Origin of the sequence: Micromonospora sp. AMSO12t (assembly GCF_008806585.1) — a bacterium.
GTDB classification, from domain to species: domain Bacteria; phylum Actinomycetota; class Actinomycetes; order Mycobacteriales; family Micromonosporaceae; genus Micromonospora; species Micromonospora reichwaldensis.
On record NZ_WAAS01000021.1, the window covers coordinates 1 to 47021 of the forward strand.

At 72.3% G+C, this 47021-nt stretch carries 41 protein-coding genes; 13 read left to right on the plus strand and 28 right to left on the minus strand.

Annotated features, from left to right (window positions below; genetic code table 11):
• Window positions 1-7: 7 nt before the first annotated feature.
• Together F6X68_RS05325 and F6X68_RS05335 are read right to left on the minus strand one after the other, a co-directional pair.
• A complete protein-coding gene (locus F6X68_RS05325) occupies window positions 8-586 on the minus strand; it encodes a TetR/AcrR family transcriptional regulator (protein ID WP_225852002.1) in 579 nt (192 codons plus the stop codon).
• A 486-nt stretch (window positions 587-1072) separates the two neighbouring features.
• Window positions 1073-3781, minus strand: coding sequence for a glucosidase (locus F6X68_RS05335; RefSeq protein WP_151453211.1), 2709 nt, complete (start codon window positions 3779-3781; stop codon window positions 1073-1075).
• A 42-nt stretch (window positions 3782-3823) separates the two neighbouring features.
• Here F6X68_RS05335 and F6X68_RS05340 point away from each other — a divergent pair, with 42 nt between their 5' ends.
• The 3 genes from F6X68_RS05340 (at window position 3824) to F6X68_RS05350 (ending at window position 8260) form a co-directional block, all read left to right on the plus strand.
• Window positions 3824-5767, plus strand: coding sequence for an amylo-alpha-1,6-glucosidase (locus tag F6X68_RS05340; RefSeq protein WP_151453212.1), 1944 nt, complete (start codon window positions 3824-3826; stop codon window positions 5765-5767).
• A 139-nt stretch (window positions 5768-5906) separates the two neighbouring features.
• The gene (locus tag F6X68_RS05345) at window positions 5907-7238 is read left to right on the plus strand and encodes a glycosyltransferase family 4 protein (RefSeq protein WP_225852003.1); all 1332 of its coding nucleotides are present in this window, start codon (window positions 5907-5909) and stop codon (window positions 7236-7238) included.
• A gap of 212 nt (window positions 7239-7450) precedes the next feature.
• Window positions 7451-8260: a metal-dependent hydrolase gene (locus tag F6X68_RS05350; protein ID WP_151453214.1), complete on the plus strand. Its 810-nt coding sequence runs from the start codon at window positions 7451-7453 to the stop codon at window positions 8258-8260.
• Between the two features lie 18 nt (window positions 8261-8278).
• Here the strand turns inward: F6X68_RS05350 and F6X68_RS05355 are convergent, their stop codons facing one another.
• Together F6X68_RS05355 and F6X68_RS05360 are read right to left on the minus strand one after the other, a co-directional pair.
• Window positions 8279-9343, minus strand: a complete 1065-nt coding sequence (locus F6X68_RS05355) for a phosphotransferase (protein ID WP_225852004.1) — start codon at window positions 9341-9343, stop codon at window positions 8279-8281.
• Window positions 9340-9867 (minus strand): hypothetical protein, encoded by a 528-nt coding sequence (locus F6X68_RS05360; protein WP_151453215.1) that lies wholly within the window; start codon window positions 9865-9867, stop codon window positions 9340-9342. The genes F6X68_RS05355 and F6X68_RS05360 overlap by 4 nt, the downstream gene beginning before the upstream one ends.
• Before the next feature lie 298 nt (window positions 9868-10165).
• On the opposite strand from F6X68_RS05360, the gene F6X68_RS05365 reads away from it, so the two are divergent.
• Window positions 10166-10750, plus strand: coding sequence for an N-acetylmuramoyl-L-alanine amidase (locus F6X68_RS05365; protein ID WP_151453216.1), 585 nt, complete (start codon window positions 10166-10168; stop codon window positions 10748-10750).
• 30 nt (window positions 10751-10780) lie between these two features.
• On the opposite strand, the gene F6X68_RS05370 is transcribed toward F6X68_RS05365, so the two are convergent.
• Window positions 10781-11374 carry an NTP transferase domain-containing protein gene (locus tag F6X68_RS05370; RefSeq protein ID WP_151453217.1) on the minus strand — a complete coding sequence of 198 codons (594 nt, stop codon included), beginning with the start codon at window positions 11372-11374 and terminating at the stop codon, window positions 10781-10783.
• Window positions 11375-11604: 230 nt separating this feature from the next.
• Window positions 11605-12417 (minus strand): NAD(P)H-binding protein, encoded by an 813-nt coding sequence (locus F6X68_RS05375; RefSeq protein WP_151453218.1) that lies wholly within the window; start codon window positions 12415-12417, stop codon window positions 11605-11607.
• Between the two features lie 81 nt (window positions 12418-12498).
• On the opposite strand from F6X68_RS05375, the gene F6X68_RS05380 reads away from it, so the two are divergent.
• Window positions 12499-12912 (plus strand): helix-turn-helix domain-containing protein, encoded by a 414-nt coding sequence (locus F6X68_RS05380; RefSeq protein ID WP_151453219.1) that lies wholly within the window; start codon window positions 12499-12501, stop codon window positions 12910-12912.
• A 15-nt stretch (window positions 12913-12927) separates the two neighbouring features.
• Here F6X68_RS05380 and F6X68_RS05385 read toward each other — a convergent pair whose 3' ends face one another.
• The gene (locus F6X68_RS05385; RefSeq protein WP_151453220.1) at window positions 12928-14631 is read right to left on the minus strand and encodes a bifunctional 3'-5' exonuclease/DNA polymerase; all 1704 of its coding nucleotides are present in this window, start codon (window positions 14629-14631) and stop codon (window positions 12928-12930) included.
• A 184-nt stretch (window positions 14632-14815) separates the two neighbouring features.
• Between F6X68_RS05385 and F6X68_RS05390 the strand changes: the two genes are divergently transcribed.
• Entirely contained in the window at window positions 14816-16588 is a 1773-nt protein-coding gene (locus tag F6X68_RS05390; protein WP_225852006.1) for an ABC transporter ATP-binding protein, read from the plus strand.
• Complete coding sequence (locus F6X68_RS05395; protein WP_151453222.1) at window positions 16585-18315, plus strand: ABC transporter ATP-binding protein; 1731 nt, start codon at window positions 16585-16587, stop codon at window positions 18313-18315. Before F6X68_RS05390 ends, F6X68_RS05395 begins: the two co-directional genes overlap by 4 nt.
• Before the next feature lie 11 nt (window positions 18316-18326).
• On the opposite strand, the gene F6X68_RS05400 is transcribed toward F6X68_RS05395, so the two are convergent.
• From F6X68_RS05400 to F6X68_RS05420, 5 genes are read right to left on the minus strand one after another with little or no spacing between them, the layout of a single operon-like run.
• Window positions 18327-19256, minus strand: a complete 930-nt coding sequence (locus F6X68_RS05400) for a carbohydrate ABC transporter permease (RefSeq protein ID WP_151453223.1) — start codon at window positions 19254-19256, stop codon at window positions 18327-18329.
• Entirely contained in the window at window positions 19256-20164 is a 909-nt protein-coding gene (locus tag F6X68_RS05405; protein ID WP_151453245.1) for a carbohydrate ABC transporter permease, read from the minus strand. The genes F6X68_RS05400 and F6X68_RS05405 overlap by 1 nt, the downstream gene beginning before the upstream one ends.
• Before the next feature lie 16 nt (window positions 20165-20180).
• Window positions 20181-21617 (minus strand): N-acetylglucosamine/diacetylchitobiose ABC transporter substrate-binding protein, encoded by a 1437-nt coding sequence (ngcE, locus tag F6X68_RS05410; protein ID WP_151453224.1) that lies wholly within the window; start codon window positions 21615-21617, stop codon window positions 20181-20183.
• 26 nt (window positions 21618-21643) lie between these two features.
• Entirely contained in the window at window positions 21644-22393 is a 750-nt protein-coding gene (locus tag F6X68_RS05415; RefSeq protein WP_151453225.1) for a sugar isomerase domain-containing protein, read from the minus strand.
• On the minus strand, window positions 22390-23352 hold the full coding sequence (locus tag F6X68_RS05420; RefSeq protein WP_151453226.1) for a MurR/RpiR family transcriptional regulator: 963 nt from the start codon (window positions 23350-23352) through the stop codon (window positions 22390-22392). The genes F6X68_RS05415 and F6X68_RS05420 overlap by 4 nt, the downstream gene beginning before the upstream one ends.
• 190 nt (window positions 23353-23542) lie before the next feature.
• Here F6X68_RS05420 and F6X68_RS05425 point away from each other — a divergent pair, with 190 nt between their 5' ends.
• The 4 genes from F6X68_RS05425 to F6X68_RS05440 all read left to right on the plus strand — a co-directional run bounded on the left by F6X68_RS05425 (window position 23543) and on the right by F6X68_RS05440 (window position 27166).
• Entirely contained in the window at window positions 23543-24529 is a 987-nt protein-coding gene (locus F6X68_RS05425) for an N-acetylglucosamine kinase (RefSeq protein ID WP_151453227.1), read from the plus strand.
• Window positions 24530-24725: 196 nt separating this feature from the next.
• On the plus strand, window positions 24726-25421 hold the full coding sequence (locus tag F6X68_RS05430; RefSeq protein ID WP_151453228.1) for a class I SAM-dependent methyltransferase: 696 nt from the start codon (window positions 24726-24728) through the stop codon (window positions 25419-25421).
• Between the two features lie 7 nt (window positions 25422-25428).
• Window positions 25429-26229, plus strand: a complete 801-nt coding sequence (locus F6X68_RS05435; protein WP_151453229.1) for a Stf0 family sulfotransferase — start codon at window positions 25429-25431, stop codon at window positions 26227-26229.
• Between the two features lie 10 nt (window positions 26230-26239).
• Window positions 26240-27166: an aldo/keto reductase gene (locus tag F6X68_RS05440; protein WP_151453230.1), complete on the plus strand. Its 927-nt coding sequence runs from the start codon at window positions 26240-26242 to the stop codon at window positions 27164-27166.
• On the opposite strand, the gene F6X68_RS05445 is transcribed toward F6X68_RS05440, so the two are convergent.
• From F6X68_RS05445 to ngcE (F6X68_RS05500), 13 genes are all read right to left on the minus strand, one after another.
• Window positions 27167-27628 carry a hypothetical protein gene (locus F6X68_RS05445; RefSeq protein WP_151453231.1) on the minus strand — a complete coding sequence of 154 codons (462 nt, stop codon included), beginning with the start codon at window positions 27626-27628 and terminating at the stop codon, window positions 27167-27169.
• Between the two features lie 70 nt (window positions 27629-27698).
• On the minus strand, window positions 27699-29798 hold the full coding sequence (locus tag F6X68_RS05450; protein ID WP_151453232.1) for a prolyl oligopeptidase family serine peptidase: 2100 nt from the start codon (window positions 29796-29798) through the stop codon (window positions 27699-27701).
• The gene (locus tag F6X68_RS05455) at window positions 29791-30210 is read right to left on the minus strand and encodes a VOC family protein (RefSeq protein ID WP_151453233.1); all 420 of its coding nucleotides are present in this window, start codon (window positions 30208-30210) and stop codon (window positions 29791-29793) included. The genes F6X68_RS05450 and F6X68_RS05455 overlap by 8 nt, the downstream gene beginning before the upstream one ends.
• Window positions 30207-31454 (minus strand): hypothetical protein, encoded by a 1248-nt coding sequence (locus F6X68_RS05460; protein ID WP_151453234.1) that lies wholly within the window; start codon window positions 31452-31454, stop codon window positions 30207-30209. The genes F6X68_RS05455 and F6X68_RS05460 overlap by 4 nt, the downstream gene beginning before the upstream one ends.
• A 56-nt stretch (window positions 31455-31510) precedes the next feature.
• Window positions 31511-31741, minus strand: coding sequence for a hypothetical protein (locus tag F6X68_RS05465; protein ID WP_151453235.1), 231 nt, complete (start codon window positions 31739-31741; stop codon window positions 31511-31513).
• Window positions 31738-32976 carry an MFS transporter gene (locus F6X68_RS05470; RefSeq protein ID WP_151453236.1) on the minus strand — a complete coding sequence of 413 codons (1239 nt, stop codon included), beginning with the start codon at window positions 32974-32976 and terminating at the stop codon, window positions 31738-31740. Before F6X68_RS05470 ends, F6X68_RS05465 begins: the two co-directional genes overlap by 4 nt.
• Window positions 32976-33560 carry a hypothetical protein gene (locus tag F6X68_RS05475; RefSeq protein WP_151453237.1) on the minus strand — a complete coding sequence of 195 codons (585 nt, stop codon included), beginning with the start codon at window positions 33558-33560 and terminating at the stop codon, window positions 32976-32978. Before F6X68_RS05475 ends, F6X68_RS05470 begins: the two co-directional genes overlap by 1 nt.
• The gene (locus F6X68_RS05480) at window positions 33551-34999 is read right to left on the minus strand and encodes an MBL fold metallo-hydrolase (RefSeq protein WP_151453238.1); all 1449 of its coding nucleotides are present in this window, start codon (window positions 34997-34999) and stop codon (window positions 33551-33553) included. The genes F6X68_RS05475 and F6X68_RS05480 overlap by 10 nt, the downstream gene beginning before the upstream one ends.
• Complete coding sequence (locus F6X68_RS05485; RefSeq protein ID WP_151453239.1) at window positions 34999-36459, minus strand: MBL fold metallo-hydrolase; 1461 nt, start codon at window positions 36457-36459, stop codon at window positions 34999-35001. The genes F6X68_RS05480 and F6X68_RS05485 overlap by 1 nt, the downstream gene beginning before the upstream one ends.
• Before the next feature lie 78 nt (window positions 36460-36537).
• On the minus strand, window positions 36538-36678 hold the full coding sequence (locus F6X68_RS33395) for a hypothetical protein (protein WP_192581290.1): 141 nt from the start codon (window positions 36676-36678) through the stop codon (window positions 36538-36540).
• A 649-nt stretch (window positions 36679-37327) separates the two neighbouring features.
• Window positions 37328-38233, minus strand: a complete 906-nt coding sequence (locus tag F6X68_RS05490; RefSeq protein ID WP_192581291.1) for a carbohydrate ABC transporter permease — start codon at window positions 38231-38233, stop codon at window positions 37328-37330.
• The gene (locus F6X68_RS05495; RefSeq protein WP_101411517.1) at window positions 38230-39138 is read right to left on the minus strand and encodes a carbohydrate ABC transporter permease; all 909 of its coding nucleotides are present in this window, start codon (window positions 39136-39138) and stop codon (window positions 38230-38232) included. Before F6X68_RS05495 ends, F6X68_RS05490 begins: the two co-directional genes overlap by 4 nt.
• Before the next feature lie 73 nt (window positions 39139-39211).
• Complete coding sequence (gene ngcE / locus F6X68_RS05500; protein WP_132238802.1) at window positions 39212-40630, minus strand: N-acetylglucosamine/diacetylchitobiose ABC transporter substrate-binding protein; 1419 nt, start codon at window positions 40628-40630, stop codon at window positions 39212-39214.
• 195 nt (window positions 40631-40825) lie between these two features.
• Between ngcE (F6X68_RS05500) and F6X68_RS05505 the strand changes: the two genes are divergently transcribed.
• Window positions 40826-42277 carry an acyltransferase gene (locus F6X68_RS05505; protein ID WP_151453240.1) on the plus strand — a complete coding sequence of 484 codons (1452 nt, stop codon included), beginning with the start codon at window positions 40826-40828 and terminating at the stop codon, window positions 42275-42277.
• Here the strand turns inward: F6X68_RS05505 and F6X68_RS05510 are convergent.
• Entirely contained in the window at window positions 42249-43739 is a 1491-nt protein-coding gene (locus tag F6X68_RS05510) for a CoA-acylating methylmalonate-semialdehyde dehydrogenase (RefSeq protein WP_151453247.1), read from the minus strand. The genes F6X68_RS05505 and F6X68_RS05510 overlap by 29 nt on opposite strands.
• 17 nt (window positions 43740-43756) lie before the next feature.
• Entirely contained in the window at window positions 43757-45064 is a 1308-nt protein-coding gene (locus tag F6X68_RS05515; RefSeq protein ID WP_151453241.1) for an aspartate aminotransferase family protein, read from the minus strand.
• Window positions 45065-45252: 188 nt separating this feature from the next.
• On the opposite strand from F6X68_RS05515, the gene F6X68_RS05520 reads away from it, so the two are divergent.
• Window positions 45253-46248, plus strand: a complete 996-nt coding sequence (locus F6X68_RS05520; protein ID WP_151453242.1) for a hypothetical protein — start codon at window positions 45253-45255, stop codon at window positions 46246-46248.
• Window positions 46249-46310: 62 nt separating this feature from the next.
• Here the strand turns inward: F6X68_RS05520 and F6X68_RS05525 are convergent.
• Window positions 46311-47021, minus strand: a 711-nt coding sequence (locus F6X68_RS05525; protein WP_225852005.1) for a hypothetical protein, incomplete at its 5' end; no start/stop codon positions are given.

Consider the following 47021-nt stretch of genomic DNA (forward strand, 5'->3'; position numbering starts at 1 on the left):
TGCGGGGTCAGGGGGCGGCGAATATGCCGGACATGATCATTTCCTCGCGCTGTTCCTGAACGTCCGGGCGCAGCCGCCCTCCCCGCGTCAGCATGACCGTGCCGTGCAGCAGCGCCCACCCGACCTCGGCGAGGGTGTCGGGGTCACGGCCGGCAGCCAGTGGCGTCAGGGCCGCGCGCAGCTCGGCGGAGGCCGCCCGGGGCGCCCCGGGCCCCGGGTCGCGGCCCAGCGTGAGGTCCGCGGTGTGCGTGAGCATCGCGTCGTAGACCTCGGGACTGGCGTACGCGAAGTCCAGGTAGGCCATCACCACGGCCGGCCACTGCCCGCGTTCGCCTCCGGTGGCGGTGTCCCGGGCGGCGGCGAGCGCGGCGGCCAGGTCGGCGAAGCCGAGCACCGCCACGGCGGACATCAGCGCGGCCGGGTCGGGGAAGCGACGGTAGAGGGCCTCGATGTCGATCCCGGTCCGCTCGGCCAGCCGGCGGTGGGTCACCGCCGCCCACCCCTCGGCCTCGGCCAGCTGTCGGGCGGCCAGAACGAGGCGCTCCCGCTCGGCCGGCGCGGCGTCTGCTTCCTCTGCTGGCGACACGCCGCCGATGCTAGCGACCGTCACCGCCCGTGAGGCATCCGCGACGGATTGACGACTCTGCGGACCGGCGCATCGCCATCGCCATCGCCGTCGCCGTCGCCGTCGCCGTCGCCGTCGCCAGAGATCTTGGTACCGGAGCGCCCCCATAGGGGCCGATTCCTGCCAAGATCTGCCCCGTTCGCCTCGCCGTGCCGCGACCGTTCGGGGAGCGGGCCGGCCGCACCGAGCCAGGACGGGCCACGCGCGGCGGAACGGGGCGCGGCAGAACAGGCCGAGGGCAGCGAGGGCGGGCCGACCCCCGACTCGCCGGCACGGCGACCCGCCTGCGTCACGGCAGCCTGACCCGCCTGCGGCACGATAACCACGGCCCGCCCGGCACGGCGGCTTGGCCCCGCCCTGACCCGCCTGCGGCACGGCGGGCACCACCCGCCCGGGCTCAGGGCGGGCACCGCCCGCGGGCTCAGGGCGGGCACGGCCCGCGCGGGGTCAGCGGCGCAGGGTGAGGATCAGGTCGGCGACCAGGGCCGTCCAGCCGGTCTGGTGCCAGGCGCCCAGCCCGGCGCCGTTGTCGCCGTGGAAGTACTCGGGGAAGCAGATCAGGTCCCGCCAGTCCGGGTGGGTCTGGAAGAGCTGGGCGGCGCCGTAGATCGGCCGCCGGCCCCAGTCGTCGCGGGTGAACAGGGAGATCAGCCGCGCGGAGAGGTCGTCGGCGATCTCGTCGAGGGTCCGCTTCACCCCCGACCGCGTCGGGTACTCCACCTGGAGGTCGTCGCCGAAGAAAGCGGCGTAGTCGCGCAGCGCGCTGATCAGCAGGAAGTTGGTCGGCATCCAGATCGGGCCGCGCCAGTTCGAGTTGCCTCCGAACAGGCCGCTGGTCGACTCTGCCGGCTCGTAGCCGACGCTGAACTCCTGGCCGCCGAGGGTCACCGAGAACGGCTTGTCGAGGTGGGCCCGGGACAGCGTGCGCAGGCCGTACTCGGAGAGGAACTCGTCGGTGTCGAGCATCCGGGCGAGCAGCCGGACGATCTGCTCCGGGCCGACCATGGACAGCAGCCGGTGCTGGCGGCCGTCGGGCCCGAGCCGGCGGGCGCCGATGACGTCGGCGTACTCGGGGCGGTTGGCGAGGAACCAGCGCAACCGGGCGTGCAGCTCGGGCAGCCGGTGCAGGGTGTGGGCGGTGAGCCGGGTCGTCGCGGCCAGCGGCAGCAGGCCAACGACCGAGCGGACCTTCAGCGGCACCTTCGAGCCGTCGGCGAGGCGCAGCACGTCGTAGAAGAACGCGTCCTCGGCGTCCCACAGGCCCTGCTCGTACGCGGCCGCGGCGATGTAGGCGAAGTGCTCGAAGAACTTGGTGGCGGTGTCGACCCAGGTGCGGTCGTGCTCGGCCAGCACGACGGCGATGTCGAGCAGGTTCAGCGCGTACATGCCCATCCAGCCGGTGCCGTCGGACTGCTCCAGCACCCCGGCCACCGGCAGCGCCGCCGACCGGTCGAACGGGCCGACGTTGTCCAGCCCGAGGAAGCCGCCCTCGAAGACGTTGTTGCCGCCGGTGTCCTTGCGGTTGACCCACCAGGTGAAGTTGAGCAGCAGCTTGTGCATCACCCGGGCCAGGAAGTCGTGGTCCCGGCTGCCGTCGATCTCGAAGACCTTCAGCGCCGCCCACGCGTGCACCGGCGGGTTCACGTCGCCGAACGCCCACTCGTACGCCGGGATCTGGCCGTTGGGGTGCAGGTACCACTCGCGGAGCAGGAGCAGCAGCTGCTCCTTGGCGAAGCCGGGGTCGACCCGGGCGATGCTGACGCAGTGGAAGGCCAGGTCCCAGGCCGCGTACCAGGGATACTCCCACGGGTCGGGCATGGAGATCACGTCGAAGCTCGTCATGTGCCACCAGGCGCTGTTGCGCCCGTGCCGGCGGCCCGGGGGCGGGGGCGCGGAGCCGGGATCGCCCTCCAGCCAACGCTTGACGTCGAAGTGGTAGAACTGCTTGCCCCACATGAGCCCGGCGATCGCCTGCCGGGCGATGAGGGTCTCGTCCGGTGTCGCGGCGGTCGGGATGACGCCGGCGAAGAACCGGTTCGCCTCCGCCCGCCGGGCCCACACCACCGCGTCGAAGCCGTCACCCAGGTCCGCCGGCGGGGGCGGGGCGCCGCCGGGCGGTGGGGCGGTACGGGTCAGCCGCAGGCGGATCCGCCGCTGCGCCCCGGCCGGCACGTCCAGCACGTAGTGCAGCGCCCCCTTGGTGCCCTCCCGGGCCGGGTTGACCGTCGGGGCGCCGTCGACCACGTGGTCGTTGATGCCGTCCTTCGGGTAGGCGGAGCGGCCGGGCAGCCCCCAGAGCCGCTCGGCGTTGGTGTCGTTGTCGCAGAGCAGCGGCGTGGGCTCCCCGTCGCCCTCCAGCAGCAGCTGACCGAGCACCCGGTGCTCGCCGACGAGCCGCGATCCCTCGCCGACCAGCCGGGGCACCCGGTCGCCGCCGGGCAGCCCCCACGCCCAGGTGTTGCGGAACCAGAGGGTGGGCAGCACGTGCAGGGTGGCCGCCCGGTCGCCCCGGTTGGCGACGGTGACGACGACGCACAGGTCCGTCGGGGTGGCCTTGGCGTAGTCGACGGTCACCGCCCAGTACCGGTCGTCGTCGAAGATGCCGGTGTCGACCAGCTCGTACTCGGTGTCGTCCCGGCCGCGCAGCGCGTTCACCGCGACCAGCTCGTCGTACGGGAAGGCGGCCTGGGGGTAGTGGTAGCGCCAGCGCATCCACGAGTGGGTGGGGGTGGAGTCCTCGTACCACCAGTATTCCTTGGCGTCCTCGCCGTGGTTGCCGCCGTCGCCGCCGAGGCCGAACATCCGCTCCTTGAGGATCGGGTCCCTGCCGTTCCACAGGGCGAGGGCGAAGCAGAACGTCTGCCGGTCGTCGCAGACGCCCGCCATGCCGTCCTCGCTCCAACGGTAGGCTCTGGACCGCGCGTGGTCGTGCGGGAAGTAGTCCCAGGCCGTACCGTGCTCGCTGTAGTCCTCCCGTACCGTCCCCCACGCCCGTTCGGACAGATAGGGACCCCATGCGCGCCAGTCCTGCTCCCCGGCGTCGGCCTGAGCCAGCCGGAGCCGTTCGGGGTCGGGCGCGGAGTCGTCGGGGGGCGGCACGTCGGTGATCACTCGCACATCTTCGACGCCGCCGGGGGACTTCACCACAGGAGCCATTCTCGTCGTGGCGTGTTGCACCCCGCCGCCGGTGGAGGAAAGTTGATCGACATTCGCTTCGGCCCGCAGGTGTGCGGCGACCTGACCGGCGGCGCCGCCCGGGAGTGGCTGGTCACCGACGGTCTCGGCGGCTACGCCACCGGCACGGTGAGCGGGCTGCGCACCCGCCGGTACCACGGGCTGCTCGTGGTGGCCGGCGAGACGCCGGCGTCCCGCCGCGTGGGACTGGTCGGCCTGGACCCGGCCGTGCTGTTCCCCTCCGGCGCCCGGGTGCGCCTGGGCGCGCACGAGTGGGCCTCCGGCGACGTCGACCCGCGCGGCTTCGAGCTGCTGGAGCGCTTCGACCTGACCGACGGCCTGCCCCGATGGCGCTGGCGCGTCGGCGACGTGGTGATCGAGCGGGAGCTGGCGATGACGCACGGCCGCTCCTGCGTGGCCGTCGTGCACCGGCTCGTCTCCGGCGGGCCGGTGCGGCTCGAACTCGCGGCGGCCTGCACCTGGCGGGACGCGCACGGCGAGCGCCGCGCCGACGGTCCGGCCCCGCGGGTGGAGCCGGTGCCGGGCGGGGCGGTGGTCGAGGGCGCGTTCCGGCTCGCCGGGCCGGACTGGACCCCGCAGGGACAGTGGTGGCTCGGCGCGCATCACCGGGAGGAGGCGGCGCGGGGCCTGAACCCCGACGAGGACCTCTGGTACGCGGGCCGGTTCTCGGGCGAGCTGGAGCGCCCGGGCGACACGGTGTCGGTGCTCGCCTGGGCCGGCGAGCTGGCCGAGGAGCCGCCACCGGCGACCGAGGTGGTCGCGGCGGCCCGGGCCCGTAACCGGCGGGTGGTGGCCGCGGCGAAGCCGGCCGACCCGGTCGAGGCGACGCTCGCGCTGGCCGCCGACGCGTTCGTGGTCCGCACCTCCACCGGGCCGGACGTGGTGGCCGGCTACCCGTGGTTCGGCGCCTGGTCGCGGGACACGATGATCTCCTACGAGGGGCTGTTCCTCTGCACCAACCGGGCCGACGAGGGCCGGGAGCTGCTGCGGGCGTACGCGGCGACGCTGTCGGAGGGCATGCTCGCCAACACCGCCGACACCGGGCGGGTGGAGTACAACACCGTCGACGCGACCCTGTGGTTCCTGCACGCCGTCAGCCGGCACGTCACCGTCACCGGCGACACCGACCTCGGCGACGAGCTGCTGCCCGCGCTGCACGGGGTGGTCGACGCGCACCTCGCCGGCACCCGCTTCGGCATCGCCGTCGACCCGGCCGACGGGCTGCTCACCCAGGGCGGCACCCCGGGCACGGCGCTGACCTGGATGGACGCCCGGGTGTACGGGGTGCCGGTCACCCCGCGTACGGGCAAGCCGGTGGAGGTCAACGCGCTCTGGGTCAACGGGCTGGCCGGCCTGGCCGAGCTGACCGAGCTGGCGGGGCGGGACGCGGGCGAGCTGTGGCGGCTGCACGAGCGGGCCAGCGCTTCGTTCCGGCACCGGTTCCCGGCCCCGACGGGCTGGCTGAACGACGTGGTGGACGCGCCCGCGCCGGCGTATCCGCTGGGTGGGGCCGCGCACCACGACGACGACCTGCTGCGCCCCAACCAGCTGCTGGCCTGGTCGCTGCCGTACGCGCCGCTGGAGCCCGACGAGCCCACCGTGCGCCGGGTCGCCGGCGGGCTGCTCACCCCGCTGGGCCCGCGCAGCCTCTCCCCCGACGCGCCCGAGTTCGTCGGGCGGCACCGGGGCGGTCCGGCCGAGCGGGACGGCGCCTACCACCAGGGCACCGTCTGGCCGTGGCTGCTCGGCCCGTACGCCGACGCCGCCCGACGGGCCAAGATGCCGGTCGATGACCTTTTCGTCGGCATCGAGGCCCATCTGACCGAGTACGGCCTGGGATCGGTGAGTGAGACGGCCGACGGACTCGCGCCGCACGCCGCCACCGGGTGCCCGTTCCAGGCGTGGTCGGTCGCCGAACTGCTGCGCGCCCGCAGGAACGGCCGGTAGCGCTTTACACGACCGCAACGGCGGCGTCTCCGGCGGTTAGCCAGCCGCCAGCAGGATGGGTCCCGATCCAGTCCCGACCGTCACGGGCACCGCTCCGGTGCCAGCGGCGCGCACTCGGGGACAACTCAAGGGGGCCGCATTGTCACCTGACGCCGACGTGATCGACATCCATCCCGCCCGGCGACAGCGGGTGCTGATGCTCTCCTGGGAGTACCCGCCGGTCCTCGTCGGCGGCCTCGGCCGGCACGTGCACGCCCTCTCCGTCGCCCTCGCCGCCGCCGGCCACGAAGTCACCGTCGTCACCCGCCACACCGACGGCGCACCCCTCGAGGAGTACGCCGACGGCGTCCGCATCGTCCGCGCCGCCGAAGACCCCGTCACCTTCCCCCTGGCCACCTCCTCCCTGCTCGCCTGGACCATGGCCTTCAACCACACCCTCACCCGCGCCGCACTACGCGCCACCGAAGCCGGCACCTACGACGTCATCCACGCCCACGACTGGCTCGTCGCCCACACCGCCATGACCCTGCGCGAACACCTCGACATCCCCCTCGTCAGCACCATCCACGCCACCGAAGCCGGCCGACACCAGGGCTGGCTGCCCGAGGAGATGAACCGCACCATCCACGGCGTCGAACACTGGCTGAGCAACGCCTCCGCCCGGGTGATCGTCTGCTCCGGCTACATGCGCGAGCAGGTCGCCACGCTCTTCGACGTGCCGGCCGGGCAGATCGACGTGGTGCCCAACGGGGTCGACGACCGGGCCTGGCGCGCCCGGCCGGGGGCGGTCACCGCCGCCCGGGCCCGGTTCGCCGGCGACGGCCCGCTCGTCGGGTACGCCGGCCGGCTGGTCTACGAGAAGGGCGTGCAGCACCTGGTGCACGCCGTGCCGTACCTGCGCGACCGGCACCCCGGGCTGCGGGTGGTGATCGCGGGCGACGGCCCCTACCGCGGCGAGTTGGAGGAGGAGACCCACCGCCTCGGGCTCGGGCAGACCGTACGCTTCGCGGGATTCCTGGACTCGACCCGGCTCCCGGCGCTGCTCGGCGCCACCGACGCGACCGTGGTGCCCAGTCTCTACGAGCCGTTCGGGATGGTGGCCCTCGAGGCCGCGGCGGCCGGCGCGCCGCTGGCCGTGGCCCGCACCGGCGGCCTCGCCGAGATCGTCGAGCCGGGCGTGACCGGGGTGACCTTCCCGCACAGCGATCCGGGCGCCCTCGGCGAGGCCGTCGACCAGCTCCTCGGCGACGAGGTCTTCGCCCGGCGGGTGGCCCGGCGGGCGCGCGCCATGGTCGGCCGTCACTACGGCTGGACGACCATCGCCGCCCGGACCGCCGGCACGTACGCGACGGCCTACCGGGAGCACGGCCCGACGCAGGCCCGGCGCGCCGCCGCCCGGCTCGGCGGGGCCCGTCAGAAGATCACCATCCCGGAGGGGAACCTGCTCGCGGTCGGCGGCGCCGTCCGCTGAGCCGCCGTCGCCGCCGCCCCACCGTCCGGTGGCCGACAGACCGGCCCCGATTGCCGCCCGGCAAGGGCATACTTCCTGCCGGTGCGGCAGATCCACCCACCCCTCCCCGCCACCGTCCCCGGTGGACCGTCCGGGCGATGCCCCTGCGGAGCGCCGGCGAACTACAGTGGCGTAGTTTTGGCGCTCAAGATCCCTGGGGAGGGTGAGCCGACATGATGGGACCGTCGCACGCGCTGTCCGGCGCGGCGGTGTGGCTGACCGGATCCTGGGCGCTGCAACAGTTCGCCGACTACCACCAGTCGCCGCTGGAGCTCGCCGTCGGCACCGCCGTCTGCGCCGGTGGGGCGCTCTTCCCCGACCTCGACCTGTCCGGCAAGGTGACCCGCAACCAGGGCGGGGCGACCGTCGCCCGCACCTTCGGCGTGTTCTCGCTCTTCATCGCCGAGGTGATGGAGAAGGTCTCGCTCGGGGTCTACTACGCGACGAAGCTCAGCAAGGATCCGCGCCGCAACAACGGCCACCGCACGTTGACCCACACCATCCCGTTCACCCTGCTGGTCGGCTGGGGCACCACCACGCTCTGCGCCGCGTACGGCAAGTGGGCCGTCATCGGCATCCTCTTCTTCATGTTCGGGCTGGCGCTGCGCGGCCTGTTCGACAAGTGGGCGGAGCGCGCCGGCTGGGTCATCGTCACCCTCGCGTCGGCCGCCGCCGCCTGGTACACCTTCGCCAACCTGCCCGGCGGCCGGGGCTATCCGCTGATCGGCACCGCCGTCGGGGTCGGCTGCTTCGTGCACATCCTCGGCGACATGATCACCCGGGCCGGGGTGCCCATCCTCTGGCCGATTCCGATCAAGCGTCGGATGTGGACGCCGATCGGGCTGCCGAACAAGATCGCCCTGCGGGCCGGCAGCAAGACCGAGGTGGTGGTCGTCCGGGCCGTACTGACCGCGATCTCGGTGCTCGCGGCGGCCGGGCTGGTCGCCCCGTCGGTGCTGCAACGCTTCAACATCGACGTCTGACGGCCTGCCCGCACCCGGTCAGTCCCACGCCTCGGCGGCCCAGCGGGCCAGCAGCTCAAGCACGGGCCGGCGGCCCGCCATCATCTCCGCCTCGTCGCGGGCGTCGTAGGTGCCGCTGATGGCGGAGCGGCCCAGCCGGCCGAGCATCATCGGCGCCAGCCAGAAGTACTTGGCCGCCCCGGTGAGCCGGACGGCACGGGCCACCTCCCCCGGCGCGACGGCGCCACGCAGCCCCTCGGCGTACCGGTCGGGCACGGTCGCGGCAACCTCGTCGAGCAGCGCGACGTCGACCAGCCCGTCGAGGAAGGTGTCCAGCACCAGGTTGGCCGCGTCCTCGCCGACCGGCCCCGGGCCGACGCCGGACCAGTCCAGCAGCACCGGGCCGTCGGCGGCGAACACCAGGTTCATCGGCCAGCAGTCGTGGTGGCAGAGCGTACGCGGCAGCCGGTCGGTGGCGGCCAGCACGTCGTGCCGCCGCTCCCACAGCACCCGCAGCGCGTCGCGCAGGGAACGCGGCCAGGCGGCGACGGCGACCGGGTGCTCCCACGGCACCGGCGCGGCCACCGGGCGGCTCAGCGTGTAGTCGCGTAGCCAGTCGCGCGCCAGCCAGTCCGGCGGGCGACCGCCGGCCGCCAGTTCCCGCGCCTCGGGGTCGCCGAGCCAGCGGGCGTGTCCGGCGCCGAGCCGGACGGCCACCTCCCCGAGGTCGGCGGGCGTGCAGGCGACGCCCGGCCGGCCGGCGACCTCGGGCAGCCACAGCGCGACCGAGCCGTCCGGCCGGTCGTCGACCGCCAGCGCCGTCGGCGCGGCCAGCCCGGCGTCGGCGTACGCGGCGGTGGCCAGCCCGCTGCGGTACGCCTCGACCTCGCGGCGCCAGTAGTTCCAGTGCCCCGGCTCCTCGCTGCCGGCCCAGTGCGCCGGGCCGGGGCGACCGGGCGGGGTGAGGAGTTTCAGCACGGCCGACCGCCCGTCCCGGCGGGTGCGCCAGATGCCGTCGGTCACCCCGTTGAGCATGTTGTGGGTGAGCTGCCCGGCCGGCACGTCGGCGGGGACGAGGTCGGTCGGCGGGCGGGACGTGGTCACGGGGCCTCAGAGCCGCCGGGGTGGTCCACCGAGGACGCGGACGGAGCGACCGTGGCCGGCGAGCCGGGGCGGCACCAGCGGGCCAGCCACCCGGTCGCCGCCCGCGCCCCCTGCACCACGGCCGCGTGGACCACCACCGGGCAGAGCACGACCGTCGTCGTAAGAAACCAGGCCAACGCCGCGTCGGCGACGACCGCCCCGGTGACGGCCGCGATGCCGGCGACGTACAGGCCGACGAGGAACACGGCCACCCCGCAGGCCGCCAGCGTGCGAGCGAACGCGCCACGGCGGGCGAGGGCGACGTCGCCGATGACGACCGCCGGCACCACCACGAGCAGCACCAGGACGGCACCCGGCAGGGCGGCGTCCAGCACCATGAAGGGCCTGGCCAGTGGCCTGCCCGGGCCGGCGTCGGCGACCAGGGCCAACGCGAGCCGCGCCAAGAGGCCGAACGACCCCTCGGCGACGTACACCAGCCAGGCGGCGACCGCCCCGGCTATGTGCCGGGTCAACATTCCGATCATCGGCCGGCCTCCCCCGTCGTCAGCGGCCCGCCGCGGTGTGCCACGGCGGCGGTGCCGCGCCCGCCGACGCTAGCGGAACAGCGGCCCGGCATGGGGGCGGTGGCCGGAGCGGACAGCCGCCGACGGGGTGCAGGCCGAGCGGAGGGCCGATCTGGGCGATCCGCCGTCAGCGACCTGCCCCGGGCGCACACGACCAGTCGGCCGAATCGCCGGCAACGGGAGTGGGGACGACGATACGTTCGGGTTGTCGAGCCCGCGGCCGGCCATCCGCACCGGCGCCCGCCGAAAGGAGCATCCGATGGCCCTCTGGGAGGATCTCGCGAGCTGGCGCGGCCCCACCGCCAACCGGGTCCCGAACGGCATGGTGGAGGTTCGCGGCCTGGTGGTACACATCGCCGACGGCACCTATGAGGGCACCATCAGCCACCAGCAGGACCCGGACACCGAAACCTCCTCGCACTTCATCGTCAGTCGTGAGGGTGACATCGCGCAGATGGTCGACACGGCGGACAAGGCCTGGACCCAGCGAGCCGGCAACGGGCACTGGCTCTCGGTGGAGTGCTCCGGGTTCAGCGTCGGCAGCCCGCACCACGCCAGCCATCCCGGCTGGGAGAGGCTGACCGACGAGCAGATCGCCGCCCTCGGCCGGATCTTCGCCAGGGTGCACGAGGAGTGCGGCGTCCCGCTCGCCCTGACGGCCGACCCGTCGGGCACAGGCCTCGGCCATCACAGCATGGGAGGCAAGGCCTGGGGGCACGACAAGTGCCCCGGCCCGCCGATCATCGCGCAGAAGCCGGACATCCTGGCCGCCGCCCGGCAGGTCGCCCGTCCGTCCGGGCCCACGCCCTCACCGGGACTCGTCGTACGGCGCGCCGCACCCTGAGACCCCCCGGGCCGCGCGACTGTCGGTCACCTAGGCGCCGATGCGCTGGGGTGGAACGGTCAGCCCGTAGAGCGCCATCAGTTCCGGGGTGTCGACCCGGCTGCCGTCGGCCACCGAGTCGCAGGAGATGTCGACGATCTGGTCCTTGTGCGCGAGCAGGTAGGGCCGGGCGCCCACGTCCGCGCTGGCCAGGGTGGCGATGCCGGACCAGTGCCGGCGTCCGAACAGCATCGGGTAGCCGCGCAGCCCGTCGTAGGTGGCGCAGACCAGCACGTCGGGGTACGGCAGCGCGACGACCCGACGCACGGCGGTGGCGGTCAGGCCGGGCATGTCGACCGGCACCACCACGACTGCCTCGATGCCCTCGTCGTCGAGCGCGGCGAGGCCGGCCCGGATGGACGAGCCGACGCCGGTCCCCCACGCCCGGTTGATCACCACCGTGGCCTGGCTCAGGTCCGCCGTCTCGCGGACCTGGTCGGCCGCGGCGCCGAGCACGACCACGATCCGCTCGCAGCCCGCCTTGGTCATCGTGTCGATCATCCGGTTCACCAGGGGCTTCTCCCCCTGGTGCAGCAGCGCCTCGGGACCGCCGATGCGGCGCCCCCCGCCCGCGGCGATGATCATTCCTGCGATCCGGTTCAGCTGGGCCCCCTCCACCGTGGAGCGGGCCGTGGCACGAGGGCACGGCCCGCTCCGTCGTACGGACATCGGGAGCAACGAGGAGAAGGCAGACCGGGTAGCGGGGCGAAAAGGGAAAATAGTGCAACCGTTACCGGCCCGGAACCGCACCGCGTCGCCCGTCTCCGGCGTGGCTGGCGCGAAGGTGGGCAGCCCCGTCGAGGCTGTGCGTACGGTCAGGACGGCGCCCCGGCGGCGGCGACCGCGACCGGCATCGGGTCGCGGGGCGGACGCGACAGCAGGCGCGCCAGGTCGCCGTGGGTCCGCGCGAGGAACCCGGCCGCCGTGGCGGAGTAGATCGACATGAGCATGGCCGGCTGGAACGGCAGCAGGCCCGGGCCCGTCAGGGCGGCACGCCGCTCGCCCAGCGACACCGGGCGGTAGGCCACGCCCAACCCGGTGGCGACGCCGGCCGCGGTGAGCGCGACGGGCCCGGTCAGCTCGTACGTGCGGCCGCGATGGACGGCCGGGTCGGCGGCCACCCGCACGGCGGCGTCGGCCAGATCCTGTCGGGCCACCGCGGCCAGCGCTCCCGTGCCGAACGGGGCCGTGACCGCGCCGTCGACCGGGGCGGCCAGCTGACCGAACAGCTCGGCGTAGAGGCCGTTGCGCAGGATCGTCCAGTCGAGCCGGCTCTCCCGCAGTCGACGCTCCGTCCACCGGTGCGCGAGCGCGAAGGCAAGGTGGTCGCCGGCGCCGACCAGGCTCGTGTAGACCACGTGCGCCACCCCGTGCCGCTCGGCGGCGGCGATCGCCCGGTCGTGGCGGGCGGTGACGACGTCGTCCTCGCCGTAGCCGGCGGAGACCAGCACCAGCACGCGTACGCCCGTCAGGTCCGGCCCCGCCGGGTCGTCGAAGTCCACGCTCCGCCCGGCGTCGCCGAAGCGACCGGGCGTACGGGTGCCGGCGAGCGGGGCGAGCCCTCGCTCGACCAGCCCGGCGTGGATGAGGGAGCCCAGGTGCCCGGAGGCGCCGGTGACCAGCAGCATGTGGCGAGCCTTTCGGTGGTACCGAATCGGAACTAGCCTCATCGTCGGGAACCACGGACGCGGCCACAAGGAGGCACTTCGATGTCGGCAGGGCACACGGCGGTAACCGACGCGCTGGCGCCCTGCGGCCTGCCCGAGCACCCGGACTGCGGGATCCGCGACGTGCTCGACCGCATCGGCGACAAGTGGTCGGTGCTCGCGATCGTCGAGCTCTCCTCGGGCGTCCGCCGGTTCCGGGAGCTGCAACGGGCCATCCACGGCATCTCGCAGCGGATGCTGACCCTGACCCTGCGCCGCCTGGAGCGCGACGGCCTGGTGCTGCGCACCGCGTACCCGACCGTCCCGGTGACCGTCACCTACGAGCTGACCGAGCGCGGCAGGAGCCTGACCCACCTGGTGCGGCAGCTGGCCGACTGGTCGCTGGCGCACAAGGACGCCATCGCCGAGTCACGGCACGCGTGGGACGCCGCCAACCCCGGCTCCGCCGTCTCCTGACCGGGGCGGGAACCGTCAGGCCGCGTCGGCGTAGCAGTCGACGACGGAGAGGTCCAGCGGGAAGCGGACCGGGGTGTCGCCGAAGAGCAGCGCGGCGGCCTGCTCCCCGCACCGGGTGACCGCGTCGGCGACCGCGTCGGCCCGCTCCGCCGGGCAGTGCACGATCACCTCGTCGTGTTGGAAGAAGACCAGTTCGCCGCCGGTGGCGGCGAGCCGGCCGCGCAGCGTCGCCAGCAGGGTCGAGGCCCACTCGGCGGCGGTGGCCTGGATGACGAAGTTGCGGGTGAACCGTCCCCGGGACCGGGCCGCCCGCGCCCGCGGCGACTGCGGATCGTCGCCGCCGTCGGGCAGGTCGGCGTCGGGGTCGCCGAACCCGGCCGTGCCGGGCGGGCAGGTGCGCCCCAGCCAGGAGCGCACCAGCCCGCCGGCCTCCCCCGTGCGGGCCGCCGCCTCCACGTAGCCGAAGGCCGTCGGGTAGCTGCGCCGCAGCACCGCCAGCGCCGGCACCGCCGCCCCGCCGGTCTGCCCGTACATCGCGCCGAGCAGCGCCACCTTGGCCCGGGGCCGGTCGCCGCCGAAGGCGTCCTGGGCGAGGGCGGCGTAGAGGTCGCCGGCACCACCGGCGGCGGCGAGCCGGGCGTCGCCGGAGACCGCGGCGAGCACCCTCGGCTCCAGCTGGCCGGCGTCGGCCACCACGAACCGCCAGCCCGGATCGGCCACCACCGCCCGCCGGATCACCTTGGGGATCTGCAACGCGCCGCCGCCCCGGGTGGCCCAGCGGCCGGAGACGACCCCGCCCGGGACGTACTCCGGCTGGAACCGGCCGTCGCGCACCCAGGCGTCGCGCCAGGCCCAGCCGTGCGCCGTCCAGATCCGGTAGAGCTCCTTGTATTCCAGGACCAGCGGCACCGCCGGGTGGTCCACCCCGCGCAGCACCCAGGCCCGGGTGTTGGGCAGCTCCACCCCGGCCCGGGCGAAGGCCCGCAACAGCTCCGCCGGGGAGTCGGCGTGCAGCTGGCGTACGCCGAACGCGTCGGCGATCCGCGCGGCCAGCTCGGCCAGCCGGCGGGGCGGGCCGCCCACCGGCGACGGCTCACCGAGCAGCTCCGCGAGGAGTCGGTCGTGCACGTCGGCCCGCCAGGGCAGCCCTGCGGCCCCCATCTCCACGGCGATCAGCGCGCCGGCCGACTCGGCGGCGACCAGTAGCCGGAACCGGCCGGGATGCTCGGTGGCGGCGATCCGGGCGAGCTGGTCGGCGTACACCCGGGTCAGTGCCTCGACGCCGGGGCCCGGCGGGCCGGGCAGGGCGTCGAAGAGCGCGGCCTGCCCGTGGCCGGGTGGCGCGGCCGGCCGGGGCGGCGGGTCGGCCGGCACCGGCGTGTCGGTCAGCCGGGCCCAGGCCGCCGCGAACGAACGGGGCTCGCCCCAGCGGCCGGCGTGGCCGAGCAGCAGGGTCTCGGTCAGCTCGACGTCGTGGCAGCGCTCGACCCGCACCCCGGCGCGCAGCAGCGCCGGGTAGACGGTCGCGCCGGAGGCCCACACCCAGCGCGGCCGGTCCGCCGCCTCGCGCGCCGCGACGGCCGCGGCCAGGTCGGTGACCGGCTGCACCGGGCCGACGGGCTGCCCCGCGGCGTCGAGGGTTTGCAGCACTCCCCCGCCCCGCTCGTCCGAGACCACCGCCACCAGCACGGATGTGATTCTGCCTCGCCCCTGCGACACTCCACCCACCAACCACCCCGGCGTGCCCCCGCGCCGGGACGGGTCGGCCGCAGGCGCCAGCGACGAAACGACGGCGCGGTACGGCGGAAACGGGGCGGTGCGGCGGTGCCCGGCTCGCTAGCGTTGACCGGTGCCACCACGGATCCCCCATCCCGAGCCCGGCACCCCGGACATCCGGGGGCCGATGCGGTACCTGTGGTGGCTGGTCCGCTGCCAGCCGTGGCGGGTGCTGCGCGGCAGCCTGTTCGGCGCGGCCTGGATGACCGGCCTGGCGGTCCGGCCCTACCTGATCTCCCGCGCCGTGGACGACGGACTGCGGGCCGGCGACAACCGGGCCCTGGCCCTGTGGGTGGCGGCGATCGTCGTCGCTGGCGTCGCGCTGTCCTGGCTGGGCATCATGCGGCACCGCACGATGACCTTCATCCGGGAGGACGCGAAGGCGCGCTCCGCCGCCGTGGTGCTCCGCCGGCTGTCCCGGGTCGGCGCCGTGCTGCCACGCCGGGCCGCGGCGGGCGAGGTGGCCACGGTCGGCGGCACCGACATCGACCGGGCGGCGCAGGTGATGACGGTGACCGGGCCCGGCATCGGCGCGGTGGTCGCATACCTGGTCGTCGCCGTCGTGCTCTGGTCGATCTCGCCCCTGCTCGCGCTCTGCGTGCTGGTGGGCGTGCCGTCGGTCGTCCTGGTCGTCGCTCCCCTGCTGCGCCGGCTGGAGCGGGCGGAGTCGGTCTACCGGCAGCAGCAGGGTGAGCTGACCGCCCGGTCGGGCGACATCGTGGCCGGGCTGCGGGTGCTCGCCGGGGTGGGTGGCCGGGGCCTGTTCGCCCGCCGGTACGCGGCCCGCTCCCGCGACCTGCTCGTCGAGGGATACCGCGTGGGTTCCGTGAACAGCTGGATCGACGCGGCGACGGTGGCCGTCCCCGGGCTGTTCCTCGCGGCGGTGGTGTGGCTGTCGGCCCGGATGGCGGTCACCGGCGACATCAGCGTCGGGGAGCTGGTCGCCGTCTACGGCTACGTCGCGACTCTCGTCGTGCCGGTCTGGTTCCTGCTGGAGGGCGGCCACCAACTGATCCGGGGCCGGGTCGCGGCCCGCCGGATCGTCGCCCTGCTCGCCGTCGAGCCGGACAACGTGGGCGGGCCGCGCGACACGCCGGCCCGTGCCCGCGCGGCGACGGTTCCCGGCAGCCGCCAGCCGGCCCGCCCCGCCACCCCGGTCGCGGCCCCCGGCGATCCAGCCGGCCCTGTCCCGGCTCCCGGCGGTCCCGCCGACCTGCACGACCGGTCGAGCGGGTTGACCGTCCGGGCCGGTCGCCTCACCGCGGTGGCCGCCGCCGACCCGGCGGACGCCCTCGCGCTGGCCGACCGGCTCGGTCGGTACGCCGTCAGCGACGCCACCTGGGGCGGCGTGCCGCTGACCGCCGTCGAACTCGACCAGGTGCGGGCCCGCATCCTGGTCGCCGACCACGACGCCTACCTGTTCGCCGGGACGCTGCGGGAGGTGCTGCGCGGGGCTCGCCCCGACGGTGACCGGGAGCGGATCACCTCCGCCCTGCACGCCGCGTCGGCCGAGGACGTCGTCGACGCCCTGCCGGACGGGCTCGACACCCCGCTGGACACCCGGGCCCGGTCCCTCTCCGGCGGCCAGCGGCAACGGGTCCGGTTGGCCCGGGCGTTGCTCGCCGAACCGGAGGTGCTGATCCTCGCCGAGCCGACCTCGGCGGTCGACGCGCACACCGAGGCGCGCATCGCCGAGCGGCTGCGCCGCGCGCGGGCCGGACGGACCACCGTCGTGCTCACCACCTCGCCGCTGCTGCTGGGACGGGCCGACGAGGTCGCGCACCTGGTCGCGGGGCGGGTCGCCGCCACCGGCTCACACGCCGACCTGCTCGACCGGGACCCGGGCTACCGGCGGCTCGTGGCCCGTGGCGACGCCGACGCCGAGCAGGCGCTGCGGTGAGCGGGCTGCCGGTCGCCGACCGGGCCACAGTGCGCCGGGCGACCCGGGGCCTGATCGCCCGGGACCGGCGCGCGGTCGGAGTCGTGCTGGCGCTGCACGCCGCCGCCACGGTCGCCGGGCTCGCTCCGCCGTGGCTGCTCGGCAGCATCGTCGACCGGGTGTCCGCGGGGGCCGGCGTCGCCACCGTCGACCGGTTCGCCCTGGCGATCGCTGGGGCCGTGCTGGTGCAGACGTTGCTGTCGCGCTACGCGCAGTACGCCGGCCACCGCTTCGGCGAGCGGGCCGTGGCCCGGCTGCGCGAGGAGTTCGTCGAGCGGACGCTGAACCTGCCCGTCGGCGTCGTCGAGCGGGCCGGCGCCGGGGACCTCGCCACCCGCAGCTCGGTCGACGTGGCCACCGTCGGCCTCACGGTCCGGGACGTGGTGCCCGTCATCGTCATCGCCTCGGTGCAGCTGGTGCTGCTGTTCGGGGCGGTCTTCCTGCTGCACCCGCTGCTCGGGCTCGTCGCGCTGGCCGGGCTGCCGACGATCGCCCTGGTCACCCGGTGGTACCTGCGGCGCGCCGGCCCGGCGTACCTGGCCGAGGGGGCGGTCGCCGCCGAGCTGACCGAGACGCTGACGAGCACTGCGGAGGGCGCCCGTACGGTCGAGGCGCTGCGCCTCGCCGACGAACGGATCGGGCACGGCACCGCGCGCATAGCCCGGGTCTGGGCCGCCCGGCGGAAGACCCTGGCGCTGCGCACGGTGTTCTTCAGCGTGGTGGAGGCCAGTCACCCGCTGCCCGTGGCCGCGCTGCTGCTGGTCGGTGGCCTCCTGCTCGCGCGGGGTGCGGTCTCCCTCGGCGCGGTGGTCGCCGCCGCGCTCTACCTTCAGCAGGCGATCGACCCGCTGGACCGGATCCTCATGTGGACCGAGCAGGCACAGCGCGGCCTCGCCTCGTTCGCCCGGGTGCTCGGCGTCGGTCAGGTGCCGCCGGAGCGGCCCGGTCGGGCCGCCGCGCCGGTGGACGAGCGGCTGGTCGTCCGGGGAGCCCGGTTCGCGTACGGCGGCGGACCCGACGTGTTGCACGGCATCGACCTCGAGGTGCGGCCCGGCGAACGGTTGGCGCTCGTCGGGCCGTCGGGGGCCGGGAAGTCCACCCTGGCGCGGCTGCTCGCCGGGATCGACGCGCCCCGGGAGGGGGTCGTCAGCGTCGGCGGCTGCCCGGTCACCGACCTGGACCCGGCCGAACGCCGGCGGCGCATCGCCCTGGTCACCCAGGAACACCACGTGTTCATCGGCTCGCTACGCGACAACCTCGCGTTCGCCGCCCCGGACGCCTCCGATGACCGGATGCGCGCGGCGCTGGCCACGGTCGGCGCCGACTGGCACGCCCGCCTGCCCGACGGCCTCGGCACCCTGCTGGGCGACGGGGCGCACCAGCTCGGCGCCGCCGAGGCCCAGCAGCTCGCGCTGGCCCGGCTGGTGCTCGCCGACCCGCACACGCTGATCCTCGACGAGGCGACCGCCGCTCTCGACCCGACGACCGCCCGGCGCACCGAGCGGGCCCTGGCCGCCCTGCTCACCGGGCGGACCGTCATCGCGATCGCGCACCGCCTCAACACCGCTCACGACGCCGACCGGGTGGCGGTGCTGGAGGGCGGCCGGATCACCGAGCTCGGCAGTCACGACGAGCTCGTCCGGGCCGACGGCCCGTACGCCGCCCTGTGGCGCTCCTGGCACCCCTGACCCGCCCGGGTCTACTTCACCGCGCCCGAGGTGAGGCCCGACTGGATCTGGCGCTGGAAGATCGCGTACACGATGATCATCGGGAGGATGGCGATGGTCAGGGCGGCGAAGAGGCCGGACCAGTCGGCCTCGTAGCCGGCGTTCACCGAGATGTCCGCGATGCCCTGGGTGAGCACCCACTTCTCCTTGGCGTTGGAGAGCAGCACGAGCGGCAGCTGGTACTGCGCCCACTGGCCGATGATGTTGAAGATCCCCACGCTGATCAGGCCCGGCTTCGCCATCGGCAGCATCACCTGGAAGAACAGCCGGGTGTGCGAGCATCCGTCGATCATCCCCGCCTCGGCGACCGACGTCGGCAGCGTCTTGAAGAACGCGGTCAGGAAGAACACGGTGAACGGCAGCGAGTAGGCGATGTAGACCAGCACCAGCCCGGTGTGGGTGTCCAGCAGCCCCAGGTTCTTCACCACGAAGAAGAGCGGCACCAGGGCGAGGAAGACCGGGAACGCCAGCCCCGAGACGAACAGGTAGTAGACCGCCCGGTTGCCCCAGAACTTGTAACGCGCCAGCACGTACGCGGCCATCGAACCGAACAGCATGGTGCCGAGGACGCTGAACGTCACCACGATCACGCTGTTCAGGAAGTATCGGCCGACGTTGGCCTTGGTCCACGCCCGGGCGTAGTTCTCGAACCGCAGCTCCGCCGGGAGCGTCCACGGGCTGCTGAAGATCTCCGTGGTGTTCTTGAACGAGGCGAGGAAGGTCCAGAGGATCGGCACGATCACGATCACCGCCCAGACCGCGAGCGCCACGTGCCCGAGGCTGGCGAAGAACCGTACCTCCGAGCGTCGGCCCCCGCCCCCGCGCTTGCCCGCGGCGCCCGGCTTGACGTTCTTCGGCGGTAGTGCCGCCGGTGTCGGCGGCAGCGTCGTCTGCGGGTTCATCAGTACTCCACGCTTTCCCGCTTGGTCAGCCGCAGCGTCAACGCCGCGAACGTGAGGGTGAGGAAGAACAACGCCACGCCCATAGCCGAGGCGTAGCCGTACTTCGAGTAGACGAAGGCGTTGCGGTAGATCTCCATGGCCAGCACCGTGGTCGCGCCGTCAGGGCCGCCGCCGTCCACGGAGAGCACCGAGACGATGGCGAACGCGTCGAAGGCGGCGATGCCCAGGTAGACCCAGGCGACCTGGAGGGTGTCCCAGAGCAGCGGCAGGGTGACCCGGAAGAAGAGCGTCACCCGGCTCGCCCCGTCGATCTCGGCGGCCTCGTAGATCTCGCCCGGGATCGAGGCCATGCCCGCCGAGAAGAGCACCACGTAGAAGCCGACCGCCTGCCAGACCAGCACCGCGATGATCGACCAGAGCGCCAGGTTCGGCCGGATCAGGAAGAGCACCGGGTCGAAGCCGAGCTTCATCAGCACACCGTTGATCAGGCCGGACTCGTTCGGCCGGTAGACCATCTGGAACAGCACCGCGATGATGGCCACCGCCAGGACCTGGGGGAAGAAGAACACCACCCGGTAGAACTTCGACCCCCAGACTCCCTGGCGCTGCCCGCCGCTGCTCTTCCCGCCCACGTTGAGCATGAACGAGAAGAACAGCGCGATGGCGATGGTGATCAGCGGCAGGGCAAGCAGCAGTACGCCGTGGTGCTGGACGGCCTTCCAGAAGTTGTCGTCGTCGAACAACCTCCGGTAGTTGTCGAAGCCCACCCACTGCGGGGCGGAGAACCCCCGCCAGTTGGTCATCGAGATCTGGAACGCCTGCGCGTACGGCGCGATGACGAAGACCACGTACAGCGTGACCGGGACGAAGAGGAACCCGATCACGAACGGATACTTGCCGTGCCGCATGACCCTCACGCCCCGATCAGCGCTTGAACTTGGTGATGGAGCTGTCCTTCTTGATCGCGTCGGCACGCTTCTGGATGCGCTCCACGAAGGCGTCCGCCTTGATCCGGCCGAACATCAGCTCGTTGGTGGCCGTGCGGACCTCCGTGTCGAGCTCCTTGTACCAGCCGTCGAAGTAGATGTTGAACACGTCCTGGCCGGCGGCCTTGAGCGCGGCCTGCGAGCTGGCCACGCCGGGCGGGAAGGCGAAGCCCTCCGAGCCGGCGGTGACCACGGTCGGGGCCTTGACCGTCTCGGTGAAGCCCTTCGCGCCGGCCACCGAGAGCATCTGGCGCATGTACTCCAGGCCGCCCTTGGGGTTCTTGCTCTTGGCCGAGACGAAGTAGCCCTCACCGGCGGTCGCCCGCAGCGCCGTCGCCGGCAGCTTGTCCGAGGCGGACAGGCTCGGCACCGGCATCAGCTGGTAGTCGAAGCCGGACGGGGTGTCCTTCTTCTGCTCGCCCTCCAGCCAGTCACCGCTGGGGTAGAACGCCAGCTTGTACTGGTTCTGCCGCAGCTGCACGTCGGTGTGCTTGAGCCCCTCGAAGCTCTTGTCGACGTACTTGGCGCCGATCTCGGCCCACGCCGTGGCGGCCTGCTTGACCGCGTCCTGCTGCCAGGCGCCGTCCTCCAGGTTGTCGATGTTCTTCAGCACGTCGGTGCCGCCGATCTTCGCCGCGTGGGTGAGGATCACGTTCCACTGGTAGTACGCGGCGTTCGCACCGGCGTAGCCGTACGGGGTGATGCCCTTGGCCTTGATCTTGTCGAGCAGGGCGGTGAACTCGGACCAGTCCTTCGCCGGCGCCCAGCCGTTGTCCTTGAACAGCTTGCCCGAGTACCAGATGCCGAAGACGGTGGAGACGTAGTACAGGACGTACGGCTTGCCGTTGAAGGACCCGACGTCGACGGTGCCCGGCACCACGGTGTCGCGGACCTTCTTGTTCGGGTCGTCGACCGACGGGGCGTCCCACAGCTCGGTGAGGTCCTGGAGCTGGCCGTCGGCGACCAGGGCGCCGAAGTCCATCATCTTCTCGCCGGAGTTGTTCACGAACTCCGGCGGGTTGCTCGAGGCGAACCGCGGCTGGAGAACGGTGGAGACGGCCTGGGTCGACTGGTGCTTGATCTCGGCCTTCGGGAACGCCTTCTTGTACAGCGGCTGGTGCACGTCGGTGGCGTACTTCTCGCCGTAGCCACCGTTGAAGATGACCACCTCGATGGGGGCGTCCTCGGCCACCCCGAGCGGGTTGGTGGCGCTCTTCTTACCGTCCGCGACCTGCTCGTTCTTCTCGTCGCCGCCGCTGGTCGCGCAGGCGCTCAGCAGGCCTACGGCCGGGGTGGCGAGCAGACCCACGGCGGCGGCCCGGCGCAGCACGGTCCGGCGGCTCAGGTCGGCCGGGTTGTCGGGGGTAATCGACATCGTCGTCTCTCCTTGGGATGTTCGGGTCAGGCGGTCCGCCGGAGGCGCCCGGCGTACCTCGACTCGAGGGCGTGGTTGTGCTCGTCCCCGCCGGGGACGTTGGCGGAGAGGTAGATAGGGGGTACCTCCCCGGCCTGGTGGAACCGTCGTACGACCTCGGCGGTCAGCAGCTGCGCCAGCAGCGCCGCGGTGACCGAGGAGACCGCACAGACCGCGCCGCCGCCCTCGAGCGGCAGCAGTGCGTCGCCGTACGGCGCGCCGTTGTCCAGCACGACGTCGGCGAGGTCGGCGAGGCGCCGGCCGGACGGGTGCCGCGGGGCGACCCGTGCGGTGTGCGCGACCGAGGTGACCGCGATCAGCGGGTGGCCGCGTCCGGTGACCAGCGTCGCCAGCTCGACCACCGAGCCGTTGATGCCGGACTGCGACGCCACCACGAACACGTCCCGCGGCTGCGGGGCCGCCAGCGCGTAGAGCTGGTGGGCGATGGCGGGGTCGCGCTCCAGCTTCGGGTCGGCGAGCACGTCCCGCGGCGCGTCGCCGTGCAGCACCAGGTCGTGCAGGGAGAGCCGGTTGGTGGGCACCAGGCCGCCGGCCCGGGCGACCAGCTCCGCGGCGAACGCCTCGGAGTGGCCGGCGCCGAACGCCTGGAGCACCCCGCCGGAGCGCAGGCTGGTGGCGATCAGGTCGGCGGCGGCGCCGATCGCGTCGGCGCTGGCGTCGACGAGCCGGTCGAGCACCGGGCGGACGGCGTCGGCGTACCCCTGGGCGCTGATCATGCGGTGGCCCCCTTCGCGGCCTTGTGCCCGTCGACGGCCTGGGCGGTACGCCGGAAGGCCGCGTGGGCGCGGTCGTGGGTGCGCTGGGCGACGGCGATGTAGAGCAGGTCGAGCACGACCAGCTGCGGGTGCCGGGCGGAGAGCGCGTCGGGGCGGAAGGTGGTGGTCTGGCTCGCGGTGAGCAGCACGATGTCGGCCAGCTCGGCCAGCGGCGAGCGCGGGAACCCGGTCAGCGCCACGGTGGTCGCGCCCCGGCTGCCCGCCTCGGCGAGCATCTCGATGGTCTCCCGGGTCTGGCCGGTGTGCGAGATGCCCAGTGCCACGTCGCCCTGGCGCAGCAGGGCCGCGCTGGCGAGGCCCTCGTGCACGTCGTTCCAGGCCCAGGCCGCCACCCCGATGCGGTGCAGGCTGAACTGCATCTCCTCGCCGACCAGGGCGCTGCCGCTGGCCCCGAAGATGTTCACCCTCGACGCCCCGGCGATGGCGACGGCGGCCCGTTCCACCTCGGCGAGGTCGAGCAGCGCGGCGGTGTCGTGCATGGCGCGGGTGTCGGCGGCCATGATCTGGTCGAGCACCCGGGAGAGGGGGTCGCTGGGCTGGATCTCGCGGCCGATGTCGACGGTCCAGCCCGCCGAACGGGCCCGGCCGGTCTCCGCGGCGATGCCGAGTCGCAGGTCGGCGTAGCCGTCGAAGCCCATCGCCCGGCAGAACCGCGTGATCGTCGCCGGGGAGGTGCCGCTTCGCTCGGCCAACTCCACGATCGTCGCCCGGGCGGCGGCCTCCGGGTCGCTGAGCACGTGCTCGGCGACGCGGCGCAGTGCCCCCGTCAGCTCGCCCGCGCCGGCCCGGACCCGCGCCAGCACGCCGTCGGAGCCGACCCCGAGCGCACCCCGCCGGTCGACCGCGCCGGCGTCGACCACCGCGGTCCCCGCGGAGGTGTCCACCTCGTGATCAACCATGGGGCACCTTTCGGAAAAGAGTGTTAACTGTTAGTGGTAAAAGTTCTTACTAAAGGCCCCTCCGTGTCAAGGCTGCGGGCGAAGTTTTCAAACTGTTACCTGGCGCACGGCTCCCGAGCCTGTCCGCCCCTTGCCCACCGCCGCCGGGCCGACCAGCATGAACGCGGCGTCGATCGAGAGGTGGGTGCGGATGTCCGACAGCGTCGTGGTCGGCCTCGACGTCGGGGGTACGTCCACCCGGGCGACCGCCCTGACCCTCGACGGGCGACGGCTGAGCAGTGGCCGGGCGGGCGGCGGAAACCCCACCAGCCACGGTGCCGAACGGGCTGCGGGCGAACTCCTGGCCGCCCTGCGGGAGGCGCTCGCCGGCGTCGATCCCGCCCGGGTGCGTGGCGGCACGATCGGGCTGGCCGGGGCGGGCCGGTTGCTCGCCGATCCGGCGGGCCGCGACGCCTTCGACCGGGCCTGGCGCGACGCCGGCCTGCGCTGCCCGTACGCGGTGCACGGCGACGCGCTGGTCGCGTACGCCTCGGGCACCGCCAGCCCGGACGGCACGGTGCTGATCGCCGGCACCGGGGCGATCGCCGCCGGGGTCCGGGAGCTGCGGCTGGACCGGGTCGCCGACGGTCACGGCTGGCTGCTCGGCGACGCGGGTTCGGGCTTCTGGCTGGGCCGGGAGGCGGTCCGCCGGCTGCTGGCCGACCTCGACCGGGGGCACGCACCCGGCCGGCTGGCGACCGGGGTGCTCACCGAACTGCTCGGCTCCGCCGAGGTGGCGGCCCGCCCCCGGGACACCGTCGACGCCCTGGTCCAGACGGTGACCCGGCGACCCCCCGTGGAACTGGCCCGGCTCGCGCCCCTCGTGGTCGCCGCCGCCGTCGACGACGAGCCGGTCGCTTGTGGGCTCATCGACGAGGCCGCCGCGCACCTGGCGGAGAGCGCGGCGCGGATCCGCCCGGCGGGTGAGGTCTCCCCCATCGTGTTCGGCGGCGGCCTGCTGACCGGCGACACCCCGCTCGCCGCGGCGGTCCGGGTCGAGGTCGGCCGGCGGTGGCCCGACGCGCCGCTACACAGCGCCGGCGACGGCGCCGCCGCCGCGGCCTGGCTCGCCGCCCGCGACCTGCCCGAGGTGACGGATCCGCAGGCCCTGCACGCCCTGCTGGTCCCGACGCGCTGAGCCCACCGGTCGAGCCCACTCCCTCGACCGGTCCACATTCGGATCGCGGAACCTGGTACACGTCGTTCGAATTCGGCCGCACGCCACGTTCCTGTGGCGTCCCGGCACGAACTGAAATAAGAGCCATGCATCGAGGTGCGTCTTCTGGGCTCATCGCCGCCCACCGTCGGCACCCGCCCCCGGGAATTGTTCGGCAATGCCCGCCGACCTCGCCAGGAGCGCCGGCATCGGTGCCCCACGCGCCGGCGCGGATGGTGCTAACTTGGCTGCCGTGAAGCCCGATTCAGGCTGGCATCGCCTCCCCTCGCGTCTTGAAGCCGATCAACTCGTCGTCGACGACCACTACAAGGTGATGAAGCGGTGGGAGACCCCGCTCATGCAACGGATGGCAGAGATCCTGCTCGCGAACCTGGAGCGGACCCGCATCATCGAGGTCGGCTTCGGCATGGGGATCTCCGCAGGTGCTCTCCAGGACCAGAAGATCGAGCGCCACACCATCATCGAACCCCACCCGGAGATGTTCGAGCGCCTGCAGCAGTGGCGGGCCGAGCGCCCCCAGGCTGACATCCGGCCCGTGCACGACTATTGGCAGAATCAGGCAGGCCTGTTCGCGGAGGCCGACGGGATCTTCTTCGACACCTACGCCGAGGATGTGCCCGCCCTGGTCGACGAGAATGTCTCCTTCCTCGTCGAGGCGGCATCGCACCTCAAGCCGGGGGCCGCCGTCGCGCTGTTCTGGATCCTGCCGACCATCGACGAGGTTCAACAGGAAAAACTCTACAGCCACTACCGGCGAATCGTGATCGAGCGGGTTCCCGTGGAGCCGGGGACGACCGGCGTCAACGCGCTCGCCCGCCTGGGCTTTCTTCTCGCCATCATCGCGATCAAGTAGGTCGCCGGTGTCGCTGACCTACGTTGTCTGCGCCACTCCGCGCGTCGGCAGCACCTACCTCTGCGAGGCATTGGGGCGCGTTCGGGGCGCCGGCTCACCGCGGGAGTGGTTCGGCCGTCCACGCATCCACCATCTGGCCGGCACCTGGGACCTACGGGCACCGCAGTCCACGATGGACGAGCCGCGGCTGACGGACCCGTCGGCGTATCTCCGCAGAGTGCGCGCCGAGGCGGACAGCGGCGGAGTGCTCGCCCTCAAGCTGCACTGGAATCAGGTCGAGTGGTCGCGTGACAACCTCGGTGTCGATCCACTCGCCGTTCTCGATGGCCGGCAGGATGTGCGGTTCATCCGCCTCTACCGCGACGACCTGGTCCTGCAGACGGTGTCCAGCTATCTCGCCTCGGTGACCAAGGAATACGTGCGCTGGGCCGGGACGGGCCACACCGACGACGACGAATTTCGCGACGCCGTGGCGGGGACCCCGGCCTACGACTTCGACGTCCTGTTGGACACCCTGCAGGCGTTGGCGGTCATCGAGCACGGGTGGAGCCCGTTCTTCGCCGAGCGCGACACAGCACCCTACACCCTGAGTTACGAGGAGCTGGACGACGATCTGGCTGGCTCGGTCAACGGTGTCCTTGAGTACCTCGGCCTTCCCCGGCAGTCCGTGGTGACGTCTCCGGTGGTGCGGCAACGGACGGCCACCAATGACGACCTGGCACAGCGGTTCCGGTCCGATCTGGTGAGCAGCGGGGTGGTCGATGCGCTCCCCGCCGACCTGCGCCGCCGCTGCGGCGTGCCGGTGTGAGTGGCAGAGGATGCAGCTGAGGCCCCTGGGCGGGTTGGCCGTCTCCGGCTACGGCCTGGGCACGTGGACGTGGGGCCACGAGACCGACGAGGACTCCGCACGGGAGCAGTTGTGGTGCTTCCTCGATGCGGGCGGCACGCTCGTCGACACCGCAGCCGTCTATACGGACGGTAACGCCGAGCGCATCCTCGGCCGGTTGCTCGCGTCGGTGCCGCGTGACGCCGTCGTCGTCAGCACCAAGGCCGGCGTGACCGCGAACGGCGTGGACACCACCCCCGATGCCCTGCTGGCCCAGCTCGACGCGTCGCTGCGGCGTCTCGGTACGGACCATGTCGACCTGTGGCAGCTGCACGCCTGGAGCGACGCGACACCACTGCCGGCAAGCGTCGAGGCGCTACGTGTCGCACGTGATTCGGGCCGTGCCAGGGCGGTGGGGGTGTGCAACTACACGCCCCGCCAGGTGGACGAGGCATTCGCGGTCGCGGAGCGGATCGGCATGCCGATCAGCGGGGTGCAGCTCCAGTACTCGCTGCTGGTTCGGGCGGCCGAAGCCGTCGCGGAGCGGGTCCGTGCGCACGGTGCGGGGGTGCTGGCATGGTCGCCACTGGCCAGCGGGGTCCTGACGGGGAAGTATCACCGGGGTGTGCCGCCCGGTACCAGAGGCGCTGACCCCCGATACTCCCCGTTCATCGCGCCTTTTCTGTCCGCTCCCGAGGTGCCGGCGGCGCTCGAGGTACTCGACCTCGTCGCGGGGGCGCTGGGCCGCAGCTGCGCCGAGGTGGCGCTGGCCTGGGTTCGCGACCGCCCGGGGGTCGCCGGTGTGCTTCTCGGCGCACGTGACGCCGACCAGGTACGGGCCCAGCTCGCCAGCGTCGACCTGGAGCTGCCGGCGGAGGTGGCCGACCTGCTCACCAGCTCGGTGATGCCGATCGGATGATCACTCGTGCTGGCCCGACGCCCGTTCGGCGAGCATCCGGTGGAGTTCCTCCACGGTGTACTCGACGGGGGGCGTTTCGCGGCCGTGTTCGTCGGCCCCGGGTAGCGGCCGGCACCGGGGCGGTCGGCCTTCGCTCTTCGGTAGGAACTCGTAGTCCCGGCAGACCACGATGCGCAGCTGTTCGCGGCGATGACGGGTGATGAGGGCCGGGCACATGCCGAGCGAGTAGACACCGCAGTCGAGGTGCAGGGGCGGCTCCTTGAAGGTCACATCTTCGCTGTATCCGACGAAAATGATCAGGTCGTCACGGGCGATGTCGAACCCGCACGCCTGACACCGCCGCTCCACCATGCAGAGCACGGACTTGCCGGTGTCCACGAGTTTGAGCACGGGTGCTCCGGTCTCGTCCCGGAACGCCACGTGTGTGGCGAGGAACCCTCGGTGGTCCGCCTCGCCGTGCATCCCCGCGAGCAGGCGATCCGGGGGTGGAACTGGTCGTCTCGACACGAGCGGGTCCTTTCAGGAGTAGGCGTCACGGCACCTGGTGGAGTGCCTTCAGTGCCCAGGCGCAGACGAGCGCCGCCTTTCGCTTACGCGCGTCGCGGTCGGTGCTGCCGCCGTGGCCGGCTGACAGGTCCGTCGACAGCAGGAACGGTCCGCCGTGGGCCTGCTCGCGCAGGCGGGACACGTACTTGAGCGCTTCGTGCGCCCCGACCCTGCTGTCGTTCAGCGCGGCGAACACCAGCACCGGCGGGTACTCGCGGGAAGAGATGTTGTCGTAGGGCGCGTAGGCGCTGATGGCGGCGTAGGCGCGCGCGTCGGCCAGCGGGTTGCCCCACTCCGCCCGGTCGACAGTGGTGAGCGCCGCCTCGGAGTCGAGCAGGGTGCCGAGCGGGTCGAGGAACGGAACGTCGAGCACCAGCCCGGCGAACGATTCCGGCGAGGTGTTGCAGGCGGCAGCCGCGACGAGGGCACCGGCGGACGCGGCGCTGGCGACGACGCGCCCCGGTGGCAGGTCACAGGTTCGGACGAGTGCCTCCACGCAGGCCAGGTAATCGTTCACGCTGGTCGCCTTGTGCTCGCCACGGCCAGCCTCGTGCCAACCGGGTGGCCCCTCTCCCCCACCGCGGACATGAGCGAACGCGTAGATGCCGCCACGGTCGAGGAACGGCAGCCGCGCGGGATCGAAGTCCAGCGGTACGACGGCACCGTAGGCACCGTAGACCTCGAGCACCGCGCCCGGTGGCGGTGGCGGTGGCGCACCAGCGCTGCGACGTTGCCGCACCACGGTCAACGCCACCGCCGTCCCGTCACGACCGTGGGCCACCAGGTCGAGTTGTTCGTACCTGGCCGGATCCCAACCGGGAACCACCGCCCTGTCCACGATGTCGGTGCTGCGGCTGTGCGGGTCGTACGCCGCGGTGATCGGCGGGCAGACGACCGAGGAGGCGGTGAACCGTACGAGCCGCGAGTGGTGGTCCGGATTGCCGTTCACACTCACCCACGTCGTCGCGGCGGGCAGCGCCAGGTCGGTCACGACGTTGTCGGCGTCGATGACCCGTATCCCCCGGTGGCCGGGCGAGTACGTCTGCAGGACCACGTGTCCGGCGAACGCGTCGACGGTCAGCAGCTTCGTCTCCCGCGCGTCGCCGAACACCACCTCGGTCGGCTCTGCCGGGGCCCCGGCCGGGCAGTGCCACAGCCGGGAGGTCTCGTCACCGGAGTTGGCCAGGATCCAGAACTGCCCCTCCCGGTGGTCGGCCTGGAGATGCGTGCCGGCACGTCGTGCCGGCCCCAGGAGGAACGGTTCGGACCGTGGCGCCAGTGCGTCGATCACGGAGATCTGGTTGCCGACGTGGCTGTCCGACTCGATGAAGACGTACCTCTCACTACGTGACAGGTCGACGGTGAGCCACGACGACTCGTCCGGCTCCTCGTACACCAGGGTCCGCTCGCCCGTCGCCAGCGTGAGACGCCATACCTGGAAGGCCCGGCCGGTGGCGTCCGTGACGAGGTGGAAGTAGTGCTCGCCGGCGGCATCCCAGGCGCCGCCGTACGTGACCCCGTCGACCTGGACGGGCAGCTCGGAGCCGGCGGCGACGTCCCGGAAACGCAGGTGGAACCGCTCGTCGCCGACAAGGTCGACGGCGTACGCCAGGAGACGACCGTCCGGCGAGACGTCGTAGACACCGAGCGCGAAGTGCGGCTGCCCGGCTGACAGCGCGGCCTCGTCGAGCACGACCTGTTCGGTCTGTGGCACGGCCTCGCCCGAGTCGGGGTCGACCAGGCTGCGGCAGCGGAGCACCGCCGCGGATCCATCGGCCGTACGGCTGTAGTAGAGCCACTGCCCCTTCGCGACGGGCACCGAGCGCGTGCCCTGCGGCGTCCAGGACCTGATCTGCGCCTCGGCGTCCGCGGCCGTGCTCTCCAGCGGCTCCAGGATCGCCGTGGTGTAGGCGTTGTTGGCCTGGACGACGGCGAAGACCTCGGGGGTGAACAGGTCTTCCATCCACTGCCACGGGTCGCTGCGGGTCTGCCCGTGGTGCCGGGCGAGGTGCTCCCTCGGCGGTGCAGCGGGTGGGTCGACGTCGGCCACCCTCCAGGTCGCCGCGACGCGGGCGCCTTCACTCATAGAGTTCCCTCAGCTCACGCATCTCCTGCACCACCTCCGGCCACAGCTCGTCCGGCCCGGACAGGGCGCCCTCGATGCCGAAGATGTTGCCGAAGGGATCGCGGAACTGGGTGATCTGCCTGCCACCCTGCACGGCCAGCGGCCGGTGTATCTCCAGGCAGCCCCGGTTGGCGAGTTCACGGCGGGCGTCGTTGAAGTCCGCCACCCACAGGTACGGCAGCGGCGAACCGCCGGGAGGATTGCGTTCGTCCGTCGGGGAGAACACGATCTCTACCCCGGCCAGGTCGATCGACGCCGAACGGGGGAAGCGGACCAGCGGCTGCCGCGTGAGGTTGGCCCACCAGTGCGCGATCGCAAGCCATTCCTCGGAGAAGATGACGACGGACGAGACGCGGCTGATCGATACCGTCATGAGGTCCCACCCGGTTCCCGCACCTCGAGCAGTGCCGCTGGCGCCCACCCGGCCACGAGCGCGTTGGCCTGGGATATCAGCACACGTCTGAGGAGCTGCGGTCGGGCGACGCTGAACAGGTCCGCCAGTGTCCGCCGGACGTCTTCGGGATCCGCGTCACGGCTCCACACGTGGGACGACGCGAACACGTCCGCGGCGTACAGCTCACCTCGCAGGATGGCGACGAAATCGTCGAAGCAGAGGGTGAGTCCACACGGGAACCGGTCCCGGGCCGTCTCGGCGGCTTCATACAACGGCACGAACCCGGACCGCGTGACGTCGAGCGCGTACTGGCAGCGGGTACCCGCCGGACCTTCGATGAGGGTGAGCAGGAAGGTCTTGGGCCCGAGGCCGTCGTGGGTGCCCTGCGCCCAGTGCGCGCGCCGTGGACCGCCCGGCGGGTACAGCGTCAGGTCCCTCGCCAGGCCGGGAAGCTCGTCGAGCACGAGTTCGTGGCGGTCGCGTCCTTCGCGGTCGCTTCTCGGCCGTGCGGACAGGGGGAGCACGAGCTCACCCAGCTCCTGTTCGTGGCCGGGCGAGACCCACTCCGCGGCGGCTGCCGGCTTCACGACCACGTCGATGTCCCAGGCGTCACCGGCACGGACCACGCACGGTGCGGCGGCCCCGGGCCCGGAGCCCTGCGCCACCCAACCGTCGAACACCGACCGGTCGACCGCCGGGTGCCGCACGCCGCTGCCAAGGTGCAGCCCGTCGCCATCTGACGCGGGCGCCCGCTCGGCCCCGCCGTGGCGCACCTCGAACACCGAGCCCTCGTCCGAAGGCACTCCATCGGCTCGACAGGGACCGTCGCCGCGCAGGTAGAACGCCGATGGGCAGCCGGTTTCGCGGACCATCAGCCCGGCGGTCGGCAGGGCCGCGGTACTGACCGGCGCCGGCGCCACGAATCGCAGCACGAGGTCACCGACGGAGACGTCGTGGTCGACGTACCCGCGGATCGCGACGAACCCCAGGACCTCGATCGCTTCGGCGGCCACCGCCGGCAGCAGCGGGCTCACCACCACCACCACCTGCCGATCGAGCTCGTGGAGCGTCTGCAGGTCCAGCTGTTCCGGGCGGGCACCGGTGATGACCACCGCGTCGACCGGCGGCATCGCGCCGTGGTCGAGGTGTCTGGGTGGGTGGAACACGTAGCGGTAGGAGTCGGTCCATCCCACGTCATCGAGCCAGGCCGGGTCCACCGCCACCCTGACCCCGCCGGTGGAGTGGACGCGCCAGCTGCGGCCACCCTCGAAGATGGCCTTCACCGCGGTTCTCCGTCAGCCTCGGACAGGTAGACGGCGTGCAGCAGCCGGGTGGCGGTGGCGTCCCGCCAGGATGCGGTGAGCGAGGGCATCTCGTTCGGCTGGGGCCACCACACGGCGACTTCCGTGTCGGCGGGGGCGGGCGCCACCATCATCGGCAGGTCCCTGTAGAGCACCGGTTCCAGGCCGAGGAGACGATTGGCTTCCGGGTGCCGCCCGGTTCCGCTCATCGCCCCACACCCTCGACCGCCAGATCGGGCACCCGTTCCTCCTCCATGCCCAGCCGGCGCAGCCCTGGCAGCGGAAGCACCATCAGGGTCGACACCACCAGGATCACCGTCGCCACCCAACCCAGGGTGGCGGGACCCAGCCTCTCCAGGAGCCAGCCGGCAAGGAGGTATCCCACGGGCATCAGACCGAAGACGGTCAGCTGATCGATGGAGAACACCCGCCCGAGCCGCCCACGCGGGACGGTCCTCTGCAGAGCGGTGGTCCACAGCACCGCGAACGTGGCCAGTCCGAACCCGGTCAGCGCGGAGGCGACGAGAATCAACGCCGGATGCCCGTCCATCGCCAGCAGGACGGTCTGCGGAAGCTGGAGCAGCAGCACGAAGGTCGCCACCCAGCCCGGCGAACGCGTACGGATCGACGAGGCCAGCATCGCACCCAGGAAGGCCCCGCCCCCCTCAGCCGCCGAGATGTAGCCGAACCAGCCCTCGGGCCCGGTCAGGATGGGCAGCATCACCGCGACGGGTGCCGCCACCATCGCCATGTGCAACGTGCCCTGCAGCATCACACCGGCCATCCACGGCAGCCGGATGACGTACGCGAAACCGTCCTTGATGTCGGCTGCGAGCGACGAGCCCTGGCCCTCCGGGCTGGGCGCTGGCTCGTTCAGTCGGAGCAGCGTGACGATGCTGACGAGGAAGGTGACGATGTTGATTCCGAGCGCCCAGGTCGGGCTGAACGCCGCTGCCACGGCCCCGCCGAGCGCGGCGCCGACGATGACACCGAAGCGGTTCACCAGGGACCGCAGGCCGTTGGCGCTCGCCAACATCTCCTCGGGCACCAGCGACGGCAGGATCGCCCCGTACGCGGGACGGTAGAAACCGCTGCCGATGCCGAGCACCGCGGCCAGCACGCCGAGCACCACCAGCGGCGCGTCGTTGCCGACGAGGATGATGCCCAGAACGGCGGCGGCGCGGATCAGGTCAGAAATGATGATCATGCGAGAGCGGCGGTGCCGGTCCGCCAGGGCACCACCGATCAACAGCGAGACGACGCCGCCCAGAGCCGTCATCCCGAGTACCAGACCCACCGCCTGAGCGGCATCCTCGCGTGGCAGCAGGAACAGCGCGACCGCCACGGTGTAGAGGGCGTCACCGACGACGTTGGTGAGCTGGCCGATCCAGACCCGCCGGAACTTCGGCAACCGCAGCGGAGTGAGAAGGGACGCGTTGAACATCAAGTTACCTCGGAAGTAGCGGGCCGTAGCCGATGCCGCTCATGAAATTCGCCGTTGGCCGTGTCGATCAGCAGGTCCACGCTCTCCTTCAGCGCCAGCGAAGCCCGGATCAGACCTTGGAGCAGCGCAACACCGTCCGGCTGGTGCCAGTCGCCCGGCATGCCACCCGGTTCACGGGACAGAAGACGTTGCGCCAGAACATCTGCCGCCTGATCCGGATCCTCCAGATGAGGACAGACCAGGACGGCGAAATCCGCCCGGTCGAGGGCGCTACGGAGCATACGTTCCTCGATCGACCCGCCGCGCTGGAGGGCGACGCCCCCGCCCGTGTCGACCACCCCCTCGGTGGCCGTGACCGCCTCAGCCAGTGCACGCACCTCGTAGCGGGCGGTATAGGCGTGCCAAGCGGAAAGGCCACCGCTGGCGTACGCGTCATCGGCGGCCTGCTCGGTGTATCCGAACCTTCCGTACCAGCGCGGAGGATCCTCGTCGAAGCAGGCGACCTCCAGGCCCCGGCGAGCGGCCAGGACACCAGCGACAGTCGACTTGCCTGCGGCAGGTGGACCCACGACCACTATCGCCACGCAAGGGCCCGTACGTTGCGGTAGAGCTCGGCGGCCAGTTCCGGCCGCACCTGCTCGCTGTAGTAGCCGTACAGGAAGCCCACGGGGCTGTCCATCTTCTCGCACAGGTACCACTGGCGCATGCGGCTGACCGCGAGTTCCCAGATGTGGATCCTGCCCCGGAGTACGGCGACAAGGTCCACAGCGTTGACGTCGATGCCGGACGGCACGGAGAACAGGCAGTCGCGGAGGTCCAGCGGCTGCTCCTCGAAACGGCCGTTGTTGAAGTTCAACACGAAGGTTCGGCCGTCATCCGCCTCACCGGAGGCGTCGAAGCCGCGCAGGTGGACAGCGAACCTGTGCGGGCCGACCGGCTTGTCGAGATAGGTGTTCTGGGTGATCAGGTGCCGCCCCAGGTTCGCCTGCATCAGCAGCGGAGCCATGAGCTGGAGTTCCGACTCGACGAGAGCCCGGTCCTCGTCCGTGAGCTGTTCGTCGAACAGGGGCAGCAGCGGCTCGGACAGGTCCGGCTCGGCAACGGCCTCCTTGTCACTGGGGGCGACGGGACGCGACGGCTCGGCAGGATCGATCCATTCCGCCTGGCTGTAGCGCACCTCCGTCCCGTAGTCGACCAGCACGGTCTGGCCGGGACTCATTCCCAGCACCCGGGTGGTCAGCGAGAGCCGGCTGGCGATACCGGCCAACTGCTCGAAGTTTCCCCACAGGAACTCACCGTGCTTGGCGGGAACCTGCACGTAGCCGCCACCGCTGAAGGTCACGTACCGGACCGAGGGGAAGCTCGCCACGACGTCGGACAGCACCCCGTGCAGCAGGCGGAGGCCGGTGACCTCAGCGAAGTCGGCACTGCCGAGCGGCAGCATGTTGTCGAACGCGCCGAGGTGACCCGCCGGCGGCACCTGCCCGTTGTGGGTGGCCACGACGATGTCCGGATCGCATCCGCCTTCCAGCGAGGGGGGCGCGATCGACGTGTCGGACTGGATGAAGACTCCGCCGACCCTCTCCTCCGCATGCCGCACGAAGACGCTGGCGACACGGTTCTCCCACATCGGCGCATCCGGGCCGCCCGGGACGAACACCACGTCGACCGCGCCGATCCTCTGCACCGCGCCGAGCTCGACCAACTCGACCTGGCGGCCCGCCTCCTCCAAGGCGCGAACGCACACCTTCGGCATCATCCGTGGCATCAGAATCCGGGTTTCCGGAGGCAGCAGGTCCAGCGAGTTGAGGTGGAAGTGGTCCAGATGCTCGTTGGTGACCAGCACGGCATCCAGCGACGGCATCTTCTCCACCGCCACCTGGCGCGCGGGATGGATCTCGAAACGCAGCCTGTCCGAGTGGCCGAAGGAGTCGGTCAGCACCGGATCGACGAGGACACGGGTATCCCCGATCTCCACCAGCCACGACTGGTGGCCCAGGAACGTCAGGGATGCGGGGGACATCAGGCGTTCTCCTTCTCGAGGTACTCGAGCTGCTGCTGGTAGACCCGGCACGACAGGTCCGGCCGTACCTGCTCGCCGAGGGCGTCGTAGAACAGCGCCACCGGCGAGGACAGCGCGTCTCCGTCGAACCACGTGCGCATCGCGATGCCGACGACGTCCCAGTACTGCAGGTCGCCACGGAGTACGGCGGCGAAGTCGACGGCGTGGATGAAGATTCCCTCGGGGTACGCGGCGACAGAGTCGTCAAGCGGCAGATCCGCTGCCTCCTCGAACGCCCCGGCGGCCAGATCGAAGCGAAAGCTGCGGTCCGGACGGGTCAGATACTTGAGCTTGAGGACGAACGGGTGTGCCGACGGCGAAACGGCCATCCGCCGGCCGAAGTCACTGAGCAGCAGGACGCGGCTCAGATACGTCAGCTCGCGTTCGATGCAGGCCAGCGCCGCGTCCTCGGATTCTTCGTCGGCGTTCTCGATGCAGCGCATGGCGATGCTGTCCCGCCTGGCCAGAAAGCTCTCCCGCCGGTGGATCAGCTCGGCGAAGCGGTCATGGTCGACGCCGAGCCACGACAGCTCCCCGACCTTCTCGATGCCGTGCCCACGCACTTCGACGACGTCGCCGGGAACGGGACCCACCACATCCATGTGCCGCACCAACTGCTTGGCCAGGCGCGCCAACTCCTGCTGCTCCGAGAACGGGAACGGGCCCATCTGCTCGTAGTCCTTCAGGAATCCGCCGCCGCAGAGCAGGATGTGTGCCCCGCGGAAGATCTCCGACTGCTCCACCGCCGAGGCGACAACTTCCCCCAGGATGTCCAGGCCCGGAAAGCCCTGACCGCGGTAGCGGACGGCGGTCTGCCCGGCGGGCCGGTAGCAGTCCAGCGACCCGAACACACCGGGCGGGGTCACCTGCGCGTTGTTGCTCATGGCCACCACGCGGGGGGCTGGCAGCCGTCCCGAGGAAACGGCGTCGATGAAGTCGGTGGAGGTGGCGGCGTCGATTCCCAGGAAGACGCCGCCCCGGTCCGGCTCGGACGCGTCGAGCACGTAGACCTGCGACACGCGGCTCTCCCAGAGCACCGTGTCGGGGCCAGGGGGGAAGAGGGTGACGATGACCGACCCGAACCTGGTCGGCTCCCCGAACGGCAACCGGGTGACGGTCAGGCCGAGCGACTCGATGCAGTCGACGACGGTGTCGATCATGGTGGGCCCGACGATGACGGGCGTCGACTTGTCGAGCTTGTTCAGGGAGGGCAGGTGAAAGTGGTCGGAGTGCTCGTGACTGATGATCACGGCAGCAGGCGGTGGCATCCGGTCGACGTCTATCAGTCGCGGCGGATAGATCTCGACCGGACTCGAGGTGTACTCCTCACCGTAGCGGCGGTACAGGATCGGATCCACGAGGACCGGGGAATCCTCGGCCCCGAGAGCAAAGCCGTTGTGTCCAAGGAAACCGATCTTCATATCGCCTCTTCCAAGGGCTGCGATGGGCACGGTGACCAGGGCGGTGGGCGACGTCAGACGTCACCCACCGCCACGGCACTAGCGGGTGTAGGTGACGGTCCCCATGTGAACGCGGGATCCGCCCGCCTTGGCGGTGGTCGCCTTCGGCGTGACCTTGCCGACGGCCTGCTTCAGCGCGTCGAGGTCGGCCTTGGTGATGGGCTTCGCTTCCTTCTTCATGCTCACCTCCCGTGCGTGGATCGGCAGCGCTCCGCCATGCGGACCCGCAGGTCTTCACGCGAGCAACTGCACCTGCCTGTTCCTTTTCGGAGCAGCCGGAGGCGACCATGGAAGTCTTGCGACGAACCGCTGATCGACTCATGACTGCCTATGGGCGAGTGTTTCATCGATCGACAGATCCCGCTATACCATCAACATCAACAAGGGATCGCGGGCGCGGCGCACCGGCATCGGTGACACCGCCGTACCCGCCCCCACCAGCCAAAAGGGCTCCTGCGGCGCAGTCCGCCACGTCGACGCCACCGCCGCGACTCAAGCCGTTTACAAGCGTGCGTGTAGTGGCAGCCCGACGCGGCGGGAGCGGCTCGTCCGCTGGACCTCGATCAACCGGAACGTGATCGAGCGGCCGGGTCAGCGCGTCGCGTGGAGGCGCACCACGGCCGCTCGTGTGCGCCGGTGTGCCGTGGCACCGCAGCCGCGGTCCGTCGCAGACGTACGACCTCGCCGCGCCGGCGGCGGGCCCGGCCGCCCTCGCCGCGCGGCAGGCGACGTCGCGCGGGAGCGAGCCGCGGGGCCGGCGCCCTTCTGCCCGTCGAGGCGGGTGCGGCCGCCGGCGCGCTCGACAAGACCTGATCGGTAGCGGACGCGACTACTTGAGCTGGCCGGCGGTCAGGCCGGACTGGACCTGGCGCTGGAAGAGGATGTAGACCAGCAGTACCGGGACCACCGCGATGGTGAGGCCGGCGAAGAGCTGCGCGTAGTCGCCGGCGTAGCCCTGGTTGACCGAGAGCGCGGCGAGCCCCTGGGCGAGCACCCACTTGGACTCGTCGCCCTGCATGAGCACCTGGGGCAGCAGGAACTGGTTCCAGTGTTGGAGGAAGTTGAAGATGGCGACGCTGATCAGTCCCGGACGTGCCATCGGCAGCATCACCTGGAAGAACAGCCGGAAGTGACCGCAGCCGTCGACCAGGGCCGCCTCCGCGACGGCGGTGGGGAGGGTGCGGAAGAAGGCGGTCAGGAAGAACACCGTGAACGGCAGCGAGTACGCGGCGTAGACCAGGATCAGCCCGGTCCAGGTGCCGAACAGGCCGGCGTTGCGCACCACGAAGAACAGCGGCACCAGGGCGAGGAAGACCGGGAACATCAGCCCGCCGACGAACAGGTAGTAGACGACCTGCTTGCCGCGGAACTCGTAGCGGGCGAAGACGTACGCGGCGGTGGCGCCCATCAGCATGGTCAGGGTGACCGAGCCCGCGACCACCACCAGGCTGTTCAGGAAGTACTGGCCGATGTGGGCCCCGCTCCACGCGCGCGACCAGTTGTCGAAGCGCAACGCGCCGGGCAGCGACCACGGGTCGGCCAGGATCTCCGCGTTGCTCTTGAACGAGCTGATGAACATCCAGAGCAGCGGCAGTACGGTCAGCGCGCCCCAGAACAGCAGGAAGCCGTGCGACAGCGCGTTGGCGACGCCGAGTTCGCGGCGTACCGGGCGGTCGGCGGGGCCGGGAGGCTCGTCGGGCAGCGCCACGGACGCGGGCTTGTCCAGAGTCGTCACGAGTACTCGATCCTGTCTCGCTTGCTGGCCCGCAGCGCCAGCACCGCCACCGTGAGGGTCAGGAAGAACATCACCACGCCGATCGCCGAGGCGTAGCCGAACTTGGTCTCGCTGCCGAACGCCGTGTCGTACATCCGCACGCCGATGACGTCGGTGGAGAAGTTGGGACCGCCGTTGGTCATCAGCTGCACCAGGATGAACCCGTCCAGGGCGAAGATGGCCAGGTAGACCCAGGCGACCTGGACGGTGTCCCAGAGCAGCGGGATCGTCACCTTCCACAGCGTGGTCAGCCGGGAGGCGCCGTCGAGCATGACGGCCTCGTAGATCTCCTTGGGGATGGCCGACATGGCCGCGCCGAAGAGCACCACGTAGAAGCCGACGTTGCTCCAGATCATCACGGCGAGCACGCACCAGAAGGCGGTCCGCGGATCCCCCAGCCAGGTGGGCGCGCCCAGACCGACGCTGTTCAGGGCGCTGGTGAGCAGGCCCTTGTTCGGGTGGTAGACCTCCTTCCACAGCAGCGCGATGATCACGACGGAGAGCACCTGGGGGAAGAAGTAGACCGTGCGGTAGAACGACGAGCCGCGCACCCCGCTGACCCCCGCCCGGCCCTTGCGCCCGCCCATGTTGAGCATGGCGGCGAAGAAGAGGCCGAGCACGATCGTCAGCACCGGAACCAGCGCCAGCAGGATCGCGTTGTTCTTCAACGCGTTCCAGACGTAGTCGTCGTTCCAGAGCGTCTTGAAGTTCGCCAGCCCGACCGAGTTGGCGTCGGCCGAGTAGCCGAGCCAGTCGGTGGTGGAGATCTGGAACGCCTGCAGGTACGGCGACACGACGAAGATGACGTAGAGCAGCACCGGCGGCACCAGGAAGGTGACGATCAGCGGGTACTTGCCATGTCTCACGATGAGGTCCTACCTCTTCAGCGGCGGCCCGGTGGGGGCAGGGCGGTCCACCCCGCCCCCACCGGCCGGGGTGTCAGGCGGCCCGCTTGTACTTCTTGATCGAGCTGTCCTGGGCGATCGAGTCCGCGCCCTTCTGGCACTGGTCGAGGAACTCCGCCGGGCCGATCCGCCCGCTGAAGAACTCGCCGCACGCGGCGTCGATGAGGTTGCGCTCCAGCTTGCGGTAGTAGTTGTTGTAGACCCAGTTGAAGCCGTTGCTGCCGGAGGCCTCCAGCGCCTTGACGACCGTGTTCAGCCCGAACGGCAGCTCGACGCCCTCGCTGGCACCGGCCACCACGGTCAGGCTGGAGACCTTCTTGGTGAAGTCCTGCGCGCCCTTCTTGGAGAGCATGACCCGGAAGAACTCCAGGCCGCCGGCGACGTTCTTGGCCTTCGCCGGGACCATGAACGGCTCCCCGGCGGTGCCCCGGACGGCCTCGAACGGCAGCTTGTCGCCGCTGCCCAGGCTCGGGGTCGGCTGGATGGTCATGTTGAACCCGGCCGGCGTGACGTCCTTCTGCTCGCTCTCCAGCCAGGAACCGCAGGAGATGAAGGCCGCCTTGCCCTGGCACCACGCGGTCTGCGACTGCTTGTGGTCGAGGCCGGGCGAGCCCTCGAGGATGAACTTGTCCTTGACGATCTGGTGCCAGGCGTCGGCCGCGGTCTTCATCGCGTCGGACTTCCAGGCGTTGGGCTCCAGGTTGTCGATCGCCGTGGCGACCGAGGGGCCGCCGAACTTGATGGCGGTCGAGATGACCGGCCAGCTCATGTAGCGCGGGTGCGCGCCCGCGTACGTCCAGGGGGCGATGCCCGCGGCCTTGATCTGCTTGCACAGCGCGATGTGCTCGTCCCAGGTCTTGGCGTACTCCCACTTGCGCTCGGTGAAGAGCTTGGTGGAGTGCCAGATGCCGTAGACGGTGTAGGTGTAGTTCATGACCAGGAACTTGCCGTCGTACGAGCCGACCTCGACGGCGCCCGGCAGCAGGGTGTCCTTGACCGTCTTGCCCGGGATGTCGAGGCTCGGGGCGGCCAGCAGCTCGCCCAGGTCGGCGATGGCGTTCTGCGACACCAGGCCGTTGAAGTCGATCTGGTTGGCGCCGGAGTTGTTGACCACGTCCGGCGGGGTGTTGTCGACGAAGCGCGGCTGGAGGGTCTTCGCGATCTCCTGCGTCGCCGAGTGGTTGATCTTCGCCTTCGGGTACTTCTCGGTGTACATGGCCTCGTGGGCCTTCGCGTACTCCTCGCCGAAGCCGCCGTTGAAGATCACCACCTCGAGGGGCGCGTCCTCCTTGACACCGAGCGGGTTCTGCTCGCTCTTGGTGCCCTTGTAGGTGCCGGCGTCGCCCTTGTCGTCGTCACCGCCGCCCGTGGCGCAGCCGGTCAGCAGGCCGGCGGCGGGGGTGGCCAGGAGGCCGGCGGCGGCGGTGCGCCGCAGGATGTCACGCCTGTTCATGGTCTCTCCTCGGATCGGTCCGGGCGGTCGCCGGATGGGGGATGGTGACCGCCGCACGAGGCGCAGGGGGAATTTGTCTTCAGTTCGCAATATGTTGCTGAAGAATTTCTACGGCAGGAGGGCGCGGACTTCAACCCCCGGGGACCGAACCGTTATCAGCAGCGGCCAGTCCACGCCTGACGTACCCTCGGGGCCATGCGCCGCCTGCGGCAACTCGCCGCGCGCACCCCCGCTGGTCGGCAACGTTACGTCGACCTGCTCCGGGCGCTCGCGATCGGCATGGTCGTTCTCGGCCACTGGGCGGTCGCCACGATCGGCGAGGACGCCGCCGGCCGGCCGACGGGGCGCTCGGCGCTGCCCGACCTGCCGTGGGCGTACCCGCTCACCTGGGTCGCCCAGGTCATGCCGATCTTCTTCCTGGTCGGCGGGTACGCCAACGCCGCCTCGCTGGCCGCCCGCCGGGCCGCCGGCGTCGACGCCACCGCGTGGCTGCTGGACCGGGGCGCCCGGCTGCTGCGACCGACGACCGCACTGCTGCTGGTGATCGCCGGCGGCGCCGCGCTCGCGTCGCTCGTCGGCGTCGGGGCGACGCTGGTCCGTACCGTCGCCTGGTTCGCCACGATCCCGCTCTGGTTCCTCGCCGCCTACCTGATCGTGGTGCCGCTGACCCCGGCGATGCTCGCCCTGCACCGGCGCTTCGGCCTGCTCGTGCCGGCGGCGCTGGCCGCGCTGGTCGTCGCCGGCGACGTGGGGCGGGCGCTGGGCCCGGCGGAGCTGGCGCTGCCGAACTACGTCCTCGGTTGGCTGGCCGTGCACCAGCTCGGCATCGCCTGGCGCGACGCCGACGCCGGGCGTCACGACGCCCACCCGGACGCGGCGGGCGCGCACCCGCCGCGCCCCGTGGCCGCGCGCGACCGGGCGGGGCCACGTCGGCTGCCGCTGTCGCGGCGCGCGGGCGCGGCGGCGCTGCTGGGCGGCCTGGCCGCGACGGTGCTACTGACCACCGTCGGACCGTACCCGGTGAGCATGCTCAACGTCCCGGGCGAGCGGCTGGACAACGCCGCCCCGCCCAGCCTGGCCCTGCTGACGCTGACCGCCGCCCAGTTCGGGCTGATCCTGCTGCTGCGCGACCCGGCGGAGCGCTGGCTGCGCCGCCCCCGCCCGTGGCAGGCGGTGATCGCGGTGAACGCCGTCGTGCTCACCGTCTTCCTCTGGCACCTCACCGCCGCGATCCTGCTGGTCGGCGCGCTGGACGCGGCCGGGAGGCTGCCGACCCCACCCGCGGGGTCGGCGGCCTGGCTGGCCTGGCGGGTGCCGTGGGTGCTGATGCTGACCGTGGTGCTGGCCGCCCTGGTCGCCGTCTTCGGCCCCGTCGAGGCCCGCACCGGCCGCGCCGGGCAGGGTCGGCCGGCCGGCGGCGGGGCCGCGTCGGGCCGCGCGCCGGCCGGCGGCGGGTGGCGGGCCACCGTGCGCAGCGCGCTCACCGCCGCCGGTTTCGCCGCCGTGGTGTACGCCCTGGTGGTCAACGCCCGGACGCCGAGGGCGGCGCCCGAGCCGCTGGGGCTGCCGGCGGCGGCGCTGGTGGCGTACCTGGCCGGGGCCGGCACCCTGCGCCTGCTCAGGTCTGGGTGGGGAAGCCGAGGTTGACCCCGCCGTGCCGGGGGTCCAGCCAGCGGCTGGTGACCACCTTGCCCCGGGTGAAGAAGCGCACCCCGTCCTCGCCGTGCGCGTGCAGGTCGCCGAAGAGCGAGGCCTTCCAGCCGCCGAAGGAGTAGTACGCCATCGGCACCGGGATCGGCACGTTGACGCCGACCATGCCGACCTCCACCTCGTGCTGGTAGCGCCGGGCCGCGCCGCCGTCATTGGTGAAGATCGCCGTGCCGTTGCCGTACGGGTTGGCGTTGACCAGCTCCACCGCCTCGTCGTACGAGCCGACCCGCAGCACGCCGAGCACCGGGCCGAAGATCTCGTCGGTGTAGATCGACATGTCGGGGGTGACGTGGTCGAACAGCGTCGGGCCCAGCCAGAACCCGTTCGCGTCGCCGTCCGGGTCGACGTCGCGGCCGTCCACCACCGGCACCGCGCCGGCGGCCACCCCCGCCTCGACGTACGCGCGCACCCGGGCGGCGTGCGCGGCGGTGACCAGCGGGCCCATGTCGCAGCCGCGCCGGCCGTCGCCGGTGCGCAGCCGGCCCATCCGCTCGGCGATCCGGGCGACCAGGGCGTCGGCGACCGGCTCCACCGCGACCAGTGCCGAGATCGCCATGCACCGCTCCCCCGCCGAGCCGAACCCCGCGTTGACCGCCGCGTCGGCGGCCAGGTCCAGATCGGCGTCGGGGAGCACCACCATGTGGTTCTTCGCCCCGCCCAGCGCCTGCACCCGCTTGCCGGCGGCGGTGCCGCGCTGGTGGACGTGCCGGGCGACCGGGGTGGAGCCGACGAACGACACGGCCTTCACGCCCGGGTGGTCCAGCAGCGCGTCCACGGCCTCGGCGTCGCCGTTGACGACGTTGAGCACCCCGTCGGGCAGGCCGGCCTCGGCGAACCACTCCGCCAGCAGCAGCGCCGCGCTCGGGTCCTTCTCGCTCGGCTTGAGCACCACCGCGTTGCCGCAGGCCACCGCGATCGGCAGGAACCACAGCGGCACCATCGCCGGGAAGTTGAACGGGGAGATCACCGCGACGACGCCGAGCGGCTGCCGCAGGCTGTACGAGTCGACCTCGGTGGAGACGTTCTCGCTGAACCCGCCGCGCAGCGCGGAGGGGATGCCGCAGGCGTACTCGATGATCTCCAGGCCGCGCTGCACCTCGCCGGCGGCGTCGGCGAGCACCTTGCCGTGCTCGGCGGTGATCACCCCAGCGAGCCGGTCCCGCCGCGCGTGCACCAGCTCCCGGAAGGCGAACAGCACGGCCGTCCGCCTCGCCAGCGACGCGTCCCGCCAGAGCCGGGCCGCGCGCCCGGCGGCCTCCACCGCGACCGCGACGTCCGCCGCCGAGGCCAGCTCCACCCGGGCGGTACGCCGACCGGTCGCCGGGTCGAAGACGTCCCCGTGCCGCCCGGACGAGCCGCTGAACGGCTTGCCGTCGACGAAGTGGCCGATGACGTCCACGCCGTGCTCCGCCGCGCTCACGCCGCCACCTCCGCCGCCACGCAGGAGCGGATGGCGTCGACCAGGATGGCCAGGCCCTCGCGGGCCTCGTCCTCGGTCAGCGTCAGTGGCGGGCCCATCCGCAGCACGTTGCCGTACAGGCCGCCCTTGCCGGTCAGCAGCCCGCCGGCCCGGCACGCCTCGAAGACCCGACCGGTCAGCGCCGGATCCGGCTCGGCGGTGCCCGGCCGGACGAACTCGACGCCGAGCATCAGCCCCTTGCCGCGTACCTCCGCGACGCCGTCGAGACCACTTACGGCGGCGCGCAGGCCGTCGGCGAGGATCGCGCCGGTGCGGGCCGCGTTGGCCTGGAGGTCGTGGTCGAGCAGGTAGTCGAGCACCGCGTTGCCGGCCGCCGTCGAGACCGGGTTGCCGCCGAAGGTGGAGAAGCTGATGCCCGGCACCGACTCCAGCACGTCCGCGCGGCCGACCACGCCGGCCAGGGCGAAGCCGTTGCCGATGCCCTTGGCGAAGGTGAGCAGGTCCGGGGTCACGCCGTGCGCCTGGTAGCCCCAGAAGTGCTCCCCGGTACGCCCCCAGCCGGTCTGCACCTCGTCGCAGACGAACAGGATGCCGTGGGAGTCGAGGACCTTCTTCCAGGCGGAGAAGAGCCCGTCCGGCGGGTGCACGAAGCCGCCCACACCCTGGATCGGCTCGGCGATCAGGCAGGCCACGTCACCGGAGGTCTGGGTGGCGAGCACCTCGTGCAGGTCCTCCACGGCCGCCTCGACCCGTTCGGCCTCGCCCAGCCGGGCCAGCAGGCCGCGCAGCCGCTCGCCGGAGTGCAGCCAGGCCACCTGGAGCGGGTTGAGCGCGCTGGCCGACCAGCCCCGGTTGCCGGTCACGCCCATCGCCGCGTACGACCGGCCGTGGTAGCTGTTGCGCACGGCGAGGATCTGGTGCGAGCGGCGGTGGTTGGTGGCGACCAGCAGCGCCGCCTCGTTCGCCTCGGTGCCCGAGTTGGTGAAGAAGACCCGCGCGTCGGGGATGCCGGAGAGGCGGGCGACCTTCTCGGCCAGCTCGACCTGCTGCCGGATCAGGTAGAGGGTGGAGCTGTGCACGATGCCGGTGCGCAGCTGCCGCTCGACGGCCTCCCGGATCTCCGGGACGTCGTAGCCGATCATGTTGGTCAGCACGCCGCCGAAGAAGTCGAGGTAGGTGCGGCCCCGGGCGTCGGTGACCCGACGGCCGGAGCCGGAGACCAGCTCGATCGGCTCGTCGTAGTAGAGCGGCATCCAGGACGGGAGCACGGCCCGGTGCCGGGCCAGCAGGTCGTCGGTGGTCATCGTCGCACCCTCTCAGCGGCGTTCGCGGTAACCGCACGCTGCCACCAGCCGGCGGCGGGGACAAGGGTCGGTGGGCAGCGCGGCACCGGGGCCGCCCCACAGTCGCCCGGCCCGGCCCGGTCCGGTCCGGTCGTCGCCCGGCCCGGTCGTTCGTCGCCCGGGCACCCGGCCGCCGGTACGATCCGGCGGTGCGGACCGGTGAGGAAGCGCCGCGTGGGGCGCCGACGCTGCCGACCGGCGCGGCGGGCACGAGCGTCGAGACGATCGCGGCCGGCGTACGGGCCTGGGTGGGCTCGGAGCCGCTGCGCGACCTCGTCGGGCACTTCGGCGGCACGTGGCCGGACGGGGACGTGGCGGGAGTGCTGGCCGGCCTCGACGACTTCTCCGCCCGACACTGGGACTTCCGGGGTGGCCGGGAGCGGCCGGACGCCCGGGAACCGGCCGTCGACGCGGCCACCGCGCGGCTGGTGCTCGCCACCGCCGACGCGCTCGGCATGGTGCGTCCGGCGGCGCCGGCCCGCTCGCGGTACGCCCACCTGGTCGTGCTCGGCGGGTTGGCGCACGCCTGCCAGCGCCGGGTCGCGTACGCGGCGCACCTGCTGCGCGGCGGCACCCGGGTCGGCGGCGAGGTGGCGGTGCTGGGCAGCTTCCGCCCGCTGTCGGACGCGGAGTGCCGGGCCCTGGAGGTGGCCGGCGTCCCGCCCTGCGACACCGAGGTGGCGGCGCTGGACGCGGCGGTGCGGCGGGAGTTCGCGGTGACCGTCCCGGCCGAGGAGGACGGCCACGACGCCGACCACCCGCACCGCTCCTGGTCGTCGCGCACGTACCGGCCCGAGGGCGGCCCGCCGGTGCGCGTACTGGCCGCCCCGTCCGGCGATCCCGCGCGGCGCCGCGCGCACACCGCAGACACCCAGCGGTTCTGGGCCGAGCACGTCCGCCTGCGCGCGGGCGACGCGGTGCTGATGGTGACCGCGCCGATCTACGTGCCGTTCCAGCACTGCGACGCGCTGCGCACCCTCGCCGTGCCGTACGGCTGCGCGATCGAGACCGTCGGCGTCGACCCGGCCCTGCCCGACCTGGCCGGGCTGCCCGAACCGGCGCTCACCCCGGGTCGCTACCTCCAGGAGATCCGCTCGGCCATCCGGTCCGTGCGGGCCCTGCACACGGCGCTGGGCGACGGCTGACCGGCGCACGACCGGGGGCCGACGCACGACGGATCGCCGCGCGCCGGCCCCGTGGACCGCGATCAGTTGACGTAGACGGGGGCGTTGCCCTTGCTGGAGTCCTGCACGGGCGAGTACGCCGCGGAGAAGTACGCCGTGCCGAAGCAGAGGCTGGGGCCGGAGAACTTCGTCAGCGTCTGGTTGGTGAAGGTGATCGAGTTGTTGGCGTTGGTCGCCGTGCCGGTCAGGCTGTTGGTGCTGGTCCGGTAGACGCAGGTGATCGCGCCGAGCAGCGAGTTCAGCACGACGGTGCTCTGGATCGGCGCCGTCGCCGTGCCGCTGATCTTGACCACTCCGGCGCTGGTGACCGAGGTGGCGTACGGCAGGTTCTGCACGGTCACGCTCTGCACCCCGGTGGTGCCGATGACGTTGGTGGTGCAGTTGGTGAAGGACTGAGCGGTCAGGCTCTCGGTGGCGGTGCCCGGGGCCGCCGGGTTGCTCAGCACCTTGGCGCTGAAGGTGGACGCGGCGCACTTCACGCCGGTGGTGCCCGAGGCGGAGGAGTAGAAGGTGGCGTTGGTGCCGGTCCTGAGGCTGGCCCGGATCACGTCGTTGACGGCGACGGCGGTGCCGCCCGGCGTCGGGTAGGTCAGCACGTTGTTGGCGAACGGTGCCGGGGTGGCGGAGCGCGGAGCGGCGGCCGAGCCCGGGGCGGCGGCGAGGCCGGTCAGCAGCGCGAGGGCGGTGAGACCCACGCCGATTCGTCCGTACCTGAGCATGGTTCTTCCTTTCGG

Coding starts and splice junctions, on each gene's coding strand:
- F6X68_RS05335 (WP_151453211.1), bottom strand. CDS start 3,781: ATGGCTCCTGTGGTGAAGTCCCCCGGCGGCGTCGAAGATGTGCGAGTG.
- F6X68_RS05350 (WP_151453214.1), top strand. CDS start 7,451: ATGATGGGACCGTCGCACGCGCTGTCCGGCGCGGCGGTGTGGCTGACC.
- F6X68_RS05360 (WP_151453215.1), bottom strand. CDS start 9,867: ATGATCGGAATGTTGACCCGGCACATAGCCGGGGCGGTCGCCGCCTGG.
- F6X68_RS05365 (WP_151453216.1), top strand. CDS start 10,166: ATGGCCCTCTGGGAGGATCTCGCGAGCTGGCGCGGCCCCACCGCCAAC.
- F6X68_RS05370 (WP_151453217.1), bottom strand. CDS start 11,374: ATGATCATCGCCGCGGGCGGGGGGCGCCGCATCGGCGGTCCCGAGGCG.
- F6X68_RS05375 (WP_151453218.1), bottom strand. CDS start 12,417: ATGCTGCTGGTCACCGGCGCCTCCGGGCACCTGGGCTCCCTCATCCAC.
- F6X68_RS05380 (WP_151453219.1), top strand. CDS start 12,499: ATGTCGGCAGGGCACACGGCGGTAACCGACGCGCTGGCGCCCTGCGGC.
- F6X68_RS05390 (WP_225852006.1), top strand. CDS start 14,816: ATGCGGTACCTGTGGTGGCTGGTCCGCTGCCAGCCGTGGCGGGTGCTG.
- F6X68_RS05400 (WP_151453223.1), bottom strand. CDS start 19,256: ATGAACCCGCAGACGACGCTGCCGCCGACACCGGCGGCACTACCGCCG.
- F6X68_RS05405 (WP_151453245.1), bottom strand. CDS start 20,164: ATGCGGCACGGCAAGTATCCGTTCGTGATCGGGTTCCTCTTCGTCCCG.
- ngcE (WP_151453224.1), bottom strand. CDS start 21,617: ATGTCGATTACCCCCGACAACCCGGCCGACCTGAGCCGCCGGACCGTG.
- F6X68_RS05415 (WP_151453225.1), bottom strand. CDS start 22,393: ATGATCAGCGCCCAGGGGTACGCCGACGCCGTCCGCCCGGTGCTCGAC.
- F6X68_RS05420 (WP_151453226.1), bottom strand. CDS start 23,352: ATGGTTGATCACGAGGTGGACACCTCCGCGGGGACCGCGGTGGTCGAC.
- F6X68_RS05425 (WP_151453227.1), top strand. CDS start 23,543: ATGTCCGACAGCGTCGTGGTCGGCCTCGACGTCGGGGGTACGTCCACC.
- F6X68_RS05430 (WP_151453228.1), top strand. CDS start 24,726: ATGCCCGCCGACCTCGCCAGGAGCGCCGGCATCGGTGCCCCACGCGCC.
- F6X68_RS05440 (WP_151453230.1), top strand. CDS start 26,240: ATGCAGCTGAGGCCCCTGGGCGGGTTGGCCGTCTCCGGCTACGGCCTG.
- F6X68_RS05445 (WP_151453231.1), bottom strand. CDS start 27,628: ATGCACGGCGAGGCGGACCACCGAGGGTTCCTCGCCACACACGTGGCG.
- F6X68_RS05450 (WP_151453232.1), bottom strand. CDS start 29,798: ATGAGTGAAGGCGCCCGCGTCGCGGCGACCTGGAGGGTGGCCGACGTC.
- F6X68_RS05455 (WP_151453233.1), bottom strand. CDS start 30,210: ATGACGGTATCGATCAGCCGCGTCTCGTCCGTCGTCATCTTCTCCGAG.
- F6X68_RS05465 (WP_151453235.1), bottom strand. CDS start 31,741: ATGAGCGGAACCGGGCGGCACCCGGAAGCCAATCGTCTCCTCGGCCTG.
- F6X68_RS05470 (WP_151453236.1), bottom strand. CDS start 32,976: ATGTTCAACGCGTCCCTTCTCACTCCGCTGCGGTTGCCGAAGTTCCGG.
- F6X68_RS05480 (WP_151453238.1), bottom strand. CDS start 34,999: ATGTCCCCCGCATCCCTGACGTTCCTGGGCCACCAGTCGTGGCTGGTG.
- F6X68_RS05485 (WP_151453239.1), bottom strand. CDS start 36,459: ATGAAGATCGGTTTCCTTGGACACAACGGCTTTGCTCTCGGGGCCGAG.
- F6X68_RS33395 (WP_192581290.1), bottom strand. CDS start 36,678: ATGAAGAAGGAAGCGAAGCCCATCACCAAGGCCGACCTCGACGCGCTG.
- ngcE (WP_132238802.1), bottom strand. CDS start 40,630: ATGAACAGGCGTGACATCCTGCGGCGCACCGCCGCCGCCGGCCTCCTG.
- F6X68_RS05505 (WP_151453240.1), top strand. CDS start 40,826: ATGCGCCGCCTGCGGCAACTCGCCGCGCGCACCCCCGCTGGTCGGCAA.
- F6X68_RS05515 (WP_151453241.1), bottom strand. CDS start 45,064: ATGACCACCGACGACCTGCTGGCCCGGCACCGGGCCGTGCTCCCGTCC.